General features: G+C 40.1%; 55 protein-coding genes and 3 tRNA genes (1 of these 58 running past the window's edge). 22 read left to right on the top strand and 36 right to left on the bottom strand.

Annotation, left to right across the window (positions count from 1 at the left end; translation table 11 throughout):
• Nucleotides 1–406, bottom strand: partial view of a TolC family protein gene (locus NW213_RS08535; RefSeq protein ID WP_258322486.1) — the 5' portion only. The gene continues 971 nt to the left of window position 1, outside the view; only the first 406 of its 1,377 coding nucleotides appear in the window; the start codon lies at nucleotides 404–406; its stop codon lies beyond the left edge, outside the window.
• A gap of 336 nt (nucleotides 407–742) precedes the next feature.
• On the opposite strand from NW213_RS08535, the gene NW213_RS08530 reads away from it, so the two are divergent.
• The 6 genes from NW213_RS08530 to NW213_RS08505 all read left to right on the top strand — a co-directional run bounded on the left by NW213_RS08530 (nucleotide 743) and on the right by NW213_RS08505 (nucleotide 6,831).
• Nucleotides 743–1,003: an OadG family protein gene (locus NW213_RS08530; RefSeq protein WP_154043931.1), complete on the top strand. Its 261-nt coding sequence runs from the start codon at nucleotides 743–745 to the stop codon at nucleotides 1,001–1,003.
• A 27-nt stretch (nucleotides 1,004–1,030) separates the two neighbouring features.
• The gene (locus NW213_RS08525; protein ID WP_258322485.1) at nucleotides 1,031–2,875 is read left to right on the top strand and encodes a biotin/lipoyl-containing protein; all 1,845 of its coding nucleotides are present in this window, start codon (nucleotides 1,031–1,033) and stop codon (nucleotides 2,873–2,875) included.
• 7 nt (nucleotides 2,876–2,882) lie between these two features.
• On the top strand, nucleotides 2,883–4,118 hold the full coding sequence (locus tag NW213_RS08520; protein ID WP_258322484.1) for a sodium ion-translocating decarboxylase subunit beta: 1,236 nt from the start codon (nucleotides 2,883–2,885) through the stop codon (nucleotides 4,116–4,118).
• Between the two features lie 128 nt (nucleotides 4,119–4,246).
• The gene (locus NW213_RS08515; RefSeq protein WP_154043928.1) at nucleotides 4,247–5,104 is read left to right on the top strand and encodes an enoyl-ACP reductase; all 858 of its coding nucleotides are present in this window, start codon (nucleotides 4,247–4,249) and stop codon (nucleotides 5,102–5,104) included.
• A 10-nt stretch (nucleotides 5,105–5,114) separates the two neighbouring features.
• Nucleotides 5,115–6,110: a gliding motility lipoprotein GldB gene (locus tag NW213_RS08510; RefSeq protein WP_154043927.1), complete on the top strand. Its 996-nt coding sequence runs from the start codon at nucleotides 5,115–5,117 to the stop codon at nucleotides 6,108–6,110.
• A gap of 16 nt (nucleotides 6,111–6,126) precedes the next feature.
• Entirely contained in the window at nucleotides 6,127–6,831 is a 705-nt protein-coding gene (locus NW213_RS08505; protein WP_154043926.1) for an SAM-dependent methyltransferase, read from the top strand.
• Here NW213_RS08505 and NW213_RS08500 read toward each other — a convergent pair.
• From NW213_RS08500 to NW213_RS08415, 18 genes are all read right to left on the bottom strand, one after another.
• Nucleotides 6,822–7,805 carry a hypothetical protein gene (locus NW213_RS08500; protein WP_258322483.1) on the bottom strand — a complete coding sequence of 328 codons (984 nt, stop codon included), beginning with the start codon at nucleotides 7,803–7,805 and terminating at the stop codon, nucleotides 6,822–6,824. The genes NW213_RS08505 and NW213_RS08500 overlap by 10 nt on opposite strands.
• 39 nt (nucleotides 7,806–7,844) lie before the next feature.
• On the bottom strand, nucleotides 7,845–8,696 hold the full coding sequence (lipA, locus tag NW213_RS08495; RefSeq protein ID WP_258322482.1) for a lipoyl synthase: 852 nt from the start codon (nucleotides 8,694–8,696) through the stop codon (nucleotides 7,845–7,847).
• Nucleotides 8,697–8,836: 140 nt separating this feature from the next.
• On the bottom strand, nucleotides 8,837–11,011 hold the full coding sequence (locus NW213_RS08490; RefSeq protein WP_375338128.1) for a S9 family peptidase: 2,175 nt from the start codon (nucleotides 11,009–11,011) through the stop codon (nucleotides 8,837–8,839).
• A 45-nt stretch (nucleotides 11,012–11,056) separates the two neighbouring features.
• Nucleotides 11,057–12,427, bottom strand: coding sequence for a TonB family protein (locus NW213_RS08485; RefSeq protein WP_258322480.1), 1,371 nt, complete (start codon nucleotides 12,425–12,427; stop codon nucleotides 11,057–11,059).
• A gap of 116 nt (nucleotides 12,428–12,543) precedes the next feature.
• Entirely contained in the window at nucleotides 12,544–13,809 is a 1,266-nt protein-coding gene (locus NW213_RS08480; protein ID WP_258322479.1) for an ABC transporter permease, read from the bottom strand.
• Nucleotides 13,810–13,823: 14 nt separating this feature from the next.
• The gene (locus tag NW213_RS08475; RefSeq protein WP_258322478.1) at nucleotides 13,824–14,996 is read right to left on the bottom strand and encodes an ABC transporter permease; all 1,173 of its coding nucleotides are present in this window, start codon (nucleotides 14,994–14,996) and stop codon (nucleotides 13,824–13,826) included.
• Between the two features lie 9 nt (nucleotides 14,997–15,005).
• Complete coding sequence (locus tag NW213_RS08470; protein ID WP_154043919.1) at nucleotides 15,006–15,992, bottom strand: HlyD family secretion protein; 987 nt, start codon at nucleotides 15,990–15,992, stop codon at nucleotides 15,006–15,008.
• Between the two features lie 9 nt (nucleotides 15,993–16,001).
• Entirely contained in the window at nucleotides 16,002–17,465 is a 1,464-nt protein-coding gene (locus tag NW213_RS08465; protein WP_204392103.1) for a TolC family protein, read from the bottom strand.
• A 102-nt stretch (nucleotides 17,466–17,567) separates the two neighbouring features.
• Complete coding sequence (locus tag NW213_RS08460) at nucleotides 17,568–18,920, bottom strand: S41 family peptidase (RefSeq protein WP_258322477.1); 1,353 nt, start codon at nucleotides 18,918–18,920, stop codon at nucleotides 17,568–17,570.
• 19 nt (nucleotides 18,921–18,939) lie between these two features.
• Entirely contained in the window at nucleotides 18,940–19,809 is an 870-nt protein-coding gene (locus NW213_RS08455) for a hypothetical protein (protein ID WP_258322476.1), read from the bottom strand.
• Nucleotides 19,810–19,898: 89 nt separating this feature from the next.
• Nucleotides 19,899–21,599, bottom strand: a complete 1,701-nt coding sequence (locus tag NW213_RS08450) for a fimbrillin family protein (protein ID WP_258322475.1) — start codon at nucleotides 21,597–21,599, stop codon at nucleotides 19,899–19,901.
• Between the two features lie 160 nt (nucleotides 21,600–21,759).
• The gene (gene gdhA / locus NW213_RS08445; protein WP_204392095.1) at nucleotides 21,760–23,097 is read right to left on the bottom strand and encodes an NADP-specific glutamate dehydrogenase; all 1,338 of its coding nucleotides are present in this window, start codon (nucleotides 23,095–23,097) and stop codon (nucleotides 21,760–21,762) included.
• Nucleotides 23,098–23,405: 308 nt separating this feature from the next.
• Nucleotides 23,406–24,419 carry an FAD:protein FMN transferase gene (locus tag NW213_RS08440; protein WP_235339656.1) on the bottom strand — a complete coding sequence of 338 codons (1,014 nt, stop codon included), beginning with the start codon at nucleotides 24,417–24,419 and terminating at the stop codon, nucleotides 23,406–23,408.
• Nucleotides 24,420–24,436: 17 nt separating this feature from the next.
• Nucleotides 24,437–25,003 carry a manganese efflux pump MntP family protein gene (locus NW213_RS08435; protein WP_258322474.1) on the bottom strand — a complete coding sequence of 189 codons (567 nt, stop codon included), beginning with the start codon at nucleotides 25,001–25,003 and terminating at the stop codon, nucleotides 24,437–24,439.
• 57 nt (nucleotides 25,004–25,060) lie between these two features.
• Nucleotides 25,061–25,762, bottom strand: a complete 702-nt coding sequence (locus NW213_RS08430; RefSeq protein WP_235339658.1) for a DUF6048 family protein — start codon at nucleotides 25,760–25,762, stop codon at nucleotides 25,061–25,063.
• Nucleotides 25,713–26,261, bottom strand: a complete 549-nt coding sequence (locus NW213_RS08425; RefSeq protein WP_154043911.1) for a DUF6452 family protein — start codon at nucleotides 26,259–26,261, stop codon at nucleotides 25,713–25,715. The genes NW213_RS08430 and NW213_RS08425 overlap by 50 nt, the downstream gene beginning before the upstream one ends.
• Before the next feature lie 6 nt (nucleotides 26,262–26,267).
• The gene (locus NW213_RS08420) at nucleotides 26,268–27,218 is read right to left on the bottom strand and encodes a glycosyltransferase family 2 protein (RefSeq protein WP_258322473.1); all 951 of its coding nucleotides are present in this window, start codon (nucleotides 27,216–27,218) and stop codon (nucleotides 26,268–26,270) included.
• 33 nt (nucleotides 27,219–27,251) lie between these two features.
• On the bottom strand, nucleotides 27,252–27,785 hold the full coding sequence (locus NW213_RS08415) for a DUF4199 domain-containing protein (protein ID WP_258322472.1): 534 nt from the start codon (nucleotides 27,783–27,785) through the stop codon (nucleotides 27,252–27,254).
• A 301-nt stretch (nucleotides 27,786–28,086) separates the two neighbouring features.
• Between NW213_RS08415 and NW213_RS08410 the strand changes: the two genes are divergently transcribed.
• The 3 genes from NW213_RS08410 to NW213_RS08400 all read left to right on the top strand — a co-directional run bounded on the left by NW213_RS08410 (nucleotide 28,087) and on the right by NW213_RS08400 (nucleotide 28,381).
• Nucleotides 28,087–28,160: transfer RNA gene (locus NW213_RS08410), tRNA-Thr, on the top strand.
• A 36-nt stretch (nucleotides 28,161–28,196) separates the two neighbouring features.
• A tRNA-Thr gene (locus NW213_RS08405) sits at nucleotides 28,197–28,270 on the top strand.
• A 37-nt stretch (nucleotides 28,271–28,307) separates the two neighbouring features.
• Nucleotides 28,308–28,381, top strand: a tRNA-Thr gene (locus NW213_RS08400).
• A gap of 337 nt (nucleotides 28,382–28,718) precedes the next feature.
• Here the strand turns inward: NW213_RS08400 and hisB are convergent.
• The 6 genes from hisB to NW213_RS08370 form a co-directional block, all read right to left on the bottom strand.
• Nucleotides 28,719–29,840 (bottom strand): bifunctional histidinol-phosphatase/imidazoleglycerol-phosphate dehydratase HisB, encoded by a 1,122-nt coding sequence (hisB, locus tag NW213_RS08395; protein WP_258322471.1) that lies wholly within the window; start codon nucleotides 29,838–29,840, stop codon nucleotides 28,719–28,721.
• 9 nt (nucleotides 29,841–29,849) lie between these two features.
• Nucleotides 29,850–30,887, bottom strand: coding sequence for a histidinol-phosphate transaminase (hisC, locus tag NW213_RS08390; protein ID WP_258322470.1), 1,038 nt, complete (start codon nucleotides 30,885–30,887; stop codon nucleotides 29,850–29,852).
• Nucleotides 30,888–30,898: 11 nt separating this feature from the next.
• Complete coding sequence (gene hisD, locus NW213_RS08385; protein ID WP_258322469.1) at nucleotides 30,899–32,173, bottom strand: histidinol dehydrogenase; 1,275 nt, start codon at nucleotides 32,171–32,173, stop codon at nucleotides 30,899–30,901.
• A 96-nt stretch (nucleotides 32,174–32,269) separates the two neighbouring features.
• Nucleotides 32,270–33,121, bottom strand: a complete 852-nt coding sequence (gene hisG / locus NW213_RS08380) for an ATP phosphoribosyltransferase (RefSeq protein ID WP_204393851.1) — start codon at nucleotides 33,119–33,121, stop codon at nucleotides 32,270–32,272.
• 253 nt (nucleotides 33,122–33,374) lie between these two features.
• The gene (locus NW213_RS08375; protein WP_258322468.1) at nucleotides 33,375–33,866 is read right to left on the bottom strand and encodes a PaaI family thioesterase; all 492 of its coding nucleotides are present in this window, start codon (nucleotides 33,864–33,866) and stop codon (nucleotides 33,375–33,377) included.
• Between the two features lie 12 nt (nucleotides 33,867–33,878).
• Complete coding sequence (locus NW213_RS08370; RefSeq protein ID WP_154043902.1) at nucleotides 33,879–34,178, bottom strand: Dabb family protein; 300 nt, start codon at nucleotides 34,176–34,178, stop codon at nucleotides 33,879–33,881.
• Between the two features lie 84 nt (nucleotides 34,179–34,262).
• Between NW213_RS08370 and NW213_RS08365 the strand changes: the two genes are divergently transcribed.
• Nucleotides 34,263–35,654 carry a transglycosylase SLT domain-containing protein gene (locus NW213_RS08365; RefSeq protein ID WP_204393846.1) on the top strand — a complete coding sequence of 464 codons (1,392 nt, stop codon included), beginning with the start codon at nucleotides 34,263–34,265 and terminating at the stop codon, nucleotides 35,652–35,654.
• Between the two features lie 90 nt (nucleotides 35,655–35,744).
• Here the strand turns inward: NW213_RS08365 and trxA are convergent, their stop codons facing one another.
• The 3 genes from trxA to NW213_RS08350 all read right to left on the bottom strand — a co-directional run bounded on the left by trxA (nucleotide 35,745) and on the right by NW213_RS08350 (nucleotide 37,069).
• Complete coding sequence (gene trxA, locus NW213_RS08360; RefSeq protein ID WP_258322467.1) at nucleotides 35,745–36,044, bottom strand: thioredoxin; 300 nt, start codon at nucleotides 36,042–36,044, stop codon at nucleotides 35,745–35,747.
• Between the two features lie 166 nt (nucleotides 36,045–36,210).
• Complete coding sequence (locus NW213_RS08355; RefSeq protein WP_154043897.1) at nucleotides 36,211–36,813, bottom strand: OmpH family outer membrane protein; 603 nt, start codon at nucleotides 36,811–36,813, stop codon at nucleotides 36,211–36,213.
• 25 nt (nucleotides 36,814–36,838) lie between these two features.
• Nucleotides 36,839–37,069 carry a hypothetical protein gene (locus NW213_RS08350; protein WP_258322466.1) on the bottom strand — a complete coding sequence of 77 codons (231 nt, stop codon included), beginning with the start codon at nucleotides 37,067–37,069 and terminating at the stop codon, nucleotides 36,839–36,841.
• A gap of 235 nt (nucleotides 37,070–37,304) precedes the next feature.
• Here NW213_RS08350 and NW213_RS08345 point away from each other — a divergent pair, with 235 nt between their 5' ends.
• The 3 genes from NW213_RS08345 to NW213_RS08335 all read left to right on the top strand — a co-directional run bounded on the left by NW213_RS08345 (nucleotide 37,305) and on the right by NW213_RS08335 (nucleotide 42,823).
• On the top strand, nucleotides 37,305–38,762 hold the full coding sequence (locus NW213_RS08345; RefSeq protein ID WP_258322465.1) for an aminoacyl-histidine dipeptidase: 1,458 nt from the start codon (nucleotides 37,305–37,307) through the stop codon (nucleotides 38,760–38,762).
• Between the two features lie 2 nt (nucleotides 38,763–38,764).
• Entirely contained in the window at nucleotides 38,765–39,778 is a 1,014-nt protein-coding gene (locus tag NW213_RS08340) for an endonuclease (protein WP_258322464.1), read from the top strand.
• A gap of 87 nt (nucleotides 39,779–39,865) precedes the next feature.
• Nucleotides 39,866–42,823, top strand: a complete 2,958-nt coding sequence (locus tag NW213_RS08335; RefSeq protein ID WP_258322463.1) for a PEP/pyruvate-binding domain-containing protein — start codon at nucleotides 39,866–39,868, stop codon at nucleotides 42,821–42,823.
• Between the two features lie 73 nt (nucleotides 42,824–42,896).
• On the opposite strand, the gene NW213_RS08330 is transcribed toward NW213_RS08335, so the two are convergent.
• From NW213_RS08330 to NW213_RS08300, 7 genes are all read right to left on the bottom strand, one after another.
• A complete protein-coding gene (locus tag NW213_RS08330; protein WP_258322462.1) occupies nucleotides 42,897–44,261 on the bottom strand; it encodes a dipeptidase in 1,365 nt (454 codons plus the stop codon).
• Between the two features lie 2 nt (nucleotides 44,262–44,263).
• On the bottom strand, nucleotides 44,264–45,343 hold the full coding sequence (gene aroC / locus NW213_RS08325) for a chorismate synthase (protein ID WP_258322461.1): 1,080 nt from the start codon (nucleotides 45,341–45,343) through the stop codon (nucleotides 44,264–44,266).
• A 140-nt stretch (nucleotides 45,344–45,483) separates the two neighbouring features.
• Complete coding sequence (locus tag NW213_RS08320) at nucleotides 45,484–46,416, bottom strand: YgcG family protein (protein WP_258322460.1); 933 nt, start codon at nucleotides 46,414–46,416, stop codon at nucleotides 45,484–45,486.
• Nucleotides 46,417–46,423: 7 nt separating this feature from the next.
• Entirely contained in the window at nucleotides 46,424–47,011 is a 588-nt protein-coding gene (locus tag NW213_RS08315; protein WP_258322459.1) for a LemA family protein, read from the bottom strand.
• Between the two features lie 78 nt (nucleotides 47,012–47,089).
• The gene (locus tag NW213_RS08310; protein WP_154043888.1) at nucleotides 47,090–47,353 is read right to left on the bottom strand and encodes a hypothetical protein; all 264 of its coding nucleotides are present in this window, start codon (nucleotides 47,351–47,353) and stop codon (nucleotides 47,090–47,092) included.
• Between the two features lie 6 nt (nucleotides 47,354–47,359).
• A complete protein-coding gene (locus NW213_RS08305) occupies nucleotides 47,360–47,743 on the bottom strand; it encodes a phage holin family protein (RefSeq protein ID WP_154043887.1) in 384 nt (127 codons plus the stop codon).
• A gap of 155 nt (nucleotides 47,744–47,898) precedes the next feature.
• Nucleotides 47,899–48,102, bottom strand: coding sequence for a YtxH domain-containing protein (locus tag NW213_RS08300; protein WP_154043886.1), 204 nt, complete (start codon nucleotides 48,100–48,102; stop codon nucleotides 47,899–47,901).
• Between the two features lie 291 nt (nucleotides 48,103–48,393).
• Here NW213_RS08300 and NW213_RS08295 point away from each other — a divergent pair, with 291 nt between their 5' ends.
• The 9 genes from NW213_RS08295 to rplT all read left to right on the top strand — a co-directional run bounded on the left by NW213_RS08295 (nucleotide 48,394) and on the right by rplT (nucleotide 56,471).
• Nucleotides 48,394–48,891, top strand: coding sequence for an SPOR domain-containing protein (locus NW213_RS08295; protein WP_204393820.1), 498 nt, complete (start codon nucleotides 48,394–48,396; stop codon nucleotides 48,889–48,891).
• A 110-nt stretch (nucleotides 48,892–49,001) separates the two neighbouring features.
• On the top strand, nucleotides 49,002–49,955 hold the full coding sequence (locus NW213_RS08290) for a PCMD domain-containing protein (protein WP_258322458.1): 954 nt from the start codon (nucleotides 49,002–49,004) through the stop codon (nucleotides 49,953–49,955).
• A gap of 71 nt (nucleotides 49,956–50,026) precedes the next feature.
• On the top strand, nucleotides 50,027–50,443 hold the full coding sequence (ruvX, locus tag NW213_RS08285; RefSeq protein WP_154043883.1) for a Holliday junction resolvase RuvX: 417 nt from the start codon (nucleotides 50,027–50,029) through the stop codon (nucleotides 50,441–50,443).
• A gap of 21 nt (nucleotides 50,444–50,464) precedes the next feature.
• Nucleotides 50,465–51,019, top strand: coding sequence for a peptide deformylase (def, locus tag NW213_RS08280; RefSeq protein WP_154043882.1), 555 nt, complete (start codon nucleotides 50,465–50,467; stop codon nucleotides 51,017–51,019).
• Nucleotides 51,016–53,016: a tetratricopeptide repeat protein gene (locus tag NW213_RS08275; protein WP_258322457.1), complete on the top strand. Its 2,001-nt coding sequence runs from the start codon at nucleotides 51,016–51,018 to the stop codon at nucleotides 53,014–53,016. The genes def and NW213_RS08275 overlap by 4 nt, the downstream gene beginning before the upstream one ends.
• 88 nt (nucleotides 53,017–53,104) lie before the next feature.
• Complete coding sequence (gene thrS / locus NW213_RS08270; protein WP_258322456.1) at nucleotides 53,105–55,045, top strand: threonine--tRNA ligase; 1,941 nt, start codon at nucleotides 53,105–53,107, stop codon at nucleotides 55,043–55,045.
• A gap of 108 nt (nucleotides 55,046–55,153) precedes the next feature.
• On the top strand, nucleotides 55,154–55,738 hold the full coding sequence (infC, locus tag NW213_RS08265; protein ID WP_258322455.1) for a translation initiation factor IF-3: 585 nt from the start codon (nucleotides 55,154–55,156) through the stop codon (nucleotides 55,736–55,738).
• Between the two features lie 75 nt (nucleotides 55,739–55,813).
• Nucleotides 55,814–56,011, top strand: coding sequence for a 50S ribosomal protein L35 (gene rpmI, locus NW213_RS08260; protein ID WP_154043878.1), 198 nt, complete (start codon nucleotides 55,814–55,816; stop codon nucleotides 56,009–56,011).
• 109 nt (nucleotides 56,012–56,120) lie between these two features.
• Nucleotides 56,121–56,471 (top strand): 50S ribosomal protein L20, encoded by a 351-nt coding sequence (gene rplT, locus NW213_RS08255; RefSeq protein ID WP_258322454.1) that lies wholly within the window; start codon nucleotides 56,121–56,123, stop codon nucleotides 56,469–56,471.
• A gap of 523 nt (nucleotides 56,472–56,994) precedes the next feature.
• On the opposite strand, the gene NW213_RS08250 is transcribed toward rplT, so the two are convergent.
• Nucleotides 56,995–57,543, bottom strand: a complete 549-nt coding sequence (locus NW213_RS08250) for a sigma-70 family RNA polymerase sigma factor (RefSeq protein WP_154043877.1) — start codon at nucleotides 57,541–57,543, stop codon at nucleotides 56,995–56,997.
• Nucleotides 57,544–57,671 lie beyond the last annotated feature (128 nt).

The following is a 57,671-nucleotide window of genomic DNA, read 5'->3' as shown; positions in this document are numbered from 1 at the left end:
TTCCCATCTTTACGGCTGTCTGCGAAATTCTGATATTGTTGATGGCGGAAAATCCGTTGAACAGTGTGATGCTTGCGCTCAGTGAGTAACCGTTATTGAAAGATGTGGTATTGGTATAGGTGTTTGTCTCAGGGTCCACGGCACGTCCGAAATTACTGTAGGCGTATGTTCCTGCCGAAACGGACGGGGTGAATGTTTTTAGAATTGCGTCACGTCTCTCAGTACGCGCATCGGCATTGTCAAGTTTTTGTATTTCATTTTTGGTGGAATATTCTATTGCATATTCCATACAGTCGCGCAGTGTCATTGTACGTAAGGAATCGGCAGCGGATGTTGTGTCGCTTCCGTAAGCCATGCATTGCGTTCCTGCCAAAATTAGAATTATGGGTATAAATATTTTTTTCATTTTACGGTTGTTTTTACACTAACTATAATGCCATAACCGTGCCAAAAATGTAATTCGTTGATATTGTGATAGTTGATAAAAATGTCTGTTGTGGCAACTGTAAGGTTTCTTTACAGTAGTGTAAAGATGGATTACACTGAGGTGTAAAATATAATGTATGAATGACAATATTTGGATTTTATTTTGATTAAATATGTAAAATGTATTTCAAAGTTGTGAATGTTGATAATTTTAAAGTTTTTTGTATCAATGCAATATATTTAATTGGTATATTGGGGCGCCTTTTAAGCGGCATGGCTTTAAATGGTGTCGGTAATACATTAAAATTAGATATATATGGAAAATATTGGAACAGGTCTGATGCTGATGCTCGTAGGTATGTGCACGGTATTCGTAATCCTTCTCATTATTATCTGGCTTAGTACTCTTCTGATTAAGGCGGTTAACAAATTTGCTCCACCTGAAGAGGAAGTCAAACGTAAGCCTGCAGTAGCAACCGTTTCATTGGAAGAGGATTCCGTGAAGGCTATTAACATTGCGGTGGAAAAACTTACAGGTGGTAAGGGCAAGGTAATGAAAATTGAGAAGTTGAATTGATTAAAGAAATGAAAACACATTAAGAAAATGGAAAAAGAAGTAAAATTCAGTCTGGTCTTCCGCGATATGTGGCAGAGCGCCGGAAAATATGTACCACGTGTTGACCAATTGGTAAAGATAGCTCCTGTGATAGTGGAAATGGGATGCTTTGACAGAGTTGAGACTAACGGAGGCGGTTTTGAACAGGTAAATCTGCTGTTTGGCGAAAATCCTAATAAGGCTGTGAGAGAATGGACAAAGCCTTTTCACGAAGCAGGCATCCAGACACATATGTTGGATCGTGCATTGAACGGACTGAGAATGAGTCCTGTTCCGGCAGATGTAAGAAAACTGTTCTACAAGGTAAAGAAGGCTCAGGGAACTGACATTACACGTACTTTCTGCGGACTGAATGATGTTCGTAATATAATCCCGTCAATAGGATATGCACACGATGCAGGAATGATTTCACAGTGCTGCTTGTGTATCACTTATTCTCCTATACATACTGTTGAGTATTATCTTGATATGGCGAAGAAACTTATCGACGCAGGATGCGATGAAATATGCATCAAGGATATGGCAGGTATCGGACGTCCTGTGTTCCTCGGAAAACTTGTTGCCGGAATAAAGAAGATAAAGGATATAACCATACAGTATCACTCTCATGCAGGTCCGGGTTTCAATATGGCTTCTATTCTTGAGGTTTGCAAGGCTGGATGCGACTATGTGGATTGCGGTATGGATCCTTTGTCATGGGGAACAGGTCATGCCGACATTATCAGTATGCAGGCAATGTTGAAGGATGCAGGTTTCAAGGTTAAGGAAATCAATATGAATGCCTATATGAAGGCAAGAACCATGATTCAGGAATTCATGGACGACTTCCTTGGATTGTATATCAGCCCTAAGAACCGTATGATGAACTCATTGCTTGTAGGTCCGGGACTTCCGGGAGGTATGATGGGCAGCTTGATGGCTGACCTTGAAACTAATCTTGAATCTATAAATAAGTATAAGGCAAAGAATAATCTGCCACTTATGACTCAGGATGAATTGCTTATCAAGTTGTTCGATGAGGTGTCATACGTATGGCCGCGTGTAGGTTATCCTTGTCTGGTAACTCCTTTCAGCCAGTATGTCAAGAATCTGGCAATGATGAATGTCATTCAGATGGAAAAAGGCAAGGAACGCTGGGCTATGATAGCAGACGATGTATGGGATATGATACTCGGCAAGGCTGGAGCATTGGCTGGTCCGTTGGCAGATGAGATAGTTGAAAAGGCAAAGAGCGAAGGCAGAACATTCTTTACAGGCAATCCTCAGGACAATTATCCGGATCAGCTTGACAAATACCGTCAGATGATGGCTGAAAAAGGATGGGAGACAGGTCAGGATGATGAAGAACTGTTCGAATATGCTATGCATCCTGCTCAGTATGAGGCATACAAGAGCGGAAAGGCTAAGGCAGACTTCCTGGCAGACGTGGAGAAACGCCGTGCTGAGGCTGAAGGCGGTTCAATGCCTAAGGAAGGTACTCAGGTGCTCACTGTAGATGTGAACGGAAAGCCTTATCGTGTGACTGTAGCTTTCGGTGACACTGCATTGCCAGCACAGTCTGCATCTGCTGATGGCGCTCAGCAGGCTGCTGCATCTGGCGAGGGCAAGGATGTGCTTTCTCCGCTTGAAGGAAAATTCTATCTCACTAAATCGGCTCAGGAAACACCTTTGAAGGTTGGCGATAAGGTTAATCCGGGCGACACTCTCTGCTATATTGAAGCAATGAAGACTTATATAGCAGTCAATGCCGAGTTTGGCGGTACTGTAACTGCCATCTGCATGAACTCAGGCGACTCTGTTTCTGAAGATGATGTATTAATGAAGATAAAGTGATAGATGTATGGAAGAGATTTTTGAACGATTATACGATATGACTGCGTTCAGCAATATCATTGCCGATCCGCGGTTCTTGATAATGTATGCCATAGCTTTCGTACTGCTTTATCTGGGTATAAAGAAACAGTACGAACCGCTGTTGCTTGTGCCGATAGCTTTCGGTGTGTTGCTTGCCAATTTCCCTGGAGGGGAGATGGGAGTGATACAGGCCGATGAGAACGGTATGGTGATGGTGAATGGCGTGATGAAGAATATATGGGAAATGCCTCTGCATGAGATAGCACACGAACTGGGACTGATGAACTTCATTTATTATATGCTCATCAAGACAGGTTTCCTTCCTCCGGTAATATTTATGGGTGTGGGTGCGCTGACCGACTTCGGCCCTATGCTGCGTAATCTCCGTCTTTCAATTTTCGGGGCTGCTGCTCAGTTGGGTATTTTTGCAGTATTGCTTGTTGCCATTATGGTTGGCTTCACTCCTCAGGAAGCTGCTTCATTGGGTATAATAGGTGGAGCTGACGGTCCTACAGCGATATTTACTACTATCAAGCTGGCTCCTCATCTGCTTGGTCCTATAGCTATTGCGGCTTATTCGTATATGGCACTTGTTCCTGTAATCATACCATTGGTGGTAAGACTATGGTGTACCAAAAAGGAACTCAGTATAAATATGAAGGAACAGGAAAAGATGTATCCTCCTACTATAGAAATAAAGAATATGCGTGTGCTGAAAATAATATTCCCTATAGCGGTTACTACTATAGTGGCATTGTTCGTGCCAAGCGCTGTTCCATTGGTAGGTATGCTGATGTTCGGTAATCTTGTGAAGGAAATAGGTTCGAACACATCACGTCTGTTCGATGCCGCATCAAACAGCATAATGAATGCCGCAACCATTTTCCTCGGTATCTCGGTTGGTGCAACAATGACTACTGACGCTTTCCTGAACTGGACAACAATAGGTATCGTGATTGGAGGTTTTCTTGCTTTCGGCCTTTCAATATCAGGTGGTATTTTCTTTGTCAAGATCTATAATCTGTTTACAAAGAAGAAAATCAATCCGCTTATCGGTGCGACAGGATTGAGTGCCGTGCCTATGGCGAGTCGTGTGGCAAACGAGATAGCACTGAAATATGATCCTAAAAACCACGTGTTGCAGTATTGTATGGCAAGTAATATCTCCGGAGTGATAGGTTCTGCGGTGGCTGCCGGTGTACTTATTTCTTTCCTTGGCTAAAATTCTTTAAGTGCGTTTGTTAAAGTTTTTTATAGCAAAACTGCACAATATTAAAGAAAAGTGAGCAAAAGTGGCGTATATTGTAAATAAAGCAGTATATTTGCAGACGTAATAACAAATTTAAATATATGAGTTATAATTTGCTTAAAGGAAAAAGGGGTATTATTTTCGGTGCCCTTAACGAACAGTCTATAGCATGGAAAGTTGCAGAGAAAGCTGTAGAAGAAGGTGCAATAATCACATTGTCAAATACTCCTGTAGCAGTACGTATGGGTGAAGTTTCTGCTTTGGCAGAAAAATTGAACTGTGAGGTTATACCTGCCGACGCAACAAGCGTTGAAGATCTTGAAAATGTCTTCAAGCGTTCTATGGAAGTATTGGGAGGAAAGATAGACTTTGTATTGCACTCTATCGGTATGTCTCCAAATGTTCGTAAAAAACGTACATACGATGACTTGGATTACGATATGTTGAGCAAGACTCTTGATATCTCGGCTGTTTCATTCCACAAAATGATTCAGTGTGCAAAAAAACTTGATGCCATAAATGAATATGGTTCAATCCTTGCATTGAGTTATGTTGCTGCTCAGCGTACATTCTACGGATATAACGATATGGCTGATGCCAAAGCTCTGCTTGAATCAATAGCACGTAGCTTCGGATATATTTACGGTCGTGAACATCATGTTCGTATCAACACTATTTCACAGTCGCCTACTATGACTACTGCGGGATCGGGTGTTAAGGGAATGGACAAATTGTTCGACTTTGCTAACCGTATGTCTCCTCTTGGTAATGCTTCTGCAGATGAATGTGCAGACTACTGTATCGTGATGTTCTCTGACTTGACTAAGAAGGTTACTATGCAGAACCTTTACCACGATGGTGGTTTCTCAAGTGTAGGTATGAGTCTCCGTGCAATGGCTACATACGAAAAGGGACTTGACGAATATAAAGATGAAAATGGTAACATTATCTACGGATAATTGATTTTTAATGCGAAACATTTTAATCATAATATTAAGTTTATTAGTGCTTTCTGCCTGTCGCGATGACAGGCAGGAAGACTTTTTTTTATCTGAAGGAAAGATAAAAATCCACAGATACGACAGATTGCAGTTTGAAGCTTCTGCGCTGAACAGCTTCACTTCGCTGCAAAAAATGAATATGGATTTCCCTCATGCGACAAAAATTCTTATCGAGGATGTTCTGGCACTGGGATCGGTGAATGATGAGAAAATAAACGACCGGTTATGTGCATATTATTCCGATACTTCTCTTGTAAATCTGATGCTTGATGTGGAAGATAAGTATAAGGACCTCGGTAGTTTTGAAAAAGAACTGACAAAAGCTTTTGTTAATCTGAAGAAGGAACTTCCGTCTATGACAGTGCCGGCAGTATATTCACAAATATCGGCATTGAACCAGTCTATAGTAGTATCTGACAGTCTTATAGGAATAAGCCTTGACAAGTATATGGGTGAGGATTATCCTATGTATAAGAAGTATTATTATAATTATCAGCGTAAATCAATGTCTCCCGACAGAATAGTGCCTGACTGTATTTCATTTTATCTGTTGGGGCTATATCCTTTCCCATGGGAGAAAGACCACCGCTCGCTGTTCGATATTATGATGTACAGGGGGAAGATTGCGTGGATTACTGAGAAAGTGCTTGGTGAGAGCGATTACGGAGCCCGTATTTTGGGATATGATAAGGAACAATTGGCATGGTGTGAGAAAAATAAGAAATCGTTTATTGAGTGGGTGGAGAAATCAAGACACCTCGAAAGTACAGACCCGATGATTATCCGTGCCTATATACAGCCAACTCCAAATAAAATCCTTAAAGATGAAGTACCGCCGATGATAGGTGTCTGGATGGGAATGCAGTATATAAATGCATATATGAAGAAAAATCCGGATGTAACGATAGAGAAGCTTCTGGAAGATACTGATTATGAAGGAATGTTGATGGACATTGATATTTAGTATTCAAATAGAAAATATGGAGACAGCATTATATTTATTGCCGGTAACGTTGGGAGATACATCTGTAGAGAAGGTTCTGCCGGTATATAACAAGGAAATTATCAGTGAAATAAAATACTTTATAGTCGAAGATGTTCGTTCGGCACGACGATTTCTGAAGAAAGTGGATCATTCTATCGTTATTGATGATTTGACATTCTTTACACTGAACAAACATACTTCTCCCGAAGATATTTCAGGCTTTCTGAAACCTTTGGCTGAAGGGAATTCCATGGGAGTAATATCTGAGGCGGGTTGTCCTGCAGTTGCCGATCCGGGAGCTGATGTGGTGGCGATAGCACAGCGCAAGAACTATAAGGTGGTTCCGCTAGTCGGTCCTTCTTCCATAATACTTTCGGTTATGGCATCAGGATTTAACGGTCAGAGTTTTGCGTTTCATGGATATTTGCCTATTGATGCCAATGAGAGGATTAAAAGGCTTAAAGAACTTGAAAACAGAGTATATTCGGAAAATCAGACACAATTGTTTATAGAAACTCCATACAGGAACAATAAGATGATGGAGGATATAATGAAAGCTTGTCGTCCGCAGACAAAGTTGTGTATAGCAGCTAATATTACTTGCGAAGGTGAATATATCAAGACTCGTACTTTGAAGGAATGGCACGGGAAACTGCCTGACTTGTCAAAGATTCCGTGTATATTCCTTATTTACAAATAAAATTCTTTCCATAAGCTGGCAGCGTCTTTAAGATGTTCCAGCTCTTTTTTTATGGATTTGTTCAATTGGTGCTGGTCGTTTTCCATATCTTCAAACTTGAAGAACTTTCCTTCAAGTCTTATGTCGCTTTCAGCTTTTAAGGGCAGTATGAATAAAAGAATGTTATTGCATATTCCGCATGAGCATTCTTCGCTATACTGTAATATAAGTCGTGGCTGAATGTTTTTTCCAGTAAATCTCTTGGCTGTTTTGGTGGCATACTTTATGCAGTCTTCTACTGTACCTTCAAGGTTTCTTTCAATAGGAAGGTCCCACACTTGTGATGACATGTTTTTGTTAGAGAGCAGGAGCTTTCCGTTACATATTGGTGCTATGCGTATTATGTTTTGTTTTGACAGATCGATTTTTGCCACAAAATGTATTCCCAATGTATTTATAATAAGGCAAATAATGTATATCGACACAGGAACGACATTTATCATGAAAAAGCGTCCTTCCGGACTCCAGTCGTGATTCAGTGTCTTTATTATATACAGAATTATGAGGTGAACCGATGAAAGAACAATGATTATTTTTGTCTCGAACTTATATGAAAAGCATATCCTTATGCCTAGTTTGCTGACAATGTCCTTATATAATTCGGGGGCAGTGTGATAAATGAAAGCAAATGCCATCAGCGAGAACTCTACGGTAGGAGTGATGGTATTGAGAGGTACATATTTATATCCCCAAAACAATCTGAGAACAAAACATGTACCTATACCCAGTGTACCAAGCAGGAGAAAAAAATTCAGGTCTTTCATCTTGATAATGTTGTATGTAAGCATTATCAGACTCATGAATAATCCTACTCCCAGCATCTCCGTATTGGGGAAGAAATGCAGACCTATTAATGTGATTATGATTGGTAAAAGTCCTATTGATACGATTTTGTTTCTTAGATTCATGCCCATATTCTGTTTGTTCTCTTTCATTATATATCAAAGTTTCAACAAACAAAATACCGTGATTGTTCACTTGTGGATGATATGTTTTTCCGCATGATATGATGAACGTACCAGTGGACCGCTTTCTACAGTCTTGAATCCCTTGTTTTCTCCTGTTATTCTATACTCTTCGAACTGTTCCGGTGTGACATATTCCGCTACAGGATAGTGCTTATGCGAAGGCTGCAGGTATTGGCCTATTGTCAGTATCTTGCATCCTGCTTCAAGCAAGTCGTCCATAGTTTCCAGAACTTCTTCCTTAGTCTCGCCAAGTCCTACCATTATTCCTGATTTTGCTGTAATTCCGCTTTCCGAAATTTGTTTTATCACGTTGAGACTTGTGTCATATTTTGCTACGCTTCTTACCAGCGGACTGATTCTCCTTACGGTCTCCATGTTGTGTGACAGGATATCAGGTCTTGCCTCTATTACCTTACTGACCAGTTCCGGTTTACCCTGGAAGTCCGGTATCAGAGCTTCGATAGTAGTTTCTGGATTGACTTCTTTTATCTTCTGCAGAGTCTTTGCCCAGTGTGATGCTCCAAGGTCTTCAAGGTCGTCTCTGTCAACTGATGTGATAACTGCGTGGTTGAGTTTCATTAGTTTTATTGATTCTGCCACGTTTGCCGGTTCGTTTTCATCGAGTGGGAGAGGCTTTCCTGTGCATGTATTGCAGAATTTGCATGAACGCGTACATATAGCTCCGCAAATCATGAATGTAGCCGTACCTTTGCCCCAGCATTCGCCCATATTGGGACAGCGGCCGCTGCTGCATATAGTGTGAAGTTTATGTGTATCTACAATTTTTTTTGTTTCTGCATATCTGGCGTTGGCTCCGATACTTATCTTCAGCCATTCCGGTTTTCTGATGTGTGTCATAGTATGTTTGTTTATAGGTAGGCTATTATTTATAAGTTACAAGTTGACGAGTTAACGAGTTGACAAGGTTTCCATTAAGTTATAAACCTTGTCAACTTGTCAACCGGAGCCTTGTCAACTTTGGAGTTGAGCCTGCGAAACTACAGATTGTTGATAAAGAATTCACTAACTCTGGTCATAAGGTGGTGTCTGGTATTACCACCGAATATGCTGTGATTACGGTTTGTGTAAACCTGCATATCAAACTGTTTGCCGGCCTGTACAAGCGCTTCCGCATATTCTGCACAGTTCTGATAGTGGACATTGTCATCGGCTGTTCCATGGATAAGCAACAGGTTACCTTTTAGGTTTTTGGCTCTGCTGATAGCCGAACCTGCTTCGTATCCTTCACCGTTTTCTTTAGGAGTACGCATGAATCTTTCCGTATATACAGTGTCGTAGTATTTCCAGCATGAAGGTGCTGCTATAGCAACTCCGGCTTTGAAAGCTCCGCTTCCGTCACTCATTGACATAAGTGTGTTATAGCCGCCGAAGCTCCATCCCCAGATACCGATTCTCTTTCCGTCAACGTATGGCAGTGAACTAAGGTATTTGGCTGTTTCAACCTGGTCTTCCGACTCTTTCACACCGAGATACATGTATGTACATTTTTCGAATTCAGCTCCGCGTCCGCCTGTTCCGCGTCCGTCAACACATACCATGATGTAGCCTTTGTCGCACATATATGCTTCGAACATACCTCCGTCGCTGAAACTTCCGATGCCCCATTTGTCGAGTACCTGCTGTGATCCGGGACCGCTGTACTGGTGCATGATTACCGGATATTTCTTGCTTGGGTTGAAGTTTACAGGTTTCATTATCCAGCCGTTCAGTTCCGTTCCGTTGCTTGTCTTGAAAGTAAAGAATTCTTTCTGTGGCAAGTTCAGCGATTTGGTCTGTTCTTTAAGTTCTTTATTGTCGAGCAGAGTTACAATTTCTTTTCCCTTATTGTTGTTGATTGTGATAAGGGTAGGAGTAGTCATGTTTGAGAAAGTATTTATGAAATATTCCATATTGCTGCTGAAGATGGCATTGTTTGTACCTTCTCTCTTCGAAAGCTTTGTAACTTCTCCTTTTTTGTTGACCTTGAATATGGCAGTTCTAAGAGGGCTGTTGTCGTATCCTCTATAGTAGAATTCATTTGTATTCTGATTCCATCCTAAGAAGTCTGTCACTTCGTACTTTCCTTTTGTAATCTGTCTTACAAGGTTACCGCCTATGGTGTAAAGATACAGATGATTGAATCCGTCTCTTTCGCTCATCATCACTATATTGTCTGTAAAGAACTCCATATTTGCATATGCAGGCTCCTTGATGTATTGCTCTGCCTCGTCACGAATAGTCAGTTTGCAGATTCCGCTTCTAGGATTAGCCATATACATGTCGAATCTGTTCTGATGGCGGTTAAGAGTCATTATAGCCAGTTTTTCCGGATCGGATGTAAACTTGATGCGAGGAATATATCCGTCTTCATCAAGCGGCAAGTCCATTTTTCTTGTAACCTTGCTCTTGATGTCAAAAGTATGTACTGTGACTTTAGAGTTTACTTCTCCGGCTTTAGGGTATTTGTATTCGTAAGCTCCCGGATAGTATTCGTATTCGCTTTTTTCAGGTGCCATGCCTTTATACCAAGGGAAAGAGAACTGTTTTACCTGACTCTCATCAAATCTGATGTATGCAATCATTTTGCTGTCGGCGCTGAACTCGAATGCTCTGTTGAAGCCGAATTCTTCTTCATAAACCCAGTCTGGGATACCGTTAAGAACTTTGTTGTATTCTCCGTCCTTTGTCACCTGCGATTCACTCTTCCCGAAAAGAAGCTTCACAAGATATATGTTATTGTTTCTTACGAATGCTATCTGGAAACCGTCCGGTGAGAAAAGAGGAACCTGTTGCGGACCGTTCTTTGACAGAGGTTCCATCTTGTTGTTCTTTACGTTGTAGATATAATATTCGGCTGTAAACGAACGTCTGTATATAGGCTTCGTTTCTGTCTGTATCAGGATTAGCTTTTCGTCGGGCGACATGATATAGTCGTCGAATGATTTAAGACTGCAGTCGCGGGCTGTTGTTACGTCGAAAATTGTTCCGACTTCTTCTCCTGTCTTGAATGAGTACTTTACTATTCTTTTCTTGTCGGCACTGATCTGAGTGTAATGTTCGCCGTCAAGCATTGGTCTGAGACCGTAAATATTCTTTGCACGGTATGTTCCGTTAGCAACATCTTTTAGAGTTACCTTTTCTGCATGAATGCCGAATGTCAATCCGACAATCATTAGCAATAGTGCGAATAATCTTTTCATGCGTAAATAAATTTAATGTTATAGTTCTTCTTTTTGTTCTATTCCTATTTTGTCTTTATTCTCTATTTCCGTAGAGTTCTGTTGCGGTAATTTTTTTATTTCTTTGTTTTCCTTTATCTCTTCATCCTTTTTTTCTTCCTTATCCTTTATGCCGAACAGCCATCTGAAGAATCTGACGAAGGCATTCCTTTTCTTAACTTTTGTAGTATTTCCTATTGTAGTTTCCTCTTTATCCGGAAGTTTCGTAGAAATAATTGAATCACTGCCTATAGAATCGTTTGCAATGATAGTACTGTCGCTTAAAAGTTTGTTTTTTATGATACTGTCGTTTATAATACTGTCCTGAATCAAAGTGTCAGGTCTCAATATAGTACTGTCATTTAATGTGATGAGACTGTCACCGGCAATTTCCTTTATCGGATTATTCTCTATTACTACCGGTTTAGGTACAGGTATCTTGAATGCAATAGGTACTGAATATTTGCATCTTACCTTTACACCATGGTCAGAAGCAGGTGTCCATCTTGGCATGCCTTTAATCAGGTTCATGGCAACTGAGTCAAGCGATGCTTCCAGTCTTCTGACTACTTTGGGACTTGTAATATCACCGTTTTTCTCTACGACAAACTGCATTACTATCACACCTTCAATCTTGTTTCTTTTTGCTTCTTCAGGATATTTCAGGTTACGGTCTATGTATCTCTTGAAGTATTTCATCCCTCCGGGATATTCAGGCATTGTTTCTACACTGGAATAAATCTTTTCACCGCTTTTCTTTCGCATCACAATAGGATATGCATCTTTCTGATTCATGAGGAACGGACTTACGGTCATAGAAATGTTTTCCATTCCGTCGGCTCTGATTATTATGTAATGATTGAAGTCGGCATCAATGGAGAACAGACCTATCTCGTCGGTTGTGGCATATCTTCCTGTTCCCTGTATGCTTACAGTTGCTCCCGTAATAGGTTCGCCGTCCTCGGTTGTTACTATTCCTTCAATATTGAAGGTGCTGTTTTCCTGTTTGAATCTTAATATATCTTCCTTTGTGTCTATACAGAAATTCAGTACTGTATTTTCTTCATCCAGGGTAAATGTTTTCTCTGGGTTCTTGGTATCTTCGTTCAGATAGATGTTTGCTGTTCGTTTATAGTTCTTTGGAATTTCATATTCGAAATTGATAATTCCGCATGAATCAACTTTATAAACTTCGCTTCTTCCTGTTATTTTTAGAAAAATTTTTGTCTGAGGTTCACCTATGGAGTTCTTAACCTCCACCTTGAATTTAGTTTTTCCGTTATCATTGATACTACTTATAATAGGATTTGCATTTGTCCTGATAACTGTCAATAATATTATGCTTGTTATATAAAGGTTAATTCTTCTCATTGATTTCATTTAAATAAAAAAGCTTTGCAAACGTTTTTAAAACCATTTGCAAAGCTAATAGTATTCTCTCTTATAAGTATAAGATGAATTGTTAATAATGATGAACTTATTGTCTGTTATTGTGTAATAACAGTCTTTTTCTTCAGACGGAAATATTTTCTCACTTTTCTGAGTTTCTCTTCCACGTGCTTGTGGCTTATCTGTATTTGTCGGCGATAAACGATACAGGTTGTTATGAAATATATACCTGTTTGTAGCCACAATGCTCTGAATTCAGTAAGTACGTCAGGCAGTGTAGCTCCCATGCTGTTGATTCTTACGAATCCGTTTATACCGAATGTAGAAGGGAATATCCAGGATACTACTTTCCAAAAATCAGGTATTGCAGCTCCCGGCCATGAAATACCGGAGATGAACAACAGTGGTACTGACGTAAATACATATATCATCATACACGATTCTCTGTGATGGATGAATATGGAGCATGTCATTGCAAAGAAAATACATGCCGACAGATACGGGAGGATGAACAGAAGCAATGTCGTCGGATTCGGAATCTGTACAAGGCTGAACATCCTGGGGACTACACACAGCACGTATGCCGATACTATTGCATAAATAAGGAAGTAAGCCAAAGATTTACCAAGCACAATTCGCAATGTACCGTTGTACTTTCTGCTTAAAGGTACAAGATCCTGAAATTTGTTCGTTTCTCTTGCCGTTCCTGCAGACAGGCCTATACCAAGCAATAAAGTTTGCTGTATAACCAGTATAAGTACGGCAGGAATAAGGAAACTGGCAAAGCCGTCCTGTGGATTGAACAGTGATATATCTTCGTATTCAATGGGAGCTGTGCCTATTTCGTCCTGGCGTGCGGTTGTATTTCCCATTCGTTCGATTTTTATATCCTTGTTCATGTCAAGCGATACGTTTGTTGTAGCCATCAGCAGAGATTTGTAATAGAGCAAACCACTCATATCGCTGAAAATGCTTACCGAAGCCTGTTTTCCCTGTGAGATATTGCGGGCAAATTCTTCGGGAATGTATATTATTCCATATACCCTTCCTTCTTCGATAAGATTCTGTGCTTCCTCCATGTCGGCACAATAGGATTGCACTTTGATGTCAGGAGTGGCATCTACCATTCGTATGAATTCCCTGCTCAGCGACGAACGGCTGTTGTCGACCACGGCAGCAGGAACATCCCTTACCACTTCTTGTGTATATATAAATGCATAGACCAGAGGGTATGCCAGAGGGACAAGAATGAAGAATATAAGTACCCCCTGATCCTTGAATACATTCTTCAGCTCTCGGGCACAAATATGGAACAGACTTGAAATACCCTGACGGACAATATTTCTAAACGGTTGATGTTTCATAATTCAATAGGGTGTTAAGGGAGATATACGTATGTTTCCATAATCTGCCTTAGTTTCTTCAGTACAAAGAAAGGCAATAGCAGGAACAGCATTAGTGCAACTACCGAATGCCAGGCATAGATTATAGGGTAACCGTTTAATGCCTGGTTTACGTATAGTAGGAAATAGTGCCTCAACGGGAACAAGTTACTCAAAGCCTGGAGGGTAGGGTGCATTGCCATTACAGGGAATGTGAAGCCTGAAATGGAGAATGACAACACTCCCCACAGTGATGCGGCACTCAGAGCAAGACGCATCGAACCGAACAATCCATAGAAGAAAATACCTACAGCCTGCGATGCCAGTACCAGCAATAATCCGGCCAATATCATGGATAGGATACCCCCATGACATGGGAAATGCATAAATCCGTACAGGTAGATATTATGGAACGTAGCCATGATGAAGAACACCAGAGTCTGAGGAAGAATCTTTCCTATCAGGGCCGTAACAATAGAATTGTCGGCAAGTGCCATCAGTTCTTTTCCTGTGTTTTCCTTTATCTCCGTTCCTAAAGTATATGCTGTTGTCATGAATATCAATAGCATAAGCACACCCGGGAAAAGAGTGTTACACAGGTAAATGGAATAATTCAGCCACGGATTGTTTATGGCATGTGTGTCTATAACAATGGGTTGCAGAAATGCCATTGCCTGATCCTCTGTTGCTCCTTTGGCATAGAGAGTGGCTCTTCCTACTGCTCCACCTGCAAGCTCGGACATTGTCCTCATATCCCTGTAAATCAGTGATCCTGCAATGAGATATGAATAGTTTGCATAGAACGAAACCTTAGGCTGTCTGCTGGCTAGTGTTTCCTCTGTTGTTCCTTCAGGAATGTAGTAGAAAGCATATATATCGCCTTTTTGTACGGCTCTGCGAGCTTCAGCCACACTGGTGTAATGCGCCACTATTTTTGTCTGCTGGAATGCATCCAGATTTCTGATTATGTTTCTTGTGGTAGATGTGTTGTCGAGGTCCACCACCCCGGCAGGCAAGTCTGTCGGCAGTCCGTTACTCATCAGAGTAGCGAAAAACACATAACAGAGCAGAGGTGCAATAATCATACAAAACAGATACATCGGTTTTGTAGCGATACGAAGCACCTCGCGCCTCATTATTTTTATAAGTTTATAGGCGGTATTCGACATATTCCTTTATTATTTTTCAATTATGGCAGACATTCCGGGACGCAAGTTCTCTACAGTATCTACAGCTTTTGCTCTAACTTCAAAAGTCTTGAGGTCGAACTGTCCTGTAGTTTTTGTAGCTTTCCATGCTGCGTAGCTTCCCAGGTCTTTCATATAGTAAACCTTTAGTACGGCATCTTTTTCAAGAGCAGGAATGTAAGCCTTTATTTCTCCACCTACTGTGAAGTCTTTAAGCAAATCCTCTCTTACGTTGAATGTAAGCCACATATCGTCAAGCTGTGCCACATTCATAATAGGAGCGCCAGTACCTACCAGTTCGCCCACTTTAGGGAAAATTTCTGTCACTTCACCGTCTGCCGATGCTACAAGATAAGTCTCGTTTATATAAGAAGATACTTCTGCTACGGCACCTTTTGCACGTTCCACCTGAGCGGCAGCCATCGCCTTATCTTCAGCCTGAGCTCCGTTCTTTGCCATTGTATATTGTGCATTTGCAGCCTTTTCTGTGGCTTTCATTGCTTCGTACTGAGCTTTAGCCTCGTCTCTTTTCTGTTCTGAGATAACTCCCTGCTCATACAGATTGTTAACTCTTTTATATGATTTCTCGGCTATTTCCAGACCTGCTTTAGCTTTTTGCCACATCTCGAAGGCAGCCTGAAGCTGTTCGGCACGAGTACCTCTGTTTGCTTTCTGGTTCATTGCCAGTGCAGCCTGTTCTGCAGCCTGAGCCTGCATCAGTTTGGCCATCACATCCGGTGCTTCAAGTATGGCAAGTGTGTCGCCGGCTTTTACCTGATCGCCTTCTGTTACGAAGTATTTCAAAATACGTCCCGGTACCTTGCTTGAAACCCTGTATTCAGTAGCTTCAGCCTGTCCCTGTATGATTTCAGGACCTTTACCAAGAGTGAAGAATCCAATAACGCTAACGATGACTATAGCAGCCACCAATGTGAAAAATGCCAGCAAAACGTTGCTGTGTTGTGATTTATCAGCCATATCTTTTTATTATTTTAATGTTCCCATTGATTTTAGTAAATACAGTTCGCTCATTTTCATGTCTATCTGAGCGTCTATTTTGCCCGATTGTGCAGAAAGCCATGCTGTTTGTGCCTCAAGTACATTGCTTGTAGGTATCACGCCTTCCTTGAAGCCGAGAGTCGCGAAACGAAGGTTTTCTTCAGCCTTGTCCATGTTCTGTTCTGCCATGTGAAGCTGTTTTGTAGCTTCGTTCACCTTATATGAGCTTTGTGTCACCTGAAGTTCCACTTTTTCCTTCACATCTTCAAGCTGGTATCTTGCAATGTTCGCTTCAGCTTTTGCAGCTCTGACTTTATAGATACCTTCTCCCCAGTGGAACACAGGAACTTTCAATACTACTCCTGCAGCCCAGAAACCTCTGAATTTGTTTTCGAAACCGTTAACAAGTGAAGGATTTGTTACTGCATAGTTTGCTGTAAGGGCAAGCGAAGGAAGGAATTCCGAACGTACCACGTTAACTTTCTGTCTGTATATCTGCGATGCCAGTTCAAGGCTTTTAAGTTCATGTCTGTTGGCTAAAGCAGTGTTTACATTACTTTCAGTATATAAATTAGGAAGTGTAAGGTTGTCCATGTTTTCATCTTCCAGAGAAATATCTGTGTCAAGAGGCAAACCGCATATCTGGCATAAAACCATCTTCGAAAGGCTCAATCCGTTTTCCACTTTCAATAGAGTCACTTCAGCTTCGTTCTTCTTAACCTTAACGCTAAGGCCGTCTGCTTTTGTTGCAACACCTTCGGCTATCATCTTGTCTATATCCGAATCAAGAGTTTCAAGCAGTTTGAGATAGCTTTCGGCCAGTTTCTTTTTGTTGACCAGAGATACAACCTGCCAATAAGCCTTGTCTGTATTCAGGATAAGGTCTTCCATACCAGTAGCATGTTGCATCTGTGCAAGCTGTTCCGCATATTTTGTAATTTTGTTGTAAGCGATGATTTTTCCGCCCATGAACAATGGTTGGGTTAGGGTAGCGGCACCGGCAAACATGTTTCGTGTATCTGTGCGGAAAGCGTCAACAAGTCCTTGACCTACTCCGTTAAGTCCGGCTGTAAGCCCTGGTATCATGCCTTGAAGCGGTTCCAATAGCGAAGCCAATATAGGATTTGATGCGGCAATCTGCTGGAATTGTTGTTGCAGTTGTGCTCCGGTTGCAGTACCGATGTTACTGATTGAATTTTTCTGCTCGTCGCTGAGCAATGAAATCTCTTTTTGCGTACGCATGTAGGTTGCCATGATGTCGAACTTGGGCAGATAGTTCGTAAATGCAGCCTTTTTGTTATAGTGGGCGGCATTTATTTTCTCCTGTGCTATACGCAGTTCCTTGTTATTCTGGATAGCAAGGTTTCTGCAACTGTCCAGTGACAGGATGCGTTGGCTGAAACCGTTTATAGTAATTCCGGCCAATAGGATAATGCTAAGAAATCTTTTCATACCAAATGAAATGTTTTTATTGTTTGGTTGTTTATGCAACATTGCAAATATATGCCTTAATAACAAATAAACAAAGGATATTGTTGAAAAGATTTCTATTTTTTATTTTATGATTGCCGATTTAGGTTTCAGGTCGATTGAATTATTAAAACGAAGTTTCTCATCAAGACTTCTTGATGCAGCATCCGGAGTCTCTGTTGTTGGGAAGCTTCCGGTTTCTATATGTTTTATTATAGGTATCATAAGTGAGTCCTGAGCTGTTCCCAACTCTCCTAATTCACCCTTGAAATTTTCTGCTTTTTCATAATCCGGCTTCAGACCACTAGTGTAATAATCGCTGAAATCTTCTGCATTGCTCAGCAGGCTGTTTGTCATCCAGAATTCTAGCATCGGGGCTTTCGCTTCGTCTGTATAGAGTTGTTGTGCAACGTTTTTTCCAAAAGTTGCAGTGCCAACCTGTATGAGTCTTCCGGCCATATATGGTCTCAGACAGTTAATCACTATTTCCGAAGCTGAAGCAGTGTTGCTTGATGTTATTACATATAAGTTTTTGTAATTTACGGGTGAACCGTTAGCCAATAATGACTGTTCGAAGTTCAGGATATCGGTCTGGTTAATCTTATCGTTATGTGTCATTTTAAGAAAGACACTTCCCATAGCTTCCTGAGGTGCAAGATTAGTGGAAACCAATTGTGCAATATTTACATATCCTCCAGGATTATATCTCAAATCGAGGATAATATCATCTACTGATTGACCTGCTATATCTTTGAACAGTTGCTTCAGATTTTCGGTATCATTGTTTCCGAATTCGTTATACATTATATATGCAACCCTTTTTCCGGCAATTTCCATTATATCGGACTTGTAGATGTTTTTGTTTTCTACAATTCTGGGTGATGGCATTTGTACCGTCTGCAAAGTGTCGAATCCTCTTTCATTCAATTTGCCCATAGTGAACAGATATGCTTCTTTAGGCGATGTGATATAAAAAAGATCAGAACTGTTTATCTTCTTATTATTGGCAGCTATAATGAGGTCTCCTCTTTTTAATCCGGCTTCCTCTGCAGGTGAATTTTCTTGGGTGTAAAGCACTCTTATACCGTACGAACCGTTCTCGGCTCTTACCATTGTACCTTCGAAACCGAAAGTAGGGGTTGTGGATGTGCTTCTTGTGGTAACGAAAACAGAATCTATGTGTGAGAATGTGGCTCCTGATTTTTTGTCTTTTGAAGAAACCATTGAACTGAGGAACTCACTCGGCTTTTTAAAGAAATTGAGTGAATTCTTGTCTGGTATGTCCTGATAGTAGAGGTATTCCTGCTGCATGGTTTCGTACATCCATGTCTGAGTTGTAATAAGCGCGTAATATTCTCCCGAACGGTCTTCACCGCATGAAGAAACAAGGGCGGATATAGCAAGTCCGCCCATTATTCCAGATATAATATTTTTCATCTTATACATTCTGTCGTGATTATTTAAGAGTAAACGAACCTTGTCCAATCATGTTGCCATCTGCAAAGACATATACTTTATATGTACCCGACGGCATAAATTCCTCTACATCCCAATATAATGTAACAGTCTGTTCCTCACCTGTATATTCTATCATTTTCTTCATAGAATATGAAATGTTTCTGTCTTCGTATGGAAAAGTGTTCGAATCGCTTTTAGTCAGAACTTCATTATCAGGTTTGGCTATTCTTACATATACAGTTTTATTTCCGGTTTTAGCTGTAATGTTCTTTACAATAGTGAACGATACTGCAAGTTTTTTTACGTCCTTGGCTTTTCTTGCTTCACGGTTGCGTTTGTTAAGCGGCTCTGTCACTATGTTTGTGGCGTCAAGCTGTGATGCCAATGTAACTTTTTCGTTCAGAGATTCTTTTTCTTTCGACAGGTTTGAAATCTGTCTTGTCGCTGCGCTATATTTACTTTTTACTTCTTTATTTTCTTCCTGTAGGGCTGCATTGATTTTGTTTAGAGAGTCTATTTGCATAACATAGCTTCTCAATACGGCTCTTACGGTTTTAAGTTCCTTCTTCAGTCTCATTATTTCAGCGGCATTGCTTGTCTTTACCTGGCGAAGTTCTTCAAGTAACCTTTGTGTCTTTAGCTTTTCGCTTTCCAGTTTTTCTCTGAGTGAATCATTGTTTATCTGTATTTGCAATTCGTCATACTGTGTGGCAAAAGTGCTGTACTCGTTTTCCATTTCCATTTTTTCTATGGCAAACAGTTCGGACATTTCTTTGTTTTGCTGCATCTGATGGATTGCAAAGAATGATACACCAGCTACTAAGATAGCAAGAATAACTATGATTATTAGAGACTTATTCTTATTCATAATTTTATTTATTGGTAATATGCCGCAAAAATACAATAATTATGTCAAGATGTATGGTTTTGGTCTCCAAAAAAAACATAATATAGTCTCTATTCGAATATTACCTTCTCTGAAGGGTCTGTTTTCCATTTGCGGAAGGTGAATTGCGAATATTTTGATTTGTTATCTTCAATCCATAGGTTTAAACTATCTACAATATTATTATATTCTTCTTGAGTGTTTGAATAATATACGGCTTTTTTTAATGCTGTTCCGCTTTCGTGATCTTCATGTATTGTTTTCCCTTTATATTCTTTAGGTAGAATACAGTTGTAATAATGTCCGGGATCGTTTTTATGGCAAATACCATAATATCCATTTTTATATTCAGACACAAATATGTTATATAATCTCATTTCATTGTTAACACAAATCGTAGAGGCATTACTTGCTATTGCATTTTTGTTTATATTATTCTTTATTTTACAGTTAAAGATATTTCCATTGTTTTGATATACAAAAATACCTAGTAAGCCATTGTTGTATTCTAATTGCAAATTTGATATGCTACTGTTTATAATCGAACCTGTATTGATAACTGAGAAGCCTGCATAGCTTTTTTGTTTTTCCTGATACATATTTATGATTCCATTAGTAACGTGGCAGTTGTCTATAGTTCCGGCATTCATTCCCACGAACAAGCATCCTGTACTGTAAGAATTATATTCAGGTAAACTAAATTTACAGTTGTTTATGGTTAAATCTTTTATGTATCCGTTTTTTTTATTTTCTCCAAATAGACCAAGGTTTACAATGTCTTCTTGATTTATTTTCAGATTTGATAATGTGTGATTGTTCCCGTTGAATGTATAATTGAATTCTTTTATAATGGAAATTTTTCCCGCCTCCTCATCCGTGAAACTCAAGTCATTGTATAAATTGAATATTTTTTTGCCGTTTATCTCTGTATAGAAATCTTCAAGTTTTTTCCCTTCATATTCTGTTTCACCATTTATAAGATGAGTGAACGCTATGAAGTCTTTTGTAGTATAAATGCCGTTTCCTTTGTTTTTGCTTACATTACATATGTATTCATACCCTCTTTCGAAAATGTCCTCATTTATAATCACTTCTTTGGACATTATGTTGTTACTCTCTATTTTAAACGACAGGCTCATTCCATTCATAGCAGGTATGAAGAATTCATATTTACAATTATCGTTTTTATCGAAAGTAAAACTTCCGCTGTTATTCTCTGTAGTGGTGTACTCACATGTCTTAAGATTGATACTGTTTATTTTTTGAGGTATTTTTACGTGAACTTTTTTAATTGTATCGTTTAGTCCCTTCTCAATGTTTATAATGAATTTTGCAAAAATATGATTGAAACTTAAACTTATTTGTTCTCCGGCTTTAACACTGTTTCTGTAGCATACTACATCTTTCAGCTCACCATTCTCGTAATAAAGATCTTCGCTGCTGTGAATTATCGGATAATATGCTGTAATGTTGGCGTCTCCGTCATCAATATACCAATTGTCGTCTTTTAAGCCGCTCCATTTTCCATCAGTATAATATAGTGTGTCTCCGTTGGCTTTAACCCCTCCTTCACTGAAGAATAGTATGGAACCGTCTTCGGGTATATAGCTGACAGTTGATGCTCTGGAATTAATGTCTTTGAAACCGGACATGGAATTTCCGGTAATTGTAACTAGTTGAGTTTCTTTAAGATTGTTCTCTGTGAAGTTTTCTTTTGTACATGCTGCCAATATTAATATTGTAATGGCCGATAGTAAAGTGCTTGTTTTCATTGTTATAAAATTAGATGTATATATAACAGTCAGGTTATAACAATGGTCCATTATATGGAATAAAAAAACGCTGCCATACCTTCTCAGGCGGGCAGCGCAAGCTACAATACAAAATACAAATACAACTAAACGAGATATCTTAAATCATAAAGATTTAATTCTAAACTATTCCTTGAGCCATCATTGCATGAGCTACTTTCATGAAGCCTGCAATGTTAGCACCCTTCACATAATTTATATATCCATCAGGTTCAGTTCCGTACTTGACGCACTGTTCGTGGATATTATGCATTATATGATGAAGTTTTTCGTCAACTTCTTGTGCGCTCCAACTCAGATGCATTGCGTTCTGGCTCATTTCAAGACCTGATGTTGCAACACCACCTGCATTTACTGCTTTACCAGGTGCATACATTATCTTATTTTCGATGAATGCATCTATTGCTTCAGGCGTACAACCCATGTTTGAAATTTCTCCGACGCAAAGTACGGAATTTTTTATCAAATTTCCAGCATCTTCGCCATTTAATTCGTTCTGAGTTGCGCAAGGAAGTGCAATATCTACCTTAACTTCCCATGGACGACGTCCCGGAACGAATTTTGAACCAGGGAATTTTTCAGCATAAGGCTCAACTATATCGTTGCCCGAAGCACGAAGTTCAAGCATATAGTCAATCTTTTCGCCACTTATTCCGTCTGGATCATATATATAACCATCAGGTCCTGAAATAGTCACAACCTTTGCTCCCAACTGTGTGGCTTTGGTTGCAGCTCCCCATGCCACGTTGCCGAAACCTGAGATAGCTACTGTCTTGCCTTTAATGTCTATACCTTTCTTGTCCAACATATGTTTTACGAAGTACAGACCACCGAAACCTGTTGCTTCAGGACGGATTAGTGAACCGCCGAATTCAAGTCCCTTACCTGTGAAAGTACCTGTAAATTCGTGAGTCAATTTCTTGTACATACCAAACATATAGCCAACTTCTCTGCCGCCAACACCTATATCGCCTGCAGGTACGTCCATGTCAGGACCAAGGTGACGCCACAATTCAAGCATGAATGCCTGGCAGAAACGCATTATTTCCGCATCACTCTTTCCACGAGGTGAGAAGTCGGAACCACCTTTACCGCCACCCATTGGCAATGTTGTGAGGGCATTCTTGAAAGTCTGTTCGAATCCAAGGAATTTAAGGATTGAAAGATTTACTGATGCGTGGAAACGGATACCGCCTTTATAAGGGCCTATGGCGTTGTTGAACTGTACTCTATAACCTATGTTGACCTGCACCTTGCCTTTGTCATCAACCCAAGGTACACGGAAAGTTATTATTCTGTCCGGTTCAACCAAACGTTCTATCAATGATACTTTTTCGAATTCAGGATGTTGGTTATAAACATCTTCGATAGAGAGTAATACTTCTTTTACTGCTTGCAAATACTCCAATTCACCGGGATGCTTTGCTTCCAATGAAGCCATGATTTGATTGATATTCATAATTCAAAATATTAAGGTCTGACAAAATGAAATGTTTTGTATATGCAAAATTATGAAATTCTATATTCTAACCAAATTTTTCTGCGTGTATTTGTGTAAAATAATGATAAAAAGTTAGTAGGTTTGAATATGGTAGTCTATTTGTAAGTTGATTTTAGAGTGTGTTTGGATAGAATTAAGCGCATGGTAAGAGTAACACGTTCGTGTAACGACTGTGACACGTTCGTGTGACGGTTGTGACACGTTCGTGTGACGCCTGTTACACGTTCGTGCGACGGCTTTGCGTATTGTCCTTTTTAATTGAAAAATTATTTGTTTCTGATAAATCTTTTCATTCCTTCGGTGTAGAAAATCTGTGTAGAATCGTTTTCGTCCGAATAGATGAAATAGGCATCTATCTCAGGGTGAGCATTGCATATGGCAACGGCAGAATCAAGTCCAAGCACCATGAAAGCAGTGGCATATGCGTCGGCAGTAGCGCAGTTTTCTGCCACAACGGTCGATGACAGTATGTTGTGCTGCACCGGATAGCCTGTACGCGGATTGATGGTGTGGGCATATTTCTTTCCGTCCTTATAATAGAAGTTGCGGTAATTGCCCGATGTGGCAAGTCCTGCATTTGTGATTTCAATCACTGTCTGAAGTTCCTGGTTTACTGACAGAGAATCGTCTATCGGTTTGTTTATTCCTATTCTCCACGGATTCATTTTCGGATTCTTGCCTTTCAGGACAAGTTCGCCGCCTATGTCTATCATGTAGTTTTCCACTCCTTTGCTGTCGAGCAGGCGTGCCACATGATCCACTCCATAGCCTTTTGCTATGGCGCTGCAGTCAAGCATTGTCCTGCTGTCCTTCTTTATTATCTTTCCGTCTTTCAGTGATATTTTTTCGAAACCAACAAACTGGCGCAGTGAGTCTATCGTCTCGCGGCTTACGTTCGTTGAACTGTCGAACCCAAATCCCCATGCGTTGACCAGAGGAGCTACAGTTATGTCAAAAGCTCCGTCTGTTTCTTCTGATATTCTTTTTGCCAGCGTATAGACGTCTGTCAGAAGACTGTCGGCAGTCATATCAGTATTATTGTTTATTTTTGTTATGACAGAAGACTTGTTGAATGGTGATAGTGAGTTGTCAACTTCTTTCAATGCAGCTTCAATCTCCGGTTTCAGGTTGTCGGCATGCTGATATGTTATCTTATATACTGTGCCGAACACTAGTCCCTGGTCGGTGTGAAACGGTGGCTGTTTCTTCAATATGAGTACTGTTCCCACTATTAGCAGAACGAGGAATGGTATCTGCCATTTTAATGATTTATTGTTCATGTCTTTTATTTGTTTTTTTATGATAAATGTTCGATAAGTATTTTTACTCCTATGCCTATCAGTACCAGTCCTCCGAATATCTCCATTCTGAGATTGAATCTTTTGCCGAAGAACACACCGATGAGGCTGCCTATTACTGATATCACGAAAGATGCTACGCCTATGGCTGCTAGCGGATATGCCAATGAGCTTAGTGTGCTGAATCCGGTAAAGGCGAATGATATGCCTACTGCCAGTGCGTCTATACTTGTGGCAACAGCCAATGTGAGGATGACTTTTAGTTTGCTTGGGTTGAAACTTTCGGATTCTTCATCGCTGAAGTATTCCTTTATCATTCTTACGCCAAGAAATGTCAGGAGTCCGAATGCTATCCAATGGTCGTATGCCTCTATGTAGTGATGAAAGCCTTTTGCTCCCAACCATCCAAAGAATGGCATCATAGCCTGAAAGAAGCCGAAGAAGAAGCCCATTTTGAGAAATGTTTTCCACTCAACCTTATGTAGTATTATACCGCTTGCCACTGAAACGGTGAAACAGTCGATGGCGAGGCTTATCGCCAGAAGCCATATTTCAATTACGCTCATATATTTTATATTTGACAAAATAACAAAAGGACATAAAGGTTTTGTTATGTCCTTATATTAAAACGGAAGATTATACATCAGATGATAGGATAGTGTAAATCCTGTTCCTGCATTTTCACCGTATCCAGGTATGTACCAGGGTTCCGTGTTAGGGTATTTGGTGTAGCTGAGGCGTTTTTTGTATCTGACGCTCCACCCCATACAGAAACCTTTGTAAATTCTGACTTTCATTCCGCCTACCAGTTCCAGCCAGTGGGCTGTGGTGTTTACACCATGATATGAGAACGGCACTTGTATTTGTCCGCCATAATTAGGGTCGGTCATTGTCGGTCCGTCCACATCGTAAACGAATGATGAAAATCCGTATCTGATTCCACCGTATAGAAATCCGGGCAGATGAGGCTTGTTGTAAAAGAAGTTATAGTCGGCTCCTATCTTGAAAAATGGAGCAGCCGTCTTGTATCGTATGTCGGTGGCATCGCTTATTGTGTTCACTTTACCGTATCCCACCTCTAAAACAGGCAGAAAACGGTTCAGAAGATTAGCCTGAAGCATTATTTCGCTGCTAAGGATGTCGCTGCCCAATACATAGTTGCCCAGACCGGCTACTTCTACACCTATGGTGGTTCCCTGATACAGTTTTACGTTTTCTGTCTTTTCCTTGTCCTTTTTATTTTGTGCGAAAGCATACATCGGACATATCAGCAGACTACTGAGTATCAGAAACTGTAAAATATATCCTGAAGTTTTCTTTCTCATAATTGTCAATGTTTGCATTTATTGTTACTATGGAGTCTATCCCGTTGCTGTGTGTCACTTCCGTTGCTTCGTGAAACATCATTGTACCGCAATCGACACTCATAAAATATGGTATATTGCGATGCTTTATTGTGATATAGTCTTGCTGTTCACCGTTGTAATTTATAATGAAAGTGGTTTGGTCATCATAGCTCAAAGGAACTTTGAATGTGCTGAGGTTGCTTTCTTTGTTTATCAGTGTATCGTTTATTACGGAGTCTTTCACTATTCTTTCTATGATTTCACCATTTTCAAGAGTGTCATAAACCGTTACGTCGGTAGTTATCTGTCCTATTATGCTTGTAGGTACAGTTGGTGCCACTGCCGTTCCGTGCTGGTTTACCATGGTGAATTTGGCATATGCCATGGCATTTGGCGGACAGCTTTCACCTTCGCAACTGTTCAGGATAAGTGTTGCAAGCAAGGTTATCGCTATGAATATTATGGGTAGTCTCTTCATCGTGTGTTAAAGTTCTTTTTCAATTTGATACTTGTTTCTCTCTGTGGAGTTGCGTGCTATAAGTTCTCCGATGAATCCGGCTAGGAACAGCTGTGTACCCAATATCATAGTAGTCAGTGCAAGGAAGAAATATGGGTTGTCTGTCACTAGGCTGTATGGGTTACCGGCATGCATGTTATATATCTTCATTGCTCCAACAGCTATTACAGCCACAAATCCAAGGAAGAACATTATCGATCCGAGGAAACCGAAAATATGCATAGGTTTGACTCCGAATTTAGACAGGAACCATAAAGTTATGAGATCCAGGTATCCGTTTACAAATCTGTTTATTCCGAATTTTGTCTTTCCGTATTTGCGTGCCTGATGGTGTACCACTTTTTCGCCAATCTTGCTGAAACCTGCATTTTTTGCCAGATATGGTATGTAGCGGTGCATTTCGCCGTAAACCTCAATGTTCTTTATCACTTCGCGTCGGTATGCTTTCAGTCCGCAGTTGAAGTCATGCAGGTTCTTGATGCCGGAAACTTTTCTGGCTGTAGCGTTGAACAGTTTTGTAGGTATTGTTTTCGAAAGTGGATCGTATCTTTTCTGTTTCCATCCTGAAACCAGGTCGTATCCGTCTTCTGTAATCATTCTGTATAGTTCCGGAATTTCATCTGGGCTGTCCTGTAAATCAGCGTCCATGGTAATGACTACATCTCCTTCAGCCTTCTCGAAACCGCAGAACAGGGCAGGGGACTTACCGTAGTTACGGCGGAATTTTATACCTTTAATATTATCGTGCTTTTTGCTAAGATCTTCTATAACGTTCCATGAGTTGTCGGTACTACCGTCGTTTACAAAAATTATTTCATAGCTGAAACCATTTTCGTTCATTACTCGTTCTATCCATGCCTGAAGTTCCGGCAAGGATTCTTCTTCATTATATAAAGGAATTACTACTGATATGTCCATTTGGATATGTTTTTATTTCTTGATTATTTTATTTTATGGATTCTTCTTTCTTCGCATTGCCAATAATGCTGTAGGAAGTGATAGCAGTGCTCCGTAGAATATGTTTTGGAATATTAATTGCATGGTAAGCTGGAGTGCAGACATTGATGCTATGGTTTCAAGATTTTGTATCAGCTGGTCTATGGAAGTCTCCAGGTCTCCGGTCAGAGTTGATTTAAGATTTTCCAGTTGCTCCATGTATGTTCCCATGAGATAGCCGTTGTCGATAAAACGAAAATAGATATAATGGGCAGCTGCGGTAAGGAGTGAGGCGAAGAAATACATGTAGAGCGAGAATACCCATCCGCGTATGAATGACAGCTCGCCGCCGCAGTAACGTTCTCTGTATTTACGTATATATATGTAGCCAAGTATTGGGACAAACAATGTCATGAAAATGAATAAAAGCTGCAGGAGTGGTATTTTGAAACCTATTGGCAGAAATGAGAATTTTATTATCCAGAATATTCCCATCATCGTACCGAAACGCGTTGCATGTTCTTGTAGTGTCTTTGGTTTGTCTTCCATGTCTTTTCTATATATGTAATTATAGTGCAAAAGTAAGTTTTTTCGGCATAGGAAGTATATAAAACGAGGAAAAATCATCTTTTTAAGGGAAAAACTTTATTTTTTTATAGAAGAATAGTTGCGTAATAAAAAAAAATACCTACCTTTGCACCCGCAATCGAGAAACACCGATACGGTTTTAATCGAAAGCAGACATAACATGGGTAAGTCCCATACGGCCAGCTCCCTTCGAATCCTCCAGGGCTTGATCGCAGCAAAGGTAGTTGGTTGTAGCGGCGCGATATGGTAAGCTTACCCACCTGCCTCTTTAGCTCAGTTGGCCAGAGCACGTGATTTGTAATCTCGGGGTCGTTGGTTCGAATCCGACAAGAGGCTCGAAAAAACAAACATATTTGGAATATTATTCCCCTTGCCTCTTTAGCTCAGTTGGCCAGAGCACGTGATTTGTAATCTCGGGGTCGTTGGTTCGAATCCGACAAGAGGCTCAAAAAAACAAACATATTTGGAATATTATTCCCCCTTGCCTCTTTAGCTCAGTTGGCCAGAGCACGTGATTTGTAATCTCGGGGTCGTTGGTTCGAATCCGACAAGAGGCTCGAAAAATCAGGTTGATAATTCAATCTGATTTTTTTGTTGTTATAAACGAAATGCCGTCCGGAAATCTTTTGGGATGTTCGGACGGCATTTTGTATATATAGATATGAAATGTATAGACATAAAAAAAGGAGTACCGCTGTACTCCAACCTTTGTTAACCTTAAAATCTAATACTATGAAAAACACGATACAAAGGTACGGACTTTTCCTGAATTTGCAAGTTTTGTGCGCGAAAATGTGTGTTTTATAACATGGTTTAACTGTTTTAGTTGGTATGAAATCTTTATTAACAAAAAAGGAGGCTGTTAAGCCTCCTCCGGTTATTAATGAGTTGTTGTTATATACATCCTTTGCTTGAGGGAACTTCAAAGTGATATACATCACGTCTTACGGCCATTTTGATACTTCGTGCAAGAGCTTTGAAAATACCTTCAATCTTGTGGTGCTCATTCTGGCCTTCAGCCTTTATGTTGAGGTTCATTCGTGCCGAATCACTTAATGACTTGAAAAAATGCAGGAACATCTCGGTAGGCATATCGCCTATTTTCTCACGCTTGAATTCTGCATCCCAAACCAGCCAGGCACGTCCTCCGAAATCGAGTGCTACCTGACACAGGCAGTCGTCCATAGGCAGACAGTAACCGTATCGTTCTATTCCGCGTTTGTTTCCCAACGCCTTGTAGATACATTCTCCAAGAGCTATAGCAGTGTCTTCTATGGTGTGATGTTCATCTACCTCGAGGTCTCCTTTTACTTTTATCGTAAGATCCAGTCCTCCGTGTTTACCTATCTGTTCAAGCATGTGGTCGAAAAATCCCAATCCGGTACTTATATCACAAGCTCCGTTACCATCAAGGTTCAGAAATATATAAATATCGGTTTCTTTTGTTGTTCGTCTTACTTCAGCTTTTCTCTCTCCGGCAAACAGGAATTCGGCTATTTTGTCCCAGTCCTTTGTTGCAAGGGAACAATATTCCTCCAGTGATTTCTCTTTCAGAATTTCTTTGTCATCTTGCAGGAGAATGGCTTTGCATCCAAGATTTTTGGCCAGTTCTACATCGGTGGCACGGTCGCCTATAACATAACTTCCTGCCAGGTCGTATTCAGGGTTGTTGATATATTGTGCCAGCATTCCTGTGCGTGGCTTTCTGGTAGGTGCATTGTCTTCAGGAAAACTTCTGTCTATACAGACATTGTCGAAGGTTATTCCTTCGTTTTCAAAAGTCTTCATTACAAGATTGTGTACAGGCCAGAATGTGTCTTCCGGAAATGAGTCTGTTCCGAGTCCGTCCTGATTGGTTACCATAACGAATTCGTAGTCCAGTTTTTCGCGCACAAAGCTCAGATTCCGGAAAACCTTAGGATAGAACTCAAGTTTTTCGAAAGAGTCGAGCTGATAATCGACAGGTGGTTCTATCACCAGTGTGCCGTCGCGGTCTATGAATAATATCTTTTTCATTGTCTCTCCTTATTTATAGTTTTCAAGGGCCTCTATAAGTTTGTCGTTCTCAGGACGTGAACCTATAGTAACTCTGAGGCAGTTATGGCACAAAGTGACATTTGTACGGTTTCTTACTATGATTCCTTTATTTACCAGATAATCGTATATCTTTTTTGCGTCAGTGACTTTGGCAAGGAAGAAGTTGGCATCGGTAGGGTAGATATGTTCGCAACAATCCAAATTGCCGAACTTTTCAATAAGTCTGCTGCGTTCGGTAAGTAATGTTTTCACCCATTCCTTAATCTGATATTCTTTGCCTATCATGTTGATAGCTTCTGTTTGGGTGAGATGGTTTACATTATATGGATATTTCACTTTATTGAACACTGAAATGATTTCTTCAGATGCGAATGCCATACCTAATCTTATTCCGGCACATCCCCACGCTTTTGAGAATGTCTGTAGTACCACCATGTTAGGATATTTGTCGAGCATTGTTGTGAATGACTTTTCTGTGGAAAAGTCTATATATGCCTCGTCTATTACCACAATTCCCTGAAAGTTTTCTAATACGGTTTCTATCTCTTTGTGACACAGATTGTTACCTGTGGGGTTGTTGGGCGAACATAGGAAAATCAGTTTGGTATTGTTGCCTGTCCTTGACAGTAGTTCTGAAGCCTTGAATTGGAAATTTTCGTCTAGCAATACTTTTCTGTATTCTACGTCGTTAATATCCGCACACACTTCGTACATACCGTATGTAGGATCTATTGCTACGGCATTGTCAACACCGGGAACACAGAATGTACGATAGAGAATATCTATTGCCTCATCACTTCCGTTTCCTAAAAATATTCTGTCTTTGCCTATGTTTTTAACCCTTGAAACCAAAGTCTTCAGTTCTGTCTGTAATGGGTCGGGGTAACGGTTGTTCGGTGTGTTATATGGATTTTCGTTGGCATCGAGAAATACAGATGCCGTAGCACCTTTATACTCGTCTCTGGCTGATGAGTAAGGTTTAAGCGACCATATATTGGGGCGTATAAGTTCTTTTAATTCTTTCATTGTCTTGTCCGTTATTTAAGTCTTACTGTCACGGCATTCTTGTGGGCGTCAAGATATTCGTTTGCCGCCATTGTCTCAATTGTAGGTCCTATGTTCATTATGCCTTCGCGTGTGATTTCCTGGAATGTAATCTTGCGGGTGAAACTGTCCAGATTTACTCCGCTGTAGGCTTTTGCATATCCGTTGGTAGGAAGGGTATGATTGGTTCCCGAAGCATAGTCGCCTGCACTTTCAGGTGTGTATGGACCGAGGAACACCGAGCCGGCATTGACTATTCGTTCTGCTACCTGCATATAGTCCTTAGTTTCTATAATCAGGTGTTCAGGTGCATATTCGTTAGTCATTTCTATAGCTTCGTCAATGGTATTTACCAATATAAGTTTGCTGTGTGAAAGTGATTTCTCTGTTATTTCCTTTCTTGGAAGTACGGCTAACTGTTTTTCCACTTCTTCCTGCACTGCATTGATAAGCTGTTCCGATGTGGTGATCAGTATTGACTGGCTGTCCACTCCGTGTTCAGCCTGTGAGAGCAGGTCGGATGCCACGTATGCCGGATTGGCTGTTTCGTCTGCAAGCACAGCTACTTCCGAAGGTCCGGCAGGCATATCTATAGCTACATCGTGTAGTGATACTTCCTGCTTGGCTGCCATTACGTATTGGTTGCCCGGCCCAAATATCTTATATACTTTTGGGATGCTTTCAGTACCGTATGCCATTGCTCCTATAGCCTGTACGCCACCGGCTTTGAATATTCTGCTTACTCCGGCTGCCTTGGCTGCATAAAGTATAGCTGGGTTGATTTTACCTTCACGGTTTGGAGGTGAACACAGGACTATTTCTTTGCATCCTGCAATCTTTGCCGGAGCTGCGAGCATCAGCACTGTAGAGAAAAGGGGAGCTGTTCCTCCTGGAATATATAAACCTACTTTCTCTATGGCTACTGCTTTCTGCCAGCATGTAACTCCTGTTGTAGTAGTGACTTTCTGTCCTTCAAACTTTTGTGATGCGTGGAATGTGCGAATATTTTCCAATGCCTTGCCGATGGCTTCCTTCAGTGTGTTATCGGTAGCTTTTTCAGCTTCAGCAAATTCTTCTTCAGTTACTTCGAGTGACGACAGTTTTACCTTGTCGAATTTCTCTTCGTATTCAATAACGGCTTTGTCGCCTTTTTCGCGTATATCACCAAGTACTTGTAGCACTGTGTCGCGAAGTGTTGCCGTGTTTAATGTGGGACGACTCAGAAGGTTTTTCCATTCTGACCGTGCAGGATATATTATTATGTTCATTTTTTAGTTTTTAGTTGTTGGTTATTAGTTTTTAGTTATATCAGCATAGATTTCTAACAGCTAAAAACTAACAACTTTAAATCTTTATTCTTATTCTTAGAGGATCATCTTTTCGATAGGAAGAACCAATATTCCCTGTGCGCCGATAGCTTTCAGTTTTCCTATTATCTCCCAAAAACATTTCTGGTCCAGTACTGTGTGTACGCTGCTCCATCCCTCGGTGGCAAGTGGCATGACTGTAGGGCTTTTTATTCCCGGAAGAACTTCAATTATATCTTTCACCTTGTCTGTAGGAACATTCATCAGTACATATTTCTTGTCTTCGGCAGCTTTTACGGCATCCAGTCTGAACAGCAGTTCCTTGAGGATTTCTTTTTTATCTTCACTCATGTTCTTGTTGCCAATTAGAAGAGCTTCACTTTTCATTACCACCTCTACCTCTTTCAGGTTGTTGCTGATAAGTGTTGAGCCTGAGCTTACTATGTCGAATATGGCGTCTGCCAATCCTATTCCCGGAGCTATTTCTACCGAACCTGTTATAACGTGTATATCAGCTTTTATATTATTCTTATCGAGGAATTTTTTCAGAATTACCGGATAGGAAGTAGCAATTTTCTTTCCGTTGAACCATTCCAGACCGTTATACTCAATTTCTTTATGCAGGGCTAGAGACAGACGGCATTTGCTGAATCCCAGTCTTTGGACAATATCAGCTTCTTCTTCTCTTTCTTCAAATTCGTTTTCACCTACTATACCCATGTCGGCAACTCCACTTGCCACGCATTGAGGTATGTCGTCATCGCGCAGGAACAGGATTTCTACAGGGAAGTTTGTTGACTGTGTGAGCAATGTGCGTTTTGATGTTGACAGTTTGATGTCAGCTTCTGCAAGCAGGGCCATTGTGTCTTCGAACAAGCGGCCTTTTGATTGTACGGCAATTCTTAGCATATCTTTCGATTTTAAAAGTTTATAATCTGCATTAATAAAAAAGGCTCACCGTTTGTTTTACGGCAAGCCTTGAATAAATCTTTTTCTATAATGAACTGCATGAGCCATCAGCCTACCGATTATTTCGTCAGGAAATGATGATGGTGATGTAGAGCAGTTGTAAAAATCATAACTTTTTCTTATTGTTTGCGACAAAAGTATAGTGAAAGATTTATAATTCCAAATATTTAATGCAAAAAGTTTGATTTTTCTTTCAAATTAGCGGATTGACATCTTCGTCTTCTGTCTCGCATCCGTAGAAAAACATGTCTTTCTGCGCTTTTTCTTTTGGAAAAGTAAAGTATGTGCAAGTAGCTCTGGTACACTCTTCTCCCTTCATATTATAGATTGATGCATCTACCAGTATGATGTTTCGTTTCTGTTCTTTGATATGTGCGCGTAACACCACATAATCGTCAGTAGTCATTATGGATTTCATGTATCGGGTTTCCATTTTCGACGTTACGCCCGTAGTCTGAAGCTTTCTTGCTATCACCCATGCGCAGATTTCGTCCAGCAGTGTGGCCTGTATTCCACCGTGCAGTGTGTTTACCCATCCCTGATATTTTGCTTCAGGATGCCAGATACTTACTATATCATCTCCGTCTTCGTAGAACTCCATCTTTACTCCGGCTTCATTGTTTGGCGCACATCCGAAGCAGTAATATCCGTCGAGACCTTTCCAGGGGTTAATAATCTTTTTCATAGGCTGTTTCAATTATATTTCAAAATCCACGCATGCTCTGTCTTCTTTTGCTTCTTTAATAATTCCAGCCGCAGCCACGTGATCTGGATGAACAGAATATGCTTTTACATCTTCCAGCGAATCGAATGTACTGTCAAGGCAGATATCCCACTTTTCGGATGGGTTGATGTTTAGCCCTACATGAATATCTTTTATGAATTTGATTTTTTCAGGCAGTGATTCAATAGCCGATTTGAAATTGTTCATTATTTCAATTTTCTCATTTTCAGACAAGCTTTCTTTCAGCTTGAACATAACAATGTGCTTGACCATAGTTTGTATATTTTATTTATTATAGTATTTTTGTATGCGGCAAAGATACGGAAATATATTTATTAATTATTAAAATGTGATACGATGAAGAAACATAGAGTGTTAATTCCTGCAATAATAGTGCTTGTGGTAGCTTTTATAACCATACCTTTTGTTGTGAAAGAGGAGCGTGAAGTGGAAATTATTCATGATGATTTGGATCAGGTTATTGAAGATGGCGAACTCATAGTGCTCACAATAAACAGTTATGCGTCATATTTTAATTACAGGGAAGTACCTATGGGGTTTCAGTATGAACTGGCACAGGGCTTTGCGAAATCATTGGGTGTTGAATTGAAAGTTAAGGTCTTGAATTCAGAGGTTGAATTGGTAGATGCTTTGCTCAGGGGGGATGGAGATCTGATTGCATACAATCTGGCCATAACAAATGAAAGAAAAAAAGAGTTGATATATTGTGGCAAAGAGAATATATCGCATCAGGTATTGGTTCAAAGAAGCGATAAGGATGCCTTGAACGATGTGACCCAATTAGTAGGTAAAGATGTGTATGTTATGCCAGGGAAATACGAGGAGCGACTTGAAAATCTGAATCATGAACTGGGGGGAGGTATAATAATACACGAAGTGACCGAGGACAGTATAACGAATGAAGACCTTATCGAAATGGTTGCCAAAGGTAAAATTGATTATACAGTAACTAATAACGAACTGGCTAAAATCAATAAGACATATAATCCCAATCTGGATATAAGTATGGAGATAAGTTTCGACCAGCGTTCTGCGTGGGCAGTAAGAAAGACATCTCCTAAACTGGCTGAGGCTGCGGATAAATGGCATCGAGAGAATATAAACTCAGCCGAGTTCGAGGCTAGTGCCAGAAGATATTTTGAACTTAACAAACATACTCCCCAAGGTTCTATTCTTTCGCTTAAAGATGGAAGGATATCCTATTATGACGATTTGTTCAGAAAGTATGCGCCGCAGATAAACTGGGACTGGAGATTGCTTGCAGCCTTGGTTTATACAGAATCTAATTTTAACCCGTCGGCTGTTTCCTGGGCAGGTGCAAAAGGATTGATGCAGTTAATGCCTGTTACATCCAGAGCTTACGGTGTTCCTGTAGGAATGGAAAGTGATCCTGAACAGAGTATCAAGGGGGGAGTAAAATACATATCAGAATTGCAGAAGATTTTCTCTAAGGTAAAGGATGACAGGGAGCGTGTGATGTTTGTGCTTGCTTCGTATAATTCAGGTATAGGTCATGTGTTTGACGCAATGGCTTTGGCTGAGAAATATGGCAAAGACAAATATGTATGGGATGGGAATGTAGCAGTATATATGTTACTGAAGAATAAGGAAGAGTATTATAAGGATCCTGTCTGTAAGAACGGTTATTTCAGAGGTACAGAAACCTATAACTTTGTACGTGACGTACTGACACGAGCTGATGTTTATATTAAAAACATAAAGGAATGATGTGAAAAACATATGGCTGAAAGCTTATGGGGGAAACTTTCAGCCATGTTTGAGCAATTAATGATGAAAAATGAGAGTTTAATTATTTTTTTATTTGAACATTTCTACGATTTTGTTTAATTCGCCAGCGTTAATTACCCCACTTTGTCTCCACATCTGTTTTCCGTTTTTGAAAATCATCAGTGTAGGTACAGACTGTATGCTGTATTGCATGGCAAGTGCATTATTTTTGTCAACATCAACTTTTATTATACGTACTTTATCTCCCTGTATGTCTTTAACTTGTTTAAGTATAGGAGCCATAGCCTTGCATGGACCGCACCATTCAGCGAAGAAATCCACAATTACAGGTACGTCCGATGAAGAAATTAATTCATGAAAAGTTTCCATATATGTCTATCGTTTTATGTTGTCGTGATTTAGTTATAAAACAAACTAGACATAGCTTTTGTTCGATACAAAAATAAAAAAAGGTGGATTTTTTCCACCTTTTTTTATTTTCTTTTTGTGCTTTAAATAGTGTTTAAATGCTGTTTAAACACTATTTAAAAAGTCATTATTTGTTGATACCTGAATAACGTGCGTTAAGTCCGTCAACAATTTCCTGTGTGATATTATATGCAGGATCAGCATAAAGAAGGTTGTCGAAACCTGTGTTGCTGATAATCAAGCTATAACCTTTATCCTTGTTGTAGATTTTAAGGAATGAGTTGATTGAGTCTCTCAACTGAAGGCTGTTCTTCTGGTTTTCGTCAGCAAGGTCCTTGCTAAGTTTTTCCTGCAAAGCCTGAAGATCCTGCTGCTGTTTGATGATACGGTTCTGCTGCTGCTGAGCGCTTTCTGCACTTACGAAACCGTTGTTTTCATATTTGCGCTGGAATTCTTTCATTGCAGCATCAAGAGCTTTAGCCTTTTCGTTAAGAGTAGTACGGATGTTCTCTTCCTTCTTTATCATAAGTTCGTTCAGGTCGTTCCAGAAACGATATTTTGTAAGAAGCGAGTCTATCTCTACGTATGCAATCTTCATGTTTGTTGTACCTGTAGCTGCAACAGGTGCTGCTGTTTGTGTTGATTCACCATTGTTTCCTGCGCACTGTACAAACATTACAGCCATAACCACAGCTAAAAATCCTTTGAGGATGTACTTAGTCTTTCTCATAAATTTTCTATATCATTTAAGTTAATTATTCTCCTTCTTCTTCATTTTTCTGTCTTTCCGAGATGGCGTTAGGATTGGTTTTACGCTGTTCTCTGTCTTGCGACTGCACGCATCCGATACCTCTTTCACGCATGGCTTTACTTCCGCTAACATGTGTATTAGGGAAACGTCCGTTCTTTTTGAACAGTATTTTTACGCATAATAGTGCTATACAGACAGCTACTATTATAAGTGTAGCGAGTATTATCTTAAGCATTGCTATAGTTTTTATGATAAATAGGATACTGTTCGGGATAGTCAAAATTTGAAAAACTGCCTTTTTCATTTGCCTCTCCGCTCACCTTTCACTATTTTTGTGGTGCAAATATATAGTTTTGTTACGATTAAAACTTCACAATGCTTTTAAAAAAGTCATTATAAAGGTGTAAATCGGCTTATTTAACTTATTTTTGCATAGTAAATAATTACATAAATACTTAATACAGATTATTATGGAAGTAAAAGACTTGACTCCTAAGATTGTTTTTCATTATTTCGACGAAATCTGCCAGGTGCCCCGTCCTTCTAAAAAGGAAGAGAAAATCCGTGCTTATCTCATCTCTTTTGCCGAAAGCAAAGGACTGGAATATAAAGTGGATGAAGCCGGAAATGTTCTGATAAAGAAAAATGCAACTCCTGGAATGGAAAACAGAAAGACTGTTATCCTGCAGTCGCATATAGACATGGTTTGCGAAAAGAACAACGATACTGTACATGATTTCGAAAATGACCCTATTCAAACATATATAGACGGTGAATGGCTGAAGGCCAAAGGTACTACTCTCGGTGCAGACAATGGTATCGGTGTAGCAACTCAGCTTGCTGTGTTGGCATCAGAAGACTTGCAGCATGGTCCTGTTGAATGTCTGTTCACGGTAGATGAAGAAACAGGTCTTACAGGAGCATTTGCATTGAAAGAAGGTTTTATGAACGGAGATATTCTTCTTAATCTTGACTCTGAAGACGAAGGCGAACTGTTTATCGGATGTGCCGGAGGTGCCGGAACAACTGCCCAGTTCCCATGTCCTATGGTGAAATCGCCTGAAGGTTATTTCTTCTTCCGTGTTACTGTGAAAGGTCTTACAGGAGGTCATTCAGGAGATGATATCAATAAGAAACGTGCTAATGCCAATAAAGTATTGAATCGCTATCTGATGCTTCTCTCTCAGAAATACGATTTATATATTGCAGAAATAGATGGAGGAAACCTTCATAATGCGATACCTCGCGAGGCTCATGCTGTATGTGCTGTTCCTATGAAGGATAAAGAATCGGTAAGAGTGGATTTGAATATATTCCTTGCTGACGTTGAAAACGAATTCTCTGTTACAGAGCCGAACATCAGAATGGATCTTGAGTCGGAAACAGCTTTGCCGGAAGTGATCGAGAAGTCTGCAATGACCAAGTTCCTCAATTCTATCCATGCAGTGCATAATGGTGTGTTTGCCATGAGTCAGGATATGGAAGGATTGGTTGAAACATCGTCTAACCTTGCTTCTATCAAGATGCGCGACGGACAGATTGTGGTTGTTACAAGTCAGCGCAGTTCTATTTTGTCTTCACGTATGGATATGTCGCAGACAGTACGTTCTGCTTTCGAACTTGGTGGAGCGACAGTAACCACAGGTGATGGCTATCCTGGATGGAAACCAAATCCTTCATCGGAGATTCTGAAAGTGGCTGTTGACAGTTATAAAGCTTTGTTCGGTACAGAACCTAAAGTGAAAGCTATCCATGCAGGATTGGAATGCGGTCTGTTCCTTGAGAAATATCCTTCTCTTGACATGGTCTCATTCGGACCTACATTGCGTGGAGTACACTCACCTGATGAAAGAATGCTTATTCCTACAGTGGAAAAGTTCTGGATGCATTTGCTTGATGTTTTGAAGAATATACCAGTTAAAGCTTGATTATGGGCTTTATAAGAATATTGATTTGTTGGGTAGCATGGTTCATATCATTGAACCTTGCTGCCCAACAGTCTTTTCTGGTGATGGAGTATAACGTGGAAAACCTTTTCGACTGCCGTCACGATACCCTTAAAAATGATTTGGAATTTATGCCGGACAGTCCTAGGGGATGGAATTACGGCAAATTCAGAAAAAAGATAGAGAATATTGCCCGTGTCATACTTTCTGCCTCGCGTGAGAATGTTCCCGATATCATAGGGCTTTGTGAGGTGGAAAACGAATTCTGTGCTAAAACACTTGTAGGATATTCCCAATTGAAAGAAGCCGGCTACGAATATGTAATTACAGATTCGCCCGACGAACGCGGTATAGATGTGCTTTTGCTTTATCAGCCTTATACCTTCAAACTTCTGAACAAAAAATTCATTCATGTTCCAACCGTTAGTATCGGCGGACGGCCAACACGCGATATTCTCCATGCATCGGGGCGTGTCGTGACAGGTGACACTCTGGATGTTTTTCTAGTGCATTTCCCTTCTCGATCAGGAGGTTGGAGGAAAACCGAAAAGTTCAGACTTATGGCTGCCGGAATACTGAAATCTGCTGCTGACAGTGTGATGAGTGTTCGTTCAAATCCTAATGTTATAATAATGGGCGATTTCAATGATTATCCGCAGAACAAGTCTATATCCTCAGTACTGAAAGCCTCCAGACCCGGAAAAGATATTGAACGAAATACGTTATACAATCTTATGGATGGTAGGAAAGGAGGTACTTATCACTATCGCGGACAATGGGGTATATTGGACCAAATGATTGTCAGCGGCAGTCTGTTGGGAGAAGGCAGTATAAGGACTGATTATTCTAAAGCAAGCATCATCGACTTCCCTTTTTTGCTTGAGGAAGACGACAAGTATGGTGGTGTCACTCCGTTCCGTATGTATAACGGCATGAGATATAAAGGGGGATATAGCGATCATCTACCCATTTTGCTTGAATTCGAACTGTATCATTAGCAATAATCCACTTTTTTGATAAAGATTTATTGCATAAGTCAATTGAAATGCCGATTTTTGTTATTAAGAATATAAATAATAAATCCTATGCTCAGTAAGTTAAAGTTAAATCAGCTTTATTTCAAGGATACTCAATTTGCCAATCTGATGACAAAACGAATATTCAACGTTTTGCTCGTGGCAAATCCATACGACGCTTTCATGCTGGAGGACGACGGACGTATAGACGAAAAGATATTCATAGAATATATGAATCTCAGTTTGCGTTATCCTCCACGTTTTACTCAGGTTTCCACTCCGGAAGAAACATGGAAACAGTTGGGGAATACTACTTTCGATCTTGTAATCTGTATGCCAGGAACAGACAGTAGCGACACTTTCGATATTGCCCGTGATATCAAGGCAAAATATCCTCATATACCTATCGTAGTTCTGACTCCGTTCTCGCATGGTATCAGAGAAAGAATGGAGCATGAAGACCTTGGTGTGTTCGAGTATGTGTTCTGCTGGCTTGGTAATACAGACCTTCTTGTGTCAATCATCAAGCTGATAGAGGACAAGATGAATCTGGAACACGATATAAAGGAAGTGGGTGTACAGATGATAATGCTTGTGGAGGACTCAATACGTTTCTATTCGTCTGTTCTTCCTAATCTGTACAAGTTCGTGCTTAAGCAAAGTCAGGAATTTGCCACCGAGGCGTTGAACGAGCACCAGCGTACGTTGCGTATGCGTGGTCGTCCTAAAATAGTACTTGCACGTTCATACGAAGAAGCGATGAAACTGTATGAAACATTCAGCAATAACGTATTGGGTATAATATCCGATGCCAGATTTCCTCATGACGGCAAGATAGATCCTTTAGCCGGAATAAAACTTCTAAAGGAAGTGCGTAGTCGTGATCCGTTTATGCCTCTGATTCTTCAGTCGTCTGAAGTAGATAACCGTAAGTATGCTGATGAGTGTAAGGCGGTATTTGTTGACAAGAATTCCAAAAAGATGAATATCGATCTCCGTGAGGCTGTTTCTGAAAATTTCGGTTTCGGTGATTTCGTATTTATCAATCCTAAGACAAAGGAGGAGGTGGCAAGAGTCCATAACCTGAAGGAATTGCAGAATATAGTATTTTCTATTCCGGCAGATTCTTTCCATTATCATATCAGTCGTAACCACGTTTCACGTTGGCTTTATTCCCGAGCTATTTTCCCGGTAGCGGAATTTCTGAAACAGGTTACATGGGATTCTCTGCAGGACCTTGATGCCCATCGGCAGATTATATTCGAGGCTATTGTCCGCTATAGGAAAATGAAAAACCAGGGCGTTGTGGCAGAATTCAAGCGCGAGCGTTTCGACCGTTATTCCAATTTTGCCCGTATCGGTGAAGGTTCATTGGGAGGTAAAGGACGTGGTCTGGCATTTATCGACAATATGATTAAGCGTCATCCTGATTTCGATGATTTTGAGAATGCATCTGTTGCCATACCTAAGACTGTTGTTCTGTGTACTGATATATTCGATGAGTTTATGGACAGCAACCGTCTTTACCAGTTGGCATTGAGTGATGCTGATGATGAAACTATCTTGAGGGCCTTTCTTCGTGCCAAGCTTCCGGACAGACTGGTAGAGGATTTCTTTGCTTTCTTCGATGTGGTGAAATCACCTATAGCCATACGTTCGTCCAGCCTTCTAGAGGATTCTCATTATCAGCCTTTCGCAGGTATATATTCCACATATATGATACCATATATGGAGGACAAATACGAGATGCTCCGTATGCTGAGTGATGCCATAAAAGGAGTTTATGCATCAGTATTCTATAAAGACAGTAAGGCATACATGCAGGCTACCAGTAACTTGATTGACCAGGAAAAGATGGCTGTGATACTTCAGGAAGTGGTTGGTACACAGTATGGCGACAGATATTATCCTGCCATTTCCGGTGTGGCACGTTCAATCAATTATTATCCTATAAATGATGAACTTGCCGAAGAGGGAACAGTAAGTTTGGCTTTGGGACTTGGTAAATATATAGTAGATGGTGGGCTTACTTTGAGGGTTTGTCCTTATCATCCTGACAAGGTACTGCAGACTAGTGAGATGGATATTGCTCTTCGCGAGACGCAGACACGCTTTTATGCGCTAGACCTCAAGAACACAGGACAGAATTTCTCGCTTGATGATGGTTTCAATCTTCTTAAACTGCATGTCAAGGATGCTGAGGCCGATGGTGCATTGAACTATATTGCTTCTACATACGATCCATATGATATGGTGATACGCGATGGCATCTATCCTGGTGGAAGAAAGGTGATTACATTTGCCAATATTCTTCAGCATGATGTCTTTCCATTGCCTCGCCTTTTGCAATTGGCGCAGAAGTATGGACAGGGCGAGATGCGTCGTCCTGTAGAAATTGAGTTTGCTGTGAACTTCGATGCAAACAACAAGACAGGAGTTTTCTATCTCCTTCAGATACGTCCGATGATTGATATAAAGGCTGATCTGGATGAAGACCTGAGCCTGATTCCGGAAGATAAGATAATATTGAAGAGTGAAAACTCTCTCGGTCATGGAGTAATGGACGATATATGCGATTTGATATATGTCAAGACTGATGGATATTCAGCTTCGAATAATCAGCTGATAGCATATGATATAGAGAAACTGAACCGTAAATTCCTGGACGAAGGAAAGCACTATGTACTTGTTGGTCCGGGCCGATGGGGTAGTAGCGACACATGGCTTGGAATACCGGTAAAGTGGCCTAATATCTCAGCTGCAAGAATAATTGTAGAAGCCGGACTGACAAATTATCGTGTGGATCCAAGTCAGGGTACTCACTTCTTCCAAAATCTGACATCATTCGGAGTGGGATATTTCACCATCAATGCGTTTATGAACGACGGTATCTATAATCAGGAATTTCTGAACAGTCTGCCGGCCGTGGAAGAAACACAATATTTGCGTTGGGTAAGATTCAAATCTCCGCTTATAGTTAAGATGGACGGTAAGAAGAAATTGGGAATTGTGGCTTTGCCTGAATAAGCAACCTTATAAATGAAAAAAACGGTTTCATGTATCTTAAAATGATGATGAAACCGTTTTTCTATGTCTTGATTTATAGCTGATTGCTGTATTCCTTATGGAACTCAACCACAGCCTCTATTCCTTTTCGGAATATGTCGAGAGGGAAGTTCTCATTTGGAGAATGGATGGCATTACTTTCAAGTCCGAATCCCATCAGTACTGTCTTTATTCCAAGAATCTGTTCGAAATCGCTTATGATAGGAATACTACCTCCGCGGCGTACTGCCAGCGGTTTCTTGCCGAATGCTTTTTCAAATCCTTTTTCGGCTGCCTTATATGCAGGAAGTGAGATAGGGCATACATAGCCTTCGCCACCGTGCATAGGGGTTACTTTTACCTGTACATATTCAGGAGCTATTTCGTTGATATAGTCAACAAATAGTTTTGAAATCTTTTCGTGGTTCTGGTGTGGCACAAGTCGGCACGAAACTTTTGCGTATGCCTTTGACGGAAGTACAGTCTTAGAGCCTTCGCCAGTGTATCCTCCCCAGATACCGCATACGTCGAACGATGGACGGCAACTGTTGCGTTCGAGAGTGGAATATCCCTTTTCGCCTTTCAATGCTTTCACTCCGATGGCATTCTTGTATTTTTCTTCATCGAAAGGAATGTTTGCTATCATTTCGCGTTCTTCTGCCGGAACCTCTTCCACATCATCGTAGAAATGAGGTACGGTGATGCGTCCGTCAGCATCAGTAATCTTGTCTATCATGCTGCACAATATGTTGATAGGATTTGCTACAGCACCGCCGAAGTGTCCGGAATGCAGGTCTCGGTTAGGACCTGTGACTTCTATTTCCCAATATGCCAGTCCGCGCAGACCTGTAGTGAGTGACGGAAGATCCTTGCCAAGCATACTTGTATCCGATACTAAGATAACATCAGCCTTAAGAAGTTCCTTATGTTCTTTCAGGAAAGCATTAAGACTAGGTGAACCTATTTCCTCTTCTCCTTCGAAAATGAATTTTACGTTGTGCTTCAGGAGGCCTTCGCGCACCATATATTCGAATGCTTTGGCTTGAATCATTGCCTGACCTTTATCGTCGTCGGCACCTCTGGCCCAGATATGTCCGTCTCTGATTTCAGGTTCAAAAGGATTGCTTTTCCAGAGTTCGAGCGGTTCGGCAGGCATCACGTCGTAGTGTGAATATATCAATACGGTAGGCGCATCAGGATTGACTCTCTTTTCGGCATATACCAATGGGTTGCCTTGCGAAGGCATGATAATAGCTTCGTCTGCACCTGCTTCGATTAGGAGTTGTCTCCATCTTTCGGCACATGCCAGCATATCTTCCTTATGCTGAGGCAGGGCACTGATGCTAGGTATGCGTATCAGACTGAAAAGTTCGTCGATGAAACGCTGTTCGTTTTCTTCAATGTATTTCCTTATTTCCATGGTTATAGAGTTGTTGTTTTGTTTAACAGATAATAATCGAGTATGGTCATGGCTGCCATAGCTTCCACTATAGATACTGCTCTTGGAAGTACGCACGGGTCATGGCGACCTCTCGCTTTTAATATTGTTTCGTTACCGTCTTTATCCACTGTAGGCTGTTCCATAAGTACTGTTGCAACGGGTTTGAATGCTACTTTGAAGTATATGTCCTGTCCGTTGCTTATACCTCCCTGGATACCTCCTGAACGGTTTGTACGGAAAGCTATCTTGCCGTTGTCGTTATAGAAGATATCGTTCTGCTGGCTGCCTTTCATGTTCATGTTGCCGAATCCCTGTCCGTATTCGAAACCTTTTGCGGCATTGATTGTGAGCATTGCATTGCCTAATGCTGCATGGAGTTTACCGAATGCCGGCTGGCCGAGACCAATAGGGCATCCTTTTATCACGCAATCAACAGTTCCTCCTATGGTATCGCCTTCACCTTTTGTCTTCAGAATGAGTTCAGCCATTGTCTGTGCCATAACAGGGTCCGGACATCTCACAGGATTCTTTTCAATCTCGCTTAAATCGTATGAAGTATAAGCCTTGTCGAGTTTCAGTTCGCCCACCTGCGATGTGTAAGCTGTAATCTCAATTCCCAACTGTTTCAAGGCTATTTTTGCCAGTGCTCCGGCAACAACTCGTGAGATGGTTTCGCGTGCCGATGAACGGCCTCCTCCGCGATGGTCGCGCAGTCCATACTTTTGAGTATATGTGAAATCAGCATGCGACGGACGGAAGACATCCTTCATGTTGTCATAGTCGCCTGAATGCTGATTGGTGTTCCATACCACGAAACCTATGGGGCATCCTGTGGAAACTCCATCGTATATTCCAGAAAGAAATTCAACCTGATCTGATTCCTTGCGTGCAGTTGTTATGGCAGACTGTCCGGGTTTTCTTCTGTCGAGTTCTTTTTGGATGAAATCCATGTCTATATGTATTCCTGCAGGGAAGCCGTCTATTACTCCTCCTATACCTTTTCCGTGTGATTCGCCGAAGCTGGTCAGACGGAATATATTTCCAAATGTGTTGTTGTACATTTTATCTCGTTTTTATATTTATATTAGTAGGTTGGTTTATTACCGGATTTATGGTAGAAATAATATTATAACTCATGTTGCCGACAGGTGTGGGCAGTGTTGCTGACAGTGGTCGGCAGCAAATAATGTCGGTATTTTGATTAGAATTTACTTCCGGCTCCTCCACCTCCGAAGCTGCCACCGCCGAAACTTCCTCCTCCGAAGCCACCGCCTCCGAAACCGCCCCGTCCGAAGCCTCCTCCCATGAAGATGCCTCCACCGAACGGTCCGCTCCGCCTTCCGTGGTGATGATTGTTCTCATCATCCACACGCTGTTCCTTGCGTACATAGTGGCCGCAGTTTGAGCAACATGACACTATTTCTTCGATATGGTATGTAGGATATTTGGCTATGGTGCGTCTGGAAATGACTTTCATTGTCTGTTTATGGCATTTAGGACAACGTTTTTGTCGTCTGACGGTAAGCCAAAGATAGAACATTGTAAATCCAATGACACCGAAAAGCAGCAGGAACAATATTATAGAATCTTCACCTGATCCGGAGCCAGGCTTATCCGGTGTTCCGTTTTCTCCGTCAAGATATCCTCTTAAGGCTTTTATTCCGGCAAGCATTCCTGCATCCCAATTCCCTTGTGAGAAGGCCTTGTTCATATATCTCACCTGTATCTTCTTGCAGATGGCATCAGGCAATACACCTTCAAGTCCGTATCCGGTTGCAAACTGTATGCAGCGTTCGCCTGTTACGAGAAGTATAACAAGACCGTTGTCTTTTTCTTTCTGTCCGACTCCGTTTTCTTGACCGAGGCGGTATGCAAAATCAAAACAGTCGCCACCTTCAATCTGTTCTACTGCTACTACAAGAACCTGTATTCCTGTTTTCTGCTCTAGTGAAAACAGTGTGGTGTCTATGGCGGCAACAGTCGATGCAGAAAGAATATTGTCAGGATTGCTGACGTATCGGGTACGATCCATGAGATGTACCATAGGAACATCTTTTACCTTATATTCTTTTGCGGTAGCCGTCATGCAGCAGCACAATGCGAGCAGTATTGCTACGAAATGCAGTCTTCTCATAGTCGTATCAGAATTTTACTTCCGGTGCTTTTTCAGAACCTTCGGCTGCTTCGAAATAAGGACGTTTCTCGAATCCGAAAAGTCCGGCTATGATATTTTTAGGGAAACGGCGGATTGTTGTGTTGTAACTCTTGGCTATTTCGTTGAATTTTCTGCGTTCCACGCTGATTCTGTTTTCTGTTCCTTCAAGCTGAGCCTGCAAAGCCTGGAAATTTTCGTTTGCTTTAAGGTCCGGATAGTTCTCTGTAATAGCAAGCAGTCTGCCGAGTGCGGCACCTATTTCACCTTGTGCCTTCTGGTATGCCTGAAGCTTTTCAGGAGTAAGATCCTCAATGCTGATAGTGGCCTGTGTAGCTTTCGATCTTGCCGATACTACAGCATCCAAAGTTTCTTTTTCGTGTGCTGCATATCCTTTCACGGTATTCACAAGGTTAGGGATAAGGTCGGCACGGCGTTGGTACTGGTTTTCTACATTGCTCCATGCTGTGCTTACCGATTCGTCTTGCGAAACGAGTGAGTTATAAGATGAAATACTGTAAATTACTAAAATTACAATTACTGCTATAACAGTGATGATTGTCCAAGTTTTCTTCATAATTTCTTTTGGTTTATAAATATTAAATTGAAATTCAGCGCAAACATAATAAAAATAACGGTGTCATAAACAGTTGGCCTATGATAGTTTTTTGTGTTTTTTGCCGGAGAATATTTCTTTTATTCTTCTATATATCTTTACTCCTGTCATAATACCGTCGTATGCAGCCATTCCGGTGTTGAAATGGTGCATCATCAAATCCATTTTGCTTTTTGTCTCAGGTGGTGAGAAAAGGTTCTGCGTCAGTTCGTGGATTCTTTCCTTTGACGCTCTCAGCTCTGCCTTTTTGCTGTTTTTCCTGTCAGAGATGATTTGTATGCTGTATTTGGTTGTTTCGTTCATTATATATTATTGTTTAGGGTTGTTTTCTTCTTTATCTTTATCCTCTAGGAATAGTCGTGCCAGAAAATTGACCATCGGCTGGAAGATTATTTTTTGTCTGAGGATATATATCACAATGCCGAGTAGTAATATACAGCCGCCGATTATAGCATAACTGGCAATAATATTATTGACAAAAGAGTCTATCGTATAAACCAGCATGAACGAGAAATAAAACAAGGCTGTCATCCCCAGAACGATGAGGACGCAGATCAGGATAAGTGTTGATATGAGAATGGTGAGCTTCTCCACCAGGTCAAGCTTGATGTATTGTCCCTGAAGCTCTATATATTTTTTTATTTCCTTGAACAATGCTTCCAGATTGTCAATGCTTTTGTCGTTGGCAAACATATTTGTCTTTACTTTATAATTAATAAAAAAGGGAAATTTAAAAGGAAGTTCCGTCAGTCGCGTTAGCGTGAGCGGCTTTTCCTTTTAAAATCCCTAATGAGTTTTCTCAAAATCTTAAACTGACAGAAGTATTGTCTTTTCTGTCTGAAGTCTTTTTACTCTGCATCTTTCACTTCTGCTGCAATCTGGTCAACCAAGTCTTCCATTTCAGCACGATTTAGTCTGATTCCTTTCTGGCGAAGGATTTCAGCTATTTTTCTACGAGTGTCTTCGCCTTTTTCCGGAGCGAATAGGATTCCGGCTGCTGCACCAAGAGCTACTCCGCCCAAGAATGCTGCTACAATGTTCAATGCTTTCATGATAATAGTGTTTTATCGTTGTGTATGATGCGTCTTTAATTATTGTTGCATAGAAATTGATATGCAGACAATATTGAATGACGGTATCATAAACAGGTTTATTGTTTTAGTTTCTACAAATCTAATAAAAAAGATTGTATTTTGTCCGTCTTAATCCGTGAAAAATTATCATTTTATTCTGATAAATGTATAATTAACGGTTTTTAACTGCATTGAAAGCTTTATATTACTACTTTTGCCACGAAAAGCCAGTAAGGTGAATCTATAAATCAAAATAAACATAAAGACGACATGAAAAAATTATTCGTATTAGGAATGGGATTATGCCTTGTATTGGCATTCTCTTCTTGCAAATCAAGTGAAAGTGCTTATAAAAAAGCATATGAGAAAGCTAAACAAAACGAATTGGCTGAGGCGAAAGCTCAGGAAGAAGTGGTTGAACCAGCTCCGGTGGTAGAGGCTGCTCCTGTTCAGACTCCTGCTCCTGTTTCTCCTGCTCCTGTTCGTGAAGAGAAAGTTGAACTTGTTTCAGGTGATGGACTTAAGGCATTCAGTGTTGTGTGTGGAAGTTTTGGTGTAAAAGCTAATGCTGACGGTTTGAAATCAACACTTGACGGACAGGGTTATAATGCGAAAGTTGTATATAATGCGGAACGTAATATGTATCGCGTTGTTGTAGCATCTTTCGATACAAGAGAAGAAGCTGCTGCTGCAAGAGATGCTTTTAAGGCTAAATATCCTAACCGTCAGGATTTCCAGGGTTCATGGTTGTTATACCGTGTTTATTAATGGAAAATAGCTCGGAATTATTATTCTAATTTTCATATTATAAGCGATGGCATCTAGGCTATCGCTTTTTTTTGTACATTTGCGAATTGTTTTTTTTATTTTGATGTATTATGAAGAATAGGTATTATGTTTGTATAATTTGCTTGTTGGTAGCAATGTCGTCTGTGGCACAAGAGAAATTTGAATTGTTTAAGTATGGTGACATGGACAGTTGGGTAACGCGTAGGATAGAAGAGTCGTCCATTATAGGTGGTAACGTTAAATATTTGTATGAACTGGGGCCTGAGATGGATTTTGACGGAAATATTCCATATAAAAATCAGGGCGGTTCGCCATGGGGAAATTCTAATGTCATGGCTAAAGTGGCAGGTATAGTAAAGACAAATACGAGTGTGTTTCCGGAAAAACTCACTCATGGCAAGTGTGCACGTCTGGAAACTCATATTGAAAGTGTCAAGGTGTTGGGACTGGTAAATATCTCTGTGCTGGCATCAGGTTCTATGTTTCTTGGAGATATTAAAGAACCCATAACCGGTACTAAGGATGGTGAAGAAAAGTTGAATTGTGGTGTCCTCTTCTCGAAAAGGCCAAAGGCTATACGTTATGACTATAAAGTGAAAATGTCTGATCAGAAAGATAGAATACGTATGACTGGCTTCAGCAAGAAAACTGTAGTGAAAGGTAAGGATGCGGCAATAATGGTTTGTTATCTCCAAAAAAGAACAGAAGATGCTGAAGGGAATATAATAGCGGAGCGAGTTGGAACTGCTGCGGTGAAATACTCGGATAATTCCGACTGGAAGAAAGGTGTTACATATGAGATAATGTATGGCGATATAACCGGCAACGCTAACTATGTTCCTGAACTTATGGCTTTGGGAACCGGTGGATATCATGCACGCAACAGCAAAGGCGAGAGCGTGATGATAAAAGAAGACGGATGGGCAGACAAGGATGAAACTCCAACTCATATCATTGTACAGTTCACTTCAAGCATAGGCGGTGCGTTTGTTGGTTCACCTGGAAATACTCTTTGGATTGATAATGTAGGTCTGGTGTATTAACCAAATGCTAGGATTTTTTAAGTTATATATATAAGGCTGTAATAAATTAATTTGTAAATTTGCTGCCACTTATGAGTAGGATTTTAGCAATTGATTACGGAAGAAAGCGTACTGGGATAGCTGTTACAGATCCGATGCAGATTATTGCAAGCGGACTTACAACTGTGCCTACACATGAACTTGCGGATTTCATTATGAAATATGTCGCTCAGGAAAAGGTGGAACGGATTATCATCGGTCATCCTAAACAGATGAATTATGAGGATTCGGAGAATATGAAGAATATTATTCCTTTTATGAACAGACTGAAGAAATTGCTTCCTGCAATTCCTGTGGAATTGGTTGACGAAAGGTTTACATCTGTATTGGCTCATCAGGCTATGCTAGCTGGAGGCTTGAAGAAAAAGGACAGGCAAAACAAGGCGCTGGTGGATGAGATAAGCGCAACTATAATTTTACAGTCGTATCTCGAATCGAAAAAATATTAATAACAGAATAAAATAATAAAGATGATTTTACCGATTTACGTATATGGCCAACCTGTATTGCGTCAGGAGGCTGAAGATATAACTCCGGATTATCCGAACCTGAAAGAATTGATTGAAAATATGTTTGAGACTATGGATCGTGCCGACGGTGTAGGTCTGGCTGCTCCACAGATAGGATTGCCAATCCGTGTGGTTGTGATAAATCTTGATGTTCTTTCAGACGAAATGCCGGAATTCAAGGATTTCAGACGTGCATATATCAATGCACATATCATTGAAACAGGTGATGAAATTGTCTCAATGGAAGAAGGTTGCCTTAGTTTGCCTGGGGTACATGAGACTGTAAAACGTCCTGACAAAATACATGTGACATACCTTGACGAAAATCTTAATCCTCATGATGAATGGGTAGAAGGATATCTGGCAAGAGTTATGCAGCATGAGTTCGATCACTTGGATGGTACTATGTTCATTGACCATCTGTCTCCATTGAGAAAACAGATGATTAGAGGAAAACTTAACAAGATGGTTGAAGGTAAAGCACGCTGTGCTTACAAGGTGAAAACTGTAAAATGATAAAAAAGCTTCTATACATATTATATATAGGCTTGATGACACCTGTAGTGGCCCTGTCGCAAATAAATACGGACAGGGTTATGACTATAGGTAAGAATGCTCTCTATTTTGAGGATTATGTATTGTCAATACAATATTTTAATCAAGTTATCAATGCAAAACCATATTTGGCGGAACCTTTCTTTTATCGTGGACTTGCAAAACTGAATCTGGATGATTTGCAAGGTGCTGAAGCTGACTGTACGCAGTCGATAGACAGGAATCCGTTTGTTGCCAATACATACCAGATAAGGGGAATAGCCAGAATACGTCAGGAAAATTTTGACGGTGCGATAGCCGATTATCGTAAGGCTTTGACTATAGAGCCTGAAAATGAAGCGTTCTGGCATAATCTTATACTATGTAGAATTCAGAAAAAAGACTATCCTACGGCAAGAGCCGAACTTGATACTCTCATTTCATTATCTCCGAAATATACTGATGCTTATTTGATGCGTACGGAAGTGTCATTGAAAATGAAGGATACAATACAGGCCATGTCTGACGCTGACAAAGCTATAGAAATGGACCGTTATAATCCGGACCCGTGGGCTTCAAGGGCTGTATTATTTATGCAGAGAAGTAAATATGCAGAGGCGGAATCGGATTTTGATGAGGCTGCAAGACTTTCGTTTAAAAATTCTGGAATATATATAAACAGGGCTTTGGCAAGGTATTATCAGAATAACTTGCGAGGCGCCATGGCTGATTATGACATCGCTCTGGATATTGATAGGGATAATTTGATTGGACATTACAACCGAGGACTGTTAAGAGCTCAGGTAGGTGATGACAACAGGGCTATAGAGGATTTTGACTTCGTATTGAATGTGGAACCGGACAATCTGATGGCTGCATTTAATAGAGGATTGCTCCGTAGTAAGACTGGAGATTATAAAGGAGCTGTGGAAGATTATACTTTGGTGTTGGACGAATATCCGAACTTTATGCCTGGCTATCAATGTAGGGCTGAGGCTTATCGCAAAATGGGAGATCTCAAGAGAGCTGACGCTGATGAGATAGTAATGCTTAAAGCTCAAATTGACGCACAGACCGGAAATAAGAATAATACGGCTTCGAATGACAAGACAAGAAAGAAGTCTGATAAGAATATGAACAACTATCGTAAAATCGTTGTTGCCGACAATGATGAAGAAGATAGCAAATACAGGACTAACTATCGCGGTAGGGTGCAGGATAAGAATATCAATATTCTTCCTCAGCCAATGTTTGCCTTGACTTATTATGAACGTAAGGATGAGGTGAGAAGACAGGTTAACTTCAATGATAGAATAGCCAGAATGAATGAAAAACACCTGTTCCCGCAAAGGTTGATTATCACGAATAGTGAAATGGCTTTAAGTGAGGATCAGGTTAAGCAGCATTTTGCTTCCATAGACCGTCTGTCGGCTTCTATAGCCAATAATCCGGAAAATGCATTGAATTATTATTCACGTGCGCTGGATTTTTATCTGGTTCAGGATTTTGACAATGCTATCAATGACTTGAATGAATGTATAAAGAAAGACAGTACGTTTTTCCCTGCATACTTCAGTCGTGCATTAATTCATTATAAGGAACTGGAGTATAGAAAGCGTGAAAAGAGTTTCGAGATAGTAGTTACAGACGATAAGACAGCACAGGTGAGGTCTTTGGATTATGCTAAGATACGTGATGATTTGGATAAGGTGATAGAGCTGGCTCCTGATTTTGTATATGCATATTACAACAGGGCCAATATCCTTACCATAATGAAAGATTATCGTGGAGCAATAGCTGATTATAATAAGGTTTTGGAGATAGAACCAAATCTTGCGGATGCTTATTTTAATAGAGGATTGACTCATATTTTCCTTGGAAACAATAGGCTTGGAATACAGGATTTGAGCAAGGCAGGAGAATTGGGTATATTCTCTGCTTATAATATCATAAAACGTTTTACGGCTAAAGAAAACTAACTTTTATATCAAAAAGAAACCTATTATAGAAACTTTTACTAATTTTGCGGATAAAACTGAGTAAAAATAAGATTAATATATAAAAATCATGATTAAGATAACTTTCCCGGATGGTTCCGTTCGTGAATATAACGAAGGCGTAACCGGTCTGCAGATTGCAGAAAGCATAAGCTCACGTTTGGCACAGGATGTTTTGGCGTGCAGCGTAAATGGTGAGACTATAGATTTGAGTCGTCCTATAAACGAAGATGCTGAATTTGTTCTTTACAAATGGGATGATGAACAGGGTAAACATGCGTTCTGGCATACAAGTGCACACTTGCTTGCTGAGGCTCTTCAGGAACTTTATCCTGGAATTCAGTTTGGTATCGGTCCGGCTATCGAAAACGGTTTCTATTATGATGTAGATCCGGGTGAGGCTGTTATTAAAGAAGGTGACCTTCCTGCCATAGAAAAGAAAATGATTGAACTGGCTGCCAAGAAAGAGGCATTGGTTCGTGAAAACATTTCAAAAGAAGATGCATTGAAAATGTTCGGCGAAAGAGGAGAAACTTATAAGTGCGAACTTATCTCTGAATTGGAAGACGGACATATCACTACTTATACTCAGGGTGCATTTACAGACTTGTGCCGTGGTCCACACTTGACTTCTACAGCTCCTATCAAGGCCGTTAAACTGTTGTCAGTGGCAGGTGCATACTGGAGAGGACAGGAAGACCGTAAGCAGATGACACGTATCTATGGTATTTCTTTCCCTAAGAAGAAAATGCTCGATGAATATCTTGCATTGCTTGAAGAAGCTAAGAAGCGCGACCATCGTAAAATAGGAAAAGAAATGGATCTGTTCATGTTCTCTGATACAGTAGGTAAGGGATTGCCTATGTGGTTGCCGAAGGGAACAGCTCTTCGTATCCGTCTTCAGGATTTCTTGCGTCGTATCCAGGCAAGATATGACTATCAGGAAGTAATGTGTCCGCCAATAGGTAACAAGCTTCTTTATGTCACTTCAGGTCACTATGCAAAATATGGTAAGGATGCATTCCAGCCAATCCATACACCGGAAGAAGGAGAAGAGTACTTCTTGAAACCGATGAACTGTCCTCATCACTGTATGATATATAAGAACTCTCCACGTTCTTATCGTGACCTTCCTTTGCGTATCGCTGAGTTCGGTACTGTATGTCGTTACGAGCAGAGTGGTGAATTGCATGGATTGACTCGTGTACGTAGCTTTACACAGGATGACGCTCACTTGTTCTGCCGTCCTGACCAGGTGAAAGACGAGTTCTTGCGTGTAATGGATATTATTTCAATCGTGTTTACTTCGATGGGACTTGAAAACTTTGAGGCTCAGATTTCATTGAGAGATAAAGTGAACCGTGAAAAATATATCGGATCTGAAGAAAACTGGGAAAAGGCTGAACAGGCTATTATCGAGGCTTGCCAGGAAAAAGGATTGCCTGCAAAGATCGAATATGGTGAAGCTGCATTCTATGGTCCTAAACTTGACTTTATGGTTAAGGATGCTCTGGGACGCCGTTGGCAGTTGGGTACTATTCAGGTTGACTACAACTTGCCGGAAAGATTCCAGTTGGAATATATGGGATCGGATAACCAGAAGCACCGTCCTGTGATGATTCACCGTGCTCCATTCGGATCTATGGAACGTTTCGTTGCTGTTCTTATCGAACATACAGCTGGTAAGTTCCCATTGTGGTTGACTCCTGATCAGGTTGCAATTCTTCCTATTTCTGAAAAATTCAATGAATATGCTGACCATGTTCGTATGGAACTTAAGAAATATGATATTCGTGCCTTGGTTGACGACAGAAACGAGAAAATCGGACGTAAGATACGTGATAATGAAATGAAACGTATCCCTTACATGCTTATTGTAGGTGAAAAAGAAGCTGAAAATGGCGAGGTAGCCGTAAGAAAACAGGGTGAAGGCGACAAAGGAAGCATGAAAATAGAAGATTTTGCAAAAAATATTGCAGAAGAAGTTCATAATATGATAAATAAATGGTAACTTTGCAACCGTTTTCATGAATACGAATTAAATATTCATGAAAACGGTGTAAAAACTATTAAAGAATAATTTATAAAAACGTAATTCAAACTGGAATAAAAGTTATTAATGAAGAATGACAATTTAAAAGGGCAACATCGAATCAACGAACAGATTCGTGCCAAAGAAGTCCGCATAGTGGGCGATGATATTGAATCAGCAGTTTATCCGTTGGCGCAAGCTTTAAAGATGGCCGAAGAGCATGAAGCTGACTTAGTTGAAATTTCACCCAATGCTGTTCCACCGGTTTGTAGAATTATAGATTATTCTAAATTCCTTTATCAGTTAAAAAAACGCGCTAAGGAACAGAAAGCTAAGCAGGTTAAGGTTAATGTTAAGGAAATCCGTTTCGGACCACAGACAGATGAGCATGACTATAACTTTAAGCTTAAACATGCAATAGGTTTCTTGCAGGACGGTGATAAAGTAAAAGCTTATGTATTCTTCAAGGGACGTTCAATCCTCTTTAAGGAACAGGGCGAAGTTCTTTTGTTACGTTTTGCAAATGACCTTGAAGAGTATGCTAAAGTAGAGCAGATGCCGTTGCTGGAAGGTAAAAGAATGATAATATCATTGACTCCTAAGAAAGGTCCGGCTCCAAAGAAAACTGCTCCACAAGCTAAAGCCGTTAAAACTGAAGAGGAAGAAGATTAAAAAACAAGAGCGTATAGCGCGCAGGTATAGTGCGTTATTGCCTTTAGAATAATAATAATTAAAAATTTAAACAAGATGCCAAAGATCAAGACTAACTCCGGTTCTAAAAAAAGATTTACTCTTACCGGAACAGGTAAAATCAAAAGAAAGCACGCTTTTCATAGTCACATTTTGACTAAGAAGACTAAAAAGCAAAAAAGAAACCTTGTACACTCAGGATTAGTTCACAACTCAAACCTAAGCCAGGTAAAGGAACTTCTTTGCATGAAGTAATTTTAGCTTTAAAAGCGTATTTTGTATCATTTAAATTATTAACCGAATGTATTAGCTTTAAGTCCGATTGTAAAATATCGGCGCTTTCATTCAAAAAAGAATTAAAACTATGCCAAGATCAGTAAATCACGTTGCTTCAAGAGCAAGAAGAAAGAAAATTTTAGGTTTAACCAGAGGTTACTTTGGTGCTAGAAAGAATGTATGGACAGTAGCCAAGAATACTTGGGAAAAAGGTTTGACTTATGCTTACCGTGACCGTAAGAATAAGAAACGTAACTTCCGTGCATTGTGGATTCAGCGTATCAATGCAGCTGCTCGTTTGGAAGGTATGTCATACTCTAAACTGATGGGTGCTTTGCACAAAGCTGGTATTGAAATCAACCGTAAGGTTTTAGCTGATTTAGCTATGAATCATCCAGATGCATTCAAAGCTGTTGTTGCTAAGGCAAAAGCTGCTTAATAGCTTCTAAGGAATAAAAAGTTATTAAAAAGCTGTTCTCACAAATGAGAGCAGCTTTTTTTTGTATTAAAATGATGGTGAAACTTTGTAATATTAATTTTTTGTATTATATTTGTAATACAAAAATATAGCCGCACTTGCAGAATCGGGAAACTCATCAAATTATAAGAAATACCGAGACAAGCTTCATATTCTAATGGCGGGCCACGCCTTCGGGTAGCATTTATGCCGGTGGATTACAAAGGAATTGAGCTCTCAAATCATGTCTATCGGAGTTTCGTCACGCCTCGGGTGCGGCTTCTTTTATATCTAAACTTCATTCAGAAAATACTTTATATTAGGTGTGTGTAAATGATTTGTGTTTTTTCATTTCACACATTTCTTATTTTAAAACTATATATCCCACTAATTTGTATATTTTACGTACGAATCAGTGGGATATATTGTCAATATACGCTTATTTCTAACTATATCAGTAATATCTATCAATTCAGTTCTTTTCGTCTATTATAGGGAAAATAAGTCATTCATCTTTGTTGTCCATATATTTTTCTCCGTACCTTTCTGAGTATTTTTTATTTATTATTTCCCGTAGCTCAGTAAGAGCTTTGTGGCAATACTTTATTATTGTTTTCTTATTCTTATTGAATTTTGTTGCTAATGTAAAATATGACTCTTTATTTATCCTTCCTATTATAATTTGTTTTTCCAGATATTCAAGTTCCTCTATTGATTCATCCATTATTTCCAAGGCTATTTTGTCTTTAATGTCGTCTGAGTAATATTTATATGGGAAAGTTGGCTCTTTGGACAAATCTTCATAGTAACTAGTGTTTTTCTTACGCGGGTCTGTAACTCTGTCTTTGCAAAAGTTTAATGTAACTTTTTTAACCCAGACATCAAATTTGCCTTTTTCATAGTAACTTGTACTCAAACGATTGATGACATGTAATATGGCATCATGGATTACATCTTGTTTTTCATTTGCATTAAATGGGAATAAAGAAACTACGCTTTCAATGTCCTTAAGTATTCTGTCCCAAGTCTCTTCGTCTAAATTGAAAATGTTCATATCTCTTGTATTTTATATTGTTTTTGTAAATATAAAGTAAAAGATATGAAAAAAGAAATATTTCATTAAAAATAATACATTTTTCTTATAATTTTTACGTTTTTGGATTTTTATTTATTGAATATGCA

Origin of the sequence: Bacteroides sp. ET336 (assembly GCF_024733815.1) — a bacterium.
Lineage (GTDB): Bacteria > Bacteroidota > Bacteroidia > Bacteroidales > Bacteroidaceae > Phocaeicola > Phocaeicola cellulolyticus.
The sequence above is the reverse complement of the archived record's forward strand: the minus strand, read 5'-3'. Positions and strand labels throughout refer to the sequence as shown.

Coding starts and splice junctions, on each gene's coding strand:
- NW213_RS08450 (WP_258322475.1), bottom strand. CDS start 21,599: ATGAAAACAAGCACTTTACTATCGGCCATTACAATATTAATATTGGCA.
- NW213_RS08315 (WP_258322459.1), bottom strand. CDS start 47,011: ATGAAGAAAACTTGGACAATCATCACTGTTATAGCAGTAATTGTAATT.
- NW213_RS08470 (WP_154043919.1), bottom strand. CDS start 15,992: ATGGCTGATAAATCACAACACAGCAACGTTTTGCTGGCATTTTTCACA.
- rpmI (WP_154043878.1), top strand. CDS start 55,814: ATGCCAAAGATCAAGACTAACTCCGGTTCTAAAAAAAGATTTACTCTT.
- hisG (WP_204393851.1), bottom strand. CDS start 33,121: ATGCTAAGAATTGCCGTACAATCAAAAGGCCGCTTGTTCGAAGACACA.
- NW213_RS08485 (WP_258322480.1), bottom strand. CDS start 12,427: ATGAGAAGAATTAACCTTTATATAACAAGCATAATATTATTGACAGTT.
- NW213_RS08475 (WP_258322478.1), bottom strand. CDS start 14,996: ATGTCGAATACCGCCTATAAACTTATAAAAATAATGAGGCGCGAGGTG.
- NW213_RS08345 (WP_258322465.1), top strand. CDS start 37,305: ATGGAAGTAAAAGACTTGACTCCTAAGATTGTTTTTCATTATTTCGAC.
- lipA (WP_258322482.1), bottom strand. CDS start 8,696: ATGACACACATCAGAAAACCGGAATGGCTGAAGATAAGTATCGGAGCC.
- NW213_RS08480 (WP_258322479.1), bottom strand. CDS start 13,809: ATGAAACATCAACCGTTTAGAAATATTGTCCGTCAGGGTATTTCAAGT.
- hisC (WP_258322470.1), bottom strand. CDS start 30,887: ATGAAAGAATTAAAAGAACTTATACGCCCCAATATATGGTCGCTTAAA.
- NW213_RS08425 (WP_154043911.1), bottom strand. CDS start 26,261: ATGAAGAGACTACCCATAATATTCATAGCGATAACCTTGCTTGCAACA.
- NW213_RS08370 (WP_154043902.1), bottom strand. CDS start 34,178: ATGGTCAAGCACATTGTTATGTTCAAGCTGAAAGAAAGCTTGTCTGAA.
- hisD (WP_258322469.1), bottom strand. CDS start 32,173: ATGAACATAATAATATATCCTGCACGGTCAGAATGGAAAAACCTTCTG.
- NW213_RS08420 (WP_258322473.1), bottom strand. CDS start 27,218: ATGGACATATCAGTAGTAATTCCTTTATATAATGAAGAAGAATCCTTG.
- NW213_RS08365 (WP_204393846.1), top strand. CDS start 34,263: ATGAAGAAACATAGAGTGTTAATTCCTGCAATAATAGTGCTTGTGGTA.
- NW213_RS08250 (WP_154043877.1), bottom strand. CDS start 57,543: ATGAACATTTTCAATTTAGACGAAGAGACTTGGGACAGAATACTTAAG.
- NW213_RS08460 (WP_258322477.1), bottom strand. CDS start 18,920: ATGAAAAATATTATATCTGGAATAATGGGCGGACTTGCTATATCCGCC.
- hisB (WP_258322471.1), bottom strand. CDS start 29,840: ATGAAAAAGATATTATTCATAGACCGCGACGGCACACTGGTGATAGAA.
- NW213_RS08415 (WP_258322472.1), bottom strand. CDS start 27,785: ATGGAAGACAAACCAAAGACACTACAAGAACATGCAACGCGTTTCGGT.
- thrS (WP_258322456.1), top strand. CDS start 53,105: ATGATTAAGATAACTTTCCCGGATGGTTCCGTTCGTGAATATAACGAA.
- aroC (WP_258322461.1), bottom strand. CDS start 45,343: ATGTACAACAACACATTTGGAAATATATTCCGTCTGACCAGCTTCGGC.
- trxA (WP_258322467.1), bottom strand. CDS start 36,044: ATGGAAACTTTTCATGAATTAATTTCTTCATCGGACGTACCTGTAATT.
- infC (WP_258322455.1), top strand. CDS start 55,154: ATGAAGAATGACAATTTAAAAGGGCAACATCGAATCAACGAACAGATT.
- NW213_RS08330 (WP_258322462.1), bottom strand. CDS start 44,261: ATGGAAATAAGGAAATACATTGAAGAAAACGAACAGCGTTTCATCGAC.
- NW213_RS08440 (WP_235339656.1), bottom strand. CDS start 24,419: ATGAACAATAAATCATTAAAATGGCAGATACCATTCCTCGTTCTGCTA.
- NW213_RS08320 (WP_258322460.1), bottom strand. CDS start 46,416: ATGAGAAGACTGCATTTCGTAGCAATACTGCTCGCATTGTGCTGCTGC.
- NW213_RS08300 (WP_154043886.1), bottom strand. CDS start 48,102: ATGAAAGCATTGAACATTGTAGCAGCATTCTTGGGCGGAGTAGCTCTT.
- NW213_RS08530 (WP_154043931.1), top strand. CDS start 743: ATGGAAAATATTGGAACAGGTCTGATGCTGATGCTCGTAGGTATGTGC.
- NW213_RS08525 (WP_258322485.1), top strand. CDS start 1,031: ATGGAAAAAGAAGTAAAATTCAGTCTGGTCTTCCGCGATATGTGGCAG.
- def (WP_154043882.1), top strand. CDS start 50,465: ATGATTTTACCGATTTACGTATATGGCCAACCTGTATTGCGTCAGGAG.
- NW213_RS08515 (WP_154043928.1), top strand. CDS start 4,247: ATGAGTTATAATTTGCTTAAAGGAAAAAGGGGTATTATTTTCGGTGCC.
- NW213_RS08295 (WP_204393820.1), top strand. CDS start 48,394: ATGAAAAAATTATTCGTATTAGGAATGGGATTATGCCTTGTATTGGCA.
- NW213_RS08455 (WP_258322476.1), bottom strand. CDS start 19,809: ATGAATAAGAATAAGTCTCTAATAATCATAGTTATTCTTGCTATCTTA.
- NW213_RS08430 (WP_235339658.1), bottom strand. CDS start 25,762: ATGAGAAAGAAAACTTCAGGATATATTTTACAGTTTCTGATACTCAGT.
- NW213_RS08505 (WP_154043926.1), top strand. CDS start 6,127: ATGGAGACAGCATTATATTTATTGCCGGTAACGTTGGGAGATACATCT.
- NW213_RS08305 (WP_154043887.1), bottom strand. CDS start 47,743: ATGTTTGCCAACGACAAAAGCATTGACAATCTGGAAGCATTGTTCAAG.
- gdhA (WP_204392095.1), bottom strand. CDS start 23,097: ATGAATATCAATCAAATCATGGCTTCATTGGAAGCAAAGCATCCCGGT.
- NW213_RS08350 (WP_258322466.1), bottom strand. CDS start 37,069: ATGCTTAAGATAATACTCGCTACACTTATAATAGTAGCTGTCTGTATA.
- NW213_RS08275 (WP_258322457.1), top strand. CDS start 51,016: ATGATAAAAAAGCTTCTATACATATTATATATAGGCTTGATGACACCT.
- NW213_RS08465 (WP_204392103.1), bottom strand. CDS start 17,465: ATGAAAAGATTTCTTAGCATTATCCTATTGGCCGGAATTACTATAAAC.
- NW213_RS08290 (WP_258322458.1), top strand. CDS start 49,002: ATGAAGAATAGGTATTATGTTTGTATAATTTGCTTGTTGGTAGCAATG.
- NW213_RS08435 (WP_258322474.1), bottom strand. CDS start 25,003: ATGAGCGTAATTGAAATATGGCTTCTGGCGATAAGCCTCGCCATCGAC.
- NW213_RS08355 (WP_154043897.1), bottom strand. CDS start 36,813: ATGAGAAAGACTAAGTACATCCTCAAAGGATTTTTAGCTGTGGTTATG.
- NW213_RS08520 (WP_258322484.1), top strand. CDS start 2,883: ATGGAAGAGATTTTTGAACGATTATACGATATGACTGCGTTCAGCAAT.
- NW213_RS08310 (WP_154043888.1), bottom strand. CDS start 47,353: ATGAACGAAACAACCAAATACAGCATACAAATCATCTCTGACAGGAAA.
- NW213_RS08375 (WP_258322468.1), bottom strand. CDS start 33,866: ATGAAAAAGATTATTAACCCCTGGAAAGGTCTCGACGGATATTACTGC.
- NW213_RS08500 (WP_258322483.1), bottom strand. CDS start 7,805: ATGAAAGAGAACAAACAGAATATGGGCATGAATCTAAGAAACAAAATC.
- NW213_RS08510 (WP_154043927.1), top strand. CDS start 5,115: ATGCGAAACATTTTAATCATAATATTAAGTTTATTAGTGCTTTCTGCC.
- NW213_RS08335 (WP_258322463.1), top strand. CDS start 39,866: ATGCTCAGTAAGTTAAAGTTAAATCAGCTTTATTTCAAGGATACTCAA.
- NW213_RS08340 (WP_258322464.1), top strand. CDS start 38,765: ATGGGCTTTATAAGAATATTGATTTGTTGGGTAGCATGGTTCATATCA.
- NW213_RS08490 (WP_375338128.1), bottom strand. CDS start 11,011: ATGATTGTCGGATTGACATTCGGCATTCATGCAGAAAAGGTAACTCTA.
- rplT (WP_258322454.1), top strand. CDS start 56,121: ATGCCAAGATCAGTAAATCACGTTGCTTCAAGAGCAAGAAGAAAGAAA.
- ruvX (WP_154043883.1), top strand. CDS start 50,027: ATGAGTAGGATTTTAGCAATTGATTACGGAAGAAAGCGTACTGGGATA.